The sequence below is a fragment of the Ralstonia sp. R-29 genome (assembly GCF_049913345.1).
Classification (GTDB): domain Bacteria; phylum Pseudomonadota; class Gammaproteobacteria; order Burkholderiales; family Burkholderiaceae; genus Ralstonia.
Genome location: NZ_CP184377.1, coordinates 2,731,213 through 2,788,250, shown reverse-complemented (window position 1 = coordinate 2,788,250; position 57,038 = coordinate 2,731,213). Strand labels below are relative to the sequence as shown.

50 protein-coding genes (2 of these 50 only partly in view) are annotated in these 57,038 nt (G+C 64.3%); 28 read left to right on the top strand and 22 right to left on the bottom strand.

Going from position 1 to position 57,038, the window contains the following annotated elements; genetic code table 11:
* Nucleotides 1-843, bottom strand: partial view of a thiamine-phosphate kinase gene (thiL, locus tag ACN9M1_RS13120; protein WP_426395003.1) — the 5' portion only. 165 nt of this gene lie to the left of the window's left edge; 843 of the gene's 1,008 nt are visible here — the first part of the coding sequence; it begins with the start codon at nt 841-843; its stop codon lies beyond the left edge, outside the window.
* Between the two features lie 240 nt (nt 844-1,083).
* Here thiL and ACN9M1_RS13115 point away from each other — a divergent pair, with 240 nt between their 5' ends.
* The 3 genes from ACN9M1_RS13115 (at nt 1,084) to ACN9M1_RS13105 (ending at nt 4,960) form a co-directional block, all read left to right on the top strand.
* Nucleotides 1,084-3,429 (top strand): NADP-dependent malic enzyme, encoded by a 2,346-nt coding sequence (locus ACN9M1_RS13115; protein WP_426395001.1) that lies wholly within the window; start codon nt 1,084-1,086, stop codon nt 3,427-3,429.
* A gap of 467 nt (nt 3,430-3,896) precedes the next feature.
* Nucleotides 3,897-4,328, top strand: coding sequence for a ribonuclease (locus ACN9M1_RS13110; RefSeq protein ID WP_426394999.1), 432 nt, complete (start codon nt 3,897-3,899; stop codon nt 4,326-4,328).
* Nucleotides 4,325-4,960, top strand: a complete 636-nt coding sequence (locus ACN9M1_RS13105) for a barstar family protein (RefSeq protein WP_426394997.1) — start codon at nt 4,325-4,327, stop codon at nt 4,958-4,960. The genes ACN9M1_RS13110 and ACN9M1_RS13105 overlap by 4 nt, the downstream gene beginning before the upstream one ends.
* 87 nt (nt 4,961-5,047) lie before the next feature.
* On the opposite strand, the gene araH (ACN9M1_RS13100) is transcribed toward ACN9M1_RS13105, so the two are convergent.
* The 7 genes from araH (ACN9M1_RS13100) to ACN9M1_RS13070 form a co-directional block, all read right to left on the bottom strand.
* Nucleotides 5,048-6,058 (bottom strand): L-arabinose ABC transporter permease AraH, encoded by a 1,011-nt coding sequence (araH, locus tag ACN9M1_RS13100; RefSeq protein WP_426394995.1) that lies wholly within the window; start codon nt 6,056-6,058, stop codon nt 5,048-5,050.
* 27 nt (nt 6,059-6,085) lie between these two features.
* Nucleotides 6,086-7,618: an L-arabinose ABC transporter ATP-binding protein AraG gene (gene araG / locus ACN9M1_RS13095; RefSeq protein ID WP_426394993.1), complete on the bottom strand. Its 1,533-nt coding sequence runs from the start codon at nt 7,616-7,618 to the stop codon at nt 6,086-6,088.
* Nucleotides 7,619-7,687: 69 nt separating this feature from the next.
* Nucleotides 7,688-8,692 carry an arabinose ABC transporter substrate-binding protein gene (locus ACN9M1_RS13090; RefSeq protein ID WP_426394991.1) on the bottom strand — a complete coding sequence of 335 codons (1,005 nt, stop codon included), beginning with the start codon at nt 8,690-8,692 and terminating at the stop codon, nt 7,688-7,690.
* A gap of 56 nt (nt 8,693-8,748) precedes the next feature.
* Nucleotides 8,749-9,687 carry a Gfo/Idh/MocA family protein gene (locus tag ACN9M1_RS13085; protein ID WP_426394989.1) on the bottom strand — a complete coding sequence of 313 codons (939 nt, stop codon included), beginning with the start codon at nt 9,685-9,687 and terminating at the stop codon, nt 8,749-8,751.
* Between the two features lie 2 nt (nt 9,688-9,689).
* Nucleotides 9,690-10,619 (bottom strand): dihydrodipicolinate synthase family protein, encoded by a 930-nt coding sequence (locus tag ACN9M1_RS13080; protein ID WP_426394987.1) that lies wholly within the window; start codon nt 10,617-10,619, stop codon nt 9,690-9,692.
* A gap of 41 nt (nt 10,620-10,660) precedes the next feature.
* Nucleotides 10,661-11,983 carry an MFS transporter gene (locus tag ACN9M1_RS13075; protein ID WP_426394986.1) on the bottom strand — a complete coding sequence of 441 codons (1,323 nt, stop codon included), beginning with the start codon at nt 11,981-11,983 and terminating at the stop codon, nt 10,661-10,663.
* A gap of 15 nt (nt 11,984-11,998) precedes the next feature.
* Nucleotides 11,999-13,735, bottom strand: coding sequence for an IlvD/Edd family dehydratase (locus ACN9M1_RS13070; protein ID WP_426394985.1), 1,737 nt, complete (start codon nt 13,733-13,735; stop codon nt 11,999-12,001).
* A 197-nt stretch (nt 13,736-13,932) separates the two neighbouring features.
* On the opposite strand from ACN9M1_RS13070, the gene ACN9M1_RS13065 reads away from it, so the two are divergent.
* The gene (locus tag ACN9M1_RS13065) at nt 13,933-14,883 is read left to right on the top strand and encodes a LysR family transcriptional regulator (protein WP_426394983.1); all 951 of its coding nucleotides are present in this window, start codon (nt 13,933-13,935) and stop codon (nt 14,881-14,883) included.
* Between the two features lie 77 nt (nt 14,884-14,960).
* Here ACN9M1_RS13065 and ACN9M1_RS13060 read toward each other — a convergent pair whose 3' ends face one another.
* The 4 genes from ACN9M1_RS13060 to gcvA all read right to left on the bottom strand — a co-directional run bounded on the left by ACN9M1_RS13060 (nt 14,961) and on the right by gcvA (nt 17,840).
* A complete protein-coding gene (locus ACN9M1_RS13060; RefSeq protein ID WP_426394981.1) occupies nt 14,961-15,545 on the bottom strand; it encodes a YidB family protein in 585 nt (194 codons plus the stop codon).
* An 89-nt stretch (nt 15,546-15,634) separates the two neighbouring features.
* Entirely contained in the window at nt 15,635-16,384 is a 750-nt protein-coding gene (locus ACN9M1_RS13055; protein ID WP_426394979.1) for a 16S rRNA (uracil(1498)-N(3))-methyltransferase, read from the bottom strand.
* Between the two features lie 34 nt (nt 16,385-16,418).
* On the bottom strand, nt 16,419-16,841 hold the full coding sequence (locus ACN9M1_RS13050) for a VOC family protein (RefSeq protein WP_426394978.1): 423 nt from the start codon (nt 16,839-16,841) through the stop codon (nt 16,419-16,421).
* Between the two features lie 72 nt (nt 16,842-16,913).
* Nucleotides 16,914-17,840: a transcriptional regulator GcvA gene (gene gcvA / locus ACN9M1_RS13045; protein ID WP_426394976.1), complete on the bottom strand. Its 927-nt coding sequence runs from the start codon at nt 17,838-17,840 to the stop codon at nt 16,914-16,916.
* 175 nt (nt 17,841-18,015) lie between these two features.
* Between gcvA and ACN9M1_RS13040 the strand changes: the two genes are divergently transcribed.
* The 13 genes from ACN9M1_RS13040 to ACN9M1_RS12980 all read left to right on the top strand — a co-directional run bounded on the left by ACN9M1_RS13040 (nt 18,016) and on the right by ACN9M1_RS12980 (nt 32,760).
* Nucleotides 18,016-19,080 carry a porin gene (locus ACN9M1_RS13040; RefSeq protein ID WP_426394975.1) on the top strand — a complete coding sequence of 355 codons (1,065 nt, stop codon included), beginning with the start codon at nt 18,016-18,018 and terminating at the stop codon, nt 19,078-19,080.
* Nucleotides 19,081-19,124: 44 nt separating this feature from the next.
* Nucleotides 19,125-20,138, top strand: coding sequence for a 2-dehydro-3-deoxygalactonokinase (locus tag ACN9M1_RS13035; RefSeq protein WP_426394973.1), 1,014 nt, complete (start codon nt 19,125-19,127; stop codon nt 20,136-20,138).
* 127 nt (nt 20,139-20,265) lie between these two features.
* Entirely contained in the window at nt 20,266-21,270 is a 1,005-nt protein-coding gene (locus tag ACN9M1_RS13030; protein ID WP_426394971.1) for an arabinose ABC transporter substrate-binding protein, read from the top strand.
* Between the two features lie 42 nt (nt 21,271-21,312).
* Nucleotides 21,313-22,839 (top strand): L-arabinose ABC transporter ATP-binding protein AraG, encoded by a 1,527-nt coding sequence (araG, locus tag ACN9M1_RS13025; protein ID WP_426394969.1) that lies wholly within the window; start codon nt 21,313-21,315, stop codon nt 22,837-22,839.
* 17 nt (nt 22,840-22,856) lie between these two features.
* Nucleotides 22,857-23,864 carry an L-arabinose ABC transporter permease AraH gene (araH, locus tag ACN9M1_RS13020; RefSeq protein WP_426394968.1) on the top strand — a complete coding sequence of 336 codons (1,008 nt, stop codon included), beginning with the start codon at nt 22,857-22,859 and terminating at the stop codon, nt 23,862-23,864.
* 10 nt (nt 23,865-23,874) lie between these two features.
* Nucleotides 23,875-24,789, top strand: coding sequence for an SMP-30/gluconolactonase/LRE family protein (locus ACN9M1_RS13015; RefSeq protein ID WP_426394966.1), 915 nt, complete (start codon nt 23,875-23,877; stop codon nt 24,787-24,789).
* The gene (locus ACN9M1_RS13010) at nt 24,770-25,654 is read left to right on the top strand and encodes an aldose 1-epimerase (protein ID WP_426394965.1); all 885 of its coding nucleotides are present in this window, start codon (nt 24,770-24,772) and stop codon (nt 25,652-25,654) included. Before ACN9M1_RS13015 ends, ACN9M1_RS13010 begins: the two co-directional genes overlap by 20 nt.
* Nucleotides 25,651-26,448 (top strand): SDR family oxidoreductase, encoded by a 798-nt coding sequence (locus ACN9M1_RS13005; RefSeq protein WP_426394963.1) that lies wholly within the window; start codon nt 25,651-25,653, stop codon nt 26,446-26,448. Before ACN9M1_RS13010 ends, ACN9M1_RS13005 begins: the two co-directional genes overlap by 4 nt.
* A 3-nt stretch (nt 26,449-26,451) precedes the next feature.
* Complete coding sequence (locus tag ACN9M1_RS13000) at nt 26,452-27,087, top strand: 2-dehydro-3-deoxy-6-phosphogalactonate aldolase (protein WP_426394961.1); 636 nt, start codon at nt 26,452-26,454, stop codon at nt 27,085-27,087.
* The gene (gene dgoD / locus ACN9M1_RS12995; protein WP_426394959.1) at nt 27,084-28,232 is read left to right on the top strand and encodes a galactonate dehydratase; all 1,149 of its coding nucleotides are present in this window, start codon (nt 27,084-27,086) and stop codon (nt 28,230-28,232) included. Before ACN9M1_RS13000 ends, dgoD begins: the two co-directional genes overlap by 4 nt.
* Nucleotides 28,233-28,363: 131 nt before the next feature.
* Entirely contained in the window at nt 28,364-30,379 is a 2,016-nt protein-coding gene (gene tkt / locus ACN9M1_RS12990) for a transketolase (protein WP_426394957.1), read from the top strand.
* A 77-nt stretch (nt 30,380-30,456) separates the two neighbouring features.
* Complete coding sequence (gene gap, locus ACN9M1_RS12985) at nt 30,457-31,455, top strand: type I glyceraldehyde-3-phosphate dehydrogenase (RefSeq protein WP_426394955.1); 999 nt, start codon at nt 30,457-30,459, stop codon at nt 31,453-31,455.
* A 264-nt stretch (nt 31,456-31,719) separates the two neighbouring features.
* Nucleotides 31,720-32,760, top strand: a complete 1,041-nt coding sequence (locus ACN9M1_RS12980) for a LysR family transcriptional regulator (RefSeq protein ID WP_426394953.1) — start codon at nt 31,720-31,722, stop codon at nt 32,758-32,760.
* A gap of 82 nt (nt 32,761-32,842) precedes the next feature.
* Here ACN9M1_RS12980 and fur read toward each other — a convergent pair whose 3' ends face one another.
* Complete coding sequence (gene fur, locus ACN9M1_RS12975) at nt 32,843-33,274, bottom strand: ferric iron uptake transcriptional regulator (protein WP_426394952.1); 432 nt, start codon at nt 33,272-33,274, stop codon at nt 32,843-32,845.
* A gap of 153 nt (nt 33,275-33,427) precedes the next feature.
* On the opposite strand from fur, the gene ACN9M1_RS12970 reads away from it, so the two are divergent.
* From ACN9M1_RS12970 to ACN9M1_RS12935, 8 genes are all read left to right on the top strand, one after another.
* The gene (locus tag ACN9M1_RS12970) at nt 33,428-34,096 is read left to right on the top strand and encodes an outer membrane protein assembly factor BamE (RefSeq protein WP_426394950.1); all 669 of its coding nucleotides are present in this window, start codon (nt 33,428-33,430) and stop codon (nt 34,094-34,096) included.
* A 102-nt stretch (nt 34,097-34,198) separates the two neighbouring features.
* Nucleotides 34,199-34,990, top strand: coding sequence for a 4-hydroxy-tetrahydrodipicolinate reductase (dapB, locus tag ACN9M1_RS12965; protein ID WP_426394948.1), 792 nt, complete (start codon nt 34,199-34,201; stop codon nt 34,988-34,990).
* A 177-nt stretch (nt 34,991-35,167) separates the two neighbouring features.
* Nucleotides 35,168-37,801: a leucine--tRNA ligase gene (leuS, locus tag ACN9M1_RS12960; RefSeq protein ID WP_426394946.1), complete on the top strand. Its 2,634-nt coding sequence runs from the start codon at nt 35,168-35,170 to the stop codon at nt 37,799-37,801.
* A gap of 22 nt (nt 37,802-37,823) precedes the next feature.
* Nucleotides 37,824-38,342, top strand: a complete 519-nt coding sequence (gene lptE / locus ACN9M1_RS12955) for an LPS assembly lipoprotein LptE (protein WP_426394944.1) — start codon at nt 37,824-37,826, stop codon at nt 38,340-38,342.
* A 14-nt stretch (nt 38,343-38,356) separates the two neighbouring features.
* Nucleotides 38,357-39,433: a DNA polymerase III subunit delta gene (gene holA, locus ACN9M1_RS12950; protein WP_426394943.1), complete on the top strand. Its 1,077-nt coding sequence runs from the start codon at nt 38,357-38,359 to the stop codon at nt 39,431-39,433.
* A gap of 82 nt (nt 39,434-39,515) precedes the next feature.
* Nucleotides 39,516-40,796 (top strand): glutamate-5-semialdehyde dehydrogenase, encoded by a 1,281-nt coding sequence (locus ACN9M1_RS12945; RefSeq protein WP_426394941.1) that lies wholly within the window; start codon nt 39,516-39,518, stop codon nt 40,794-40,796.
* 60 nt (nt 40,797-40,856) lie between these two features.
* Nucleotides 40,857-41,279, top strand: coding sequence for a CopD family protein (locus tag ACN9M1_RS12940; protein WP_426394939.1), 423 nt, complete (start codon nt 40,857-40,859; stop codon nt 41,277-41,279).
* A gap of 129 nt (nt 41,280-41,408) precedes the next feature.
* Complete coding sequence (locus ACN9M1_RS12935; protein WP_426394937.1) at nt 41,409-42,818, top strand: THUMP domain-containing class I SAM-dependent RNA methyltransferase; 1,410 nt, start codon at nt 41,409-41,411, stop codon at nt 42,816-42,818.
* A 37-nt stretch (nt 42,819-42,855) separates the two neighbouring features.
* On the opposite strand, the gene ACN9M1_RS12930 is transcribed toward ACN9M1_RS12935, so the two are convergent.
* The 9 genes from ACN9M1_RS12930 to ACN9M1_RS12890 form a co-directional block, all read right to left on the bottom strand.
* Entirely contained in the window at nt 42,856-43,875 is a 1,020-nt protein-coding gene (locus ACN9M1_RS12930) for a response regulator (RefSeq protein ID WP_426394935.1), read from the bottom strand.
* Between the two features lie 73 nt (nt 43,876-43,948).
* A complete protein-coding gene (phcR, locus tag ACN9M1_RS12925) occupies nt 43,949-45,055 on the bottom strand; it encodes a two-component system hybrid sensor histidine kinase/response regulator PhcR (protein WP_426394934.1) in 1,107 nt (368 codons plus the stop codon).
* 8 nt (nt 45,056-45,063) lie between these two features.
* Nucleotides 45,064-46,407, bottom strand: a complete 1,344-nt coding sequence (locus ACN9M1_RS12920; protein ID WP_426394932.1) for a sensor histidine kinase — start codon at nt 46,405-46,407, stop codon at nt 45,064-45,066.
* Entirely contained in the window at nt 46,408-47,802 is a 1,395-nt protein-coding gene (locus tag ACN9M1_RS12915) for a class I SAM-dependent methyltransferase (protein ID WP_426394930.1), read from the bottom strand.
* Nucleotides 47,803-48,441: 639 nt separating this feature from the next.
* Nucleotides 48,442-49,479 (bottom strand): response regulator, encoded by a 1,038-nt coding sequence (locus tag ACN9M1_RS12910; RefSeq protein ID WP_426394928.1) that lies wholly within the window; start codon nt 49,477-49,479, stop codon nt 48,442-48,444.
* A 150-nt stretch (nt 49,480-49,629) separates the two neighbouring features.
* Nucleotides 49,630-51,090 (bottom strand): NAD(P)(+) transhydrogenase (Re/Si-specific) subunit beta, encoded by a 1,461-nt coding sequence (locus tag ACN9M1_RS12905; protein ID WP_426394926.1) that lies wholly within the window; start codon nt 51,088-51,090, stop codon nt 49,630-49,632.
* Nucleotides 51,087-51,413, bottom strand: a complete 327-nt coding sequence (locus ACN9M1_RS12900; protein ID WP_426394924.1) for an NAD(P) transhydrogenase subunit alpha — start codon at nt 51,411-51,413, stop codon at nt 51,087-51,089. Before ACN9M1_RS12900 ends, ACN9M1_RS12905 begins: the two co-directional genes overlap by 4 nt.
* Before the next feature lie 85 nt (nt 51,414-51,498).
* Nucleotides 51,499-51,861, bottom strand: a complete 363-nt coding sequence (gene panD / locus ACN9M1_RS12895; RefSeq protein ID WP_063391875.1) for an aspartate 1-decarboxylase — start codon at nt 51,859-51,861, stop codon at nt 51,499-51,501.
* An 83-nt stretch (nt 51,862-51,944) separates the two neighbouring features.
* On the bottom strand, nt 51,945-53,084 hold the full coding sequence (locus ACN9M1_RS12890) for a Re/Si-specific NAD(P)(+) transhydrogenase subunit alpha (RefSeq protein WP_426394922.1): 1,140 nt from the start codon (nt 53,082-53,084) through the stop codon (nt 51,945-51,947).
* 320 nt (nt 53,085-53,404) lie between these two features.
* On the opposite strand from ACN9M1_RS12890, the gene ACN9M1_RS12885 reads away from it, so the two are divergent.
* The 3 genes from ACN9M1_RS12885 to ACN9M1_RS12875 form a co-directional block, all read left to right on the top strand.
* Entirely contained in the window at nt 53,405-55,453 is a 2,049-nt protein-coding gene (locus ACN9M1_RS12885) for a TonB-dependent siderophore receptor (protein WP_426394920.1), read from the top strand.
* A gap of 2 nt (nt 55,454-55,455) precedes the next feature.
* Nucleotides 55,456-56,598 carry a DUF1624 domain-containing protein gene (locus ACN9M1_RS12880; protein WP_426394918.1) on the top strand — a complete coding sequence of 381 codons (1,143 nt, stop codon included), beginning with the start codon at nt 55,456-55,458 and terminating at the stop codon, nt 56,596-56,598.
* A gap of 73 nt (nt 56,599-56,671) precedes the next feature.
* Nucleotides 56,672-57,038, top strand: partial view of an NUDIX hydrolase gene (locus tag ACN9M1_RS12875; protein ID WP_426394916.1) — the 5' portion only. It continues 128 nt past the right edge of the window; 367 of the gene's 495 nt are visible here — the first part of the coding sequence; it begins with the start codon at nt 56,672-56,674; its stop codon lies off the right edge, out of view.

Below are 57,038 nucleotides of genomic sequence, written 5' to 3'. Positions count from 1 at the left end.
GGGAGCGGTGAAGCAAAGTTCGTAGTCATCGCCGCCTGCCAGCGTGCATTGCAACTGGCGGGCGGCGGGTTGCGCGGCCAGCGTTGGCGAACGGGGCACGCGGTCCACGTCGACGGTCGCCCCGACGTGCGACTGGGTGAGGATGTGTCCCAGATCCCCCAACAGGCCGTCGGAGATGTCGAGCGCCGCGCGGGCAATGCCACGCAATGCCAAGCCGAGCGCGATACGTGGCGTCGGCCTATCCATACGCGGCTGCACGTGGGCGAGCATCTCAGACGTCAGCGGCCACTCGTTGCGCAGGGCGCCCAGCGCGAGCCGCGCATCGCCAACGGTGCCGGAGACCCAGAGGTCGTCACCCGGCTTGGCGGCGTCGCGGCGCAGCGCCACGGTGGCGGGTACGTCGCCGAACACAGTCAGGCTGAGGGTGAGCGGCCCGCGCGTGGTGTCACCACCGATGAGTTCGCAGTGAAAGGCGTCGGCCAGCGCGAGCAAGCCTTCGGAAAACGGTTTGAGCCAAGCGGGATTGGCCTCGGGCAGCGCTAGCGCCAGCGTAAAGGCACGCGGCTCTGCGCCCATGGCGGCTAAGTCGGACAGGTTGACGGCCAGCGCCTTATGTCCGAGTGCGCGAGGCTCCGCATCCGGGAAGAAATGGCGGCCGGCGACCAGCATGTCGGTGGAGATCGCCAGTTCGTGGCCGGGGCGCGGTCCAAGCAGGGCACAGTCGTCACCCACCCCCAGAATGGCGTGACGTGCCGGACGCGTGAAATAGCGCCGGATCAGCCCAAATTCGGACAATTCGGCGGGCTGATCAGCGGAGTTGGCGGGCGCAGGGGGCTTGGACACGGCAGCGGCGATGGAAAAGAAGGGGTGACCCCGATGGTGCCGTGACAGGACGGTGGAATATTGTAGCGAATGCGCATGGCAGTCCCACCCAAATTCCCGTTGTGAGATCAGTTTTCACTATATAAAATGACGGGCCCAAGGAGGCGGACCGTAATCCCGTGACCCTCATGTGGTTTCCCGGTGGCCCGCTAGATGCGACGGCCGGCGCGTGCGCCGGTCACCCGATACGAGAGACACCTCATGACCACGGTGGATACCCAGCCTCAACAGCCCGCCCGCACGGACGAAGAACTCAAGGCGCAGCAACGCGCCGCCCTGCGTAAAGCCGCGCTGGAGTATCACGAGTTTCCGACCCCGGGCAAGATTTCCGTCACGCCCACCAAGCCGCTGTCGAACCAGCGCGACTTGGCCCTGGCCTACTCCCCGGGCGTGGCCGCAGCCTGCGAAGAAATCGTCGAAGACGTTGCCAACTCGTTCCGCTACACCGCCCGCGGCAACCTGGTCGGCGTGGTGACCAACGGCACGGCTGTGTTGGGCCTGGGCGACATCGGCCCGGAAGCCTCGAAGCCGGTGATGGAAGGCAAGGCCGGTCTGTTCAAGAAATTCGCTGGGATCGATGTGTTTGACATCGAGATCAATGAAAAAGACCCGCAGAAGCTGGTCGATATCATCGCCTCGCTGGAGCCGACCTTCGGCGGCATCAACCTGGAAGACATCAAGGCACCGGAGTGCTTCTTCGTCGAGCGCGAGCTGCGCAAGCGCATGAAGATCCCCGTCTTCCACGATGACCAGCATGGCACGGCCATCGTCGTGGGCGCGGGCATCACCAACGCGCTCAAGGTGGTCGGCAAGGACATCAAGAAGGTCAAGCTGGTCGCGTCGGGCGCAGGCGCTGCGGCGCTGGCCTGCCTGGATCTGCTCGTCGACCTGGGCCTGCCGCGCGAAAACATTTGGGTGACGGACCTGGCCGGCGTGGTCTACGAAGGCCGCACCGAACTGATGGACCCGGATAAGGCCGTCTTCGCGCAAAAGACGGATCTGCGCACGTTGGCCGAGGTGATCGACGGTGCTGACATTTTCCTGGGCCTGTCCGCTGCTGGCGTGCTCAAGCAGGACATGGTCAAGAAGATGGCGGACAAGCCGATCATCTTCGCGCTGGCCAACCCGAACCCGGAAATCCTGCCGGAACTGGCCAAGGAAGTGCGCCCGGACGTCATCATGGGCACCGGCCGCACCGACTACCCGAACCAGGTCAACAACGTCCTGTGCTTCCCCTTCATCTTCCGCGGCGCACTGGATGTGGGTGCAACCACCATCACGCGCGAGATGGAAGTGGCTGCCGTGCACGCCGTGGCGGAGTTGGCTCGCCAGGAGCAGAGCGACATTGTCGCCTCGGCCTACGGCATCCAAGATCTGTCGTTCGGCCCCGAATACCTGATCCCGAAGCCCTTCGACCCCCGCCTGATCGTCAAGATCGCGCCGGCTGTGGCGCAGGCCGCCATGCTCTCGGGCGTGGCACAGCGTCCGATCGAAGACATGGACGCCTACCGTCAGCACCTGCAGCAGTTCGTCTACCACTCCGGCACGCTGATGAAGCCGATCTTCTCGGCCGCTCGCAAGGTGCCGATGGAGCACAAGCGCATCATCTTTGCCGAGGGCGAAGAAGAACGTGTGCTGCGTGCCGTGCAGATCGTTGTGGATGAAAAGCTCGCCAGCCCCATCCTGATCGGCCGCCCGAGCGTGATTGCCCACCGCATCGAACGCTTCGGCCTGCGCCTGCGTGAAGGCGTGGATTTCACCGTGGTGAACCCCGAGCACGACGAGCGCTTCCGCGACTATTGGGAGACGTACTACAAGCTGATGGCGCGCAAGGGCGTGACGCCGCAATACGCCAAGCTGGAAGTGCGCCGCCGTTCGACGCTGATCGGCGCCGTCATGATCCACAAGGGCGAAGCCGATGGCATGATTTGCGGCACGGTCAGCACCACCGCTGCGCACCTGCGCTACATCGATCAGGTCATCGGTGGCACGAACTGCGTGTACGCCGCCATGAACGGTCTGGTCCTGCCTGGCCGTCAGATCTTCCTGACGGATACGCACGTCAACGTTGATCCGAGCGCCGAGCAACTGGCCGAGATCACCATCATGGCTGCCGAAGAGTTGTGCCGTTTCGGTATCAAGCCGAAGGTTGCGCTGATGTCGCACTCGAACTTCGGTTCGTCAGAGGCGCCTTCCGCCGTCAAGATGCGCGAAACGCTCGCCATCCTGCGCGAACGTGCTCCGAATCTGGAGGTGGATGGCGAGATGCACGGCGACGCCGCACTCGACGAGAAGCTGCGTGATGCGCTGGTGCCGGACTCGACGCTCAAGGGTGAGGCCAACCTGTTGGTCATGCCCAACATCGACGCCGCCAATATCGCCTACAACCTGCTGAAGACGACCGCCGGCAACAATATCGCGATCGGCCCGATCCTGCTGGGCGCCAAGAAGCCGGTGCATATCCTCACGCCGTCTGCCACAGTGCGACGCATCCTCAACATGACGGCGTTGACCGTTGTGGATGCGGCTGCACAAGCGCAGCGCTGATCGACACTGCACCAAAAAAGGGAGCGCACGATGCTGCGCTCCCTTTTTTGGGCTTGCTAAGTGTGCGTGCGCTTACATTTGTTCTATCTCAATCGTGGCTTCGTAAACCCCTTCAAGACTGTGTCGCCGGTTGATTGTTGTCATCGATGAGCGTACCCTTACGGGCTGAAGGGGTGCTTCTGAGCACATGAGGTCCGTACCGGGCCAGACGCGGTCTGAGGAAGCAGTTTTCCATGCACACGTCTGACCAAGTCACCTCGGTTGGTGCGCGCAATTTGCTGGCGGAAGGATTCCCCAAGTCTTCGGCAGTCGCCCGACTTGTCATTTTTCCCGCAAGCTTTTTACGCATTGAGCCGCTTCGCTTTTCAGCTGCAAACCGGCCGTCCGTTTTCTATTGGATGGCCACCTGCGCTTGTGACCTGCGCCGGTCTGTCCGGCTGGCGCGATTCTCCCGTTAGGGCCTGCTGATGACAAAGCGACTTGGAGCGTGGATCGGCCGCTCCGTATCTCAGGCAGTGGTGCGTGGCGCGCTGGCGGCAACGCTTGCGTTGGCCGTGGTCGGGGTGCCTACCAACGCGGTTGCCCGGGACACCACCGGCATGTCTGCCGTCGTGGGAACCATTCGCTCAGCAGACTTGCCCAATGAGGCGCAGCGCACGCTGACATTGATCGAGCAAGGCGGCCCGTTCCCATATGGGAAAGATGGCACCACGTTCGGCAACTATGAGCGACGTTTGCCAGCACAGCGGCGCGGGTACTACCACGAGTACACCGTCAAGACGCGGGGGGCGCGCAACCGGGGTGCGAAGCGCATCATTTGCGGCGGCGATCAGCAGGCGGCCAACGACTGCTACTACACGGAAGATCACTACAACAGTTTTCAACGGATACAGCGATGACGACCAACATGTTTGGGCTGGACGACTCGCTCACCGCACGCGATGAGCGCGTGGCCCGCGAGGTGTGGCACAAGGCGCAGAATCTGTACGATGGCGTGGTGGGGATGCAATCCCTGAGCGCACGCGTCGGTGGCGCGGCCAAGTTGCCTCAGAACGCGCCGCAAAATGCACCGCACAACATCATGACGCAGGACATCACCAAGACGGACGACGACGGAGCGCGTGAAGACGCCATGAACCTGTTCAAGACAGTGCGTCCGAATATCGTGCAATCGATCCGCGCGTTCCGTGTGGCGGATCTGGCGGAATCGGCGGCCAGCCTCGGCCAGCATTTCCTGTATGCGAACTGCGCGGCGGCAACGACCAAGAGCGAAGTGCTCGACGTGATCGCGCGCGAATTCCTGTTCCCCAAGCACTTCGGCAAGAACTTCGACGCGCTGGCGGATTGCCTGACCGACATGATCTACAAGGCGGGGCCGCAGCCGGGCTTCGTGATCGTGCTGGAGGGCCTGCCGTGCCAGCCGAAGTTCGACAAGGAAGCGCGGGAGGTGCTGCTGGATGTGTTCCGCGATGCCGCGGAGTTCTGGGCGGAGCGCAAGGTGCAGTTCCGCGTGTTCTACTCGTTCGCGTGAACTTGCTGGCCGATTGAATATCGGCGTTTGAATAAAAAAGCCCGCAATTGCGGGCTTTTTTGTATCTGGCGCGGAGCGTTGTGCGACTCAGCTTGCGCGCTTGTTGCGGCGGATGCGATCAAACCACACCGCCAGCAGCAGGATGCCGCCGCGGATCAGGTACTGGTAGAACGTCGGCACATTCATCAGGCTCATCGCGTTTTGCACGGAGCCCATGATGAGCACGCCGACCAGCACGCCCGACACCGTCGCCACCCCGCCCGTCAGGGAGACGCCGCCCAGCACGCAGGCGGAAATCACGCCAAGCTCCAAGCCGACCGACGTTTTCGGATCGCCCAGGCTCATGCGCGAGGCCAGCATCACGCCGGCAAAGCCTGTCACCAGGCCTTGGAGCACGAACACGGCGATCTTGATGCGTGTGACTGGCAAGCCCGCCAGCAGCGCCGCTTCTTCATTGCCACCGACGGCCAGTACGTTCTTGCCGAAGACGGTTTTCTTGAGTAGGAAGCCGAACAGCACAAAGCCGATGATGTTGCTCCAGATCGGGTACGAGATGCCGAGGAAGGCGCCGCCACCCAGGTCGAAGAAGCTTTCTTCCGAGATCATCACCGCGTCGCCGTTGGAGGTGATGTAGGCGAGGCCGCGCACCACTTCCATCATGGCCAGCGTGACGATCAGCGAGTTGATCTGATAACGCGCGACCAACACGCCGTTGACCAAGCCGACCAAGCCGCCGGCCAGCACGCCCGCCGCCACGCCGAGCGTCACGCTGTGCGTGGCCGTGATGAGCGTGGAGGCGACCACGCCCGCGAACGCGACGATAGACGCGACAGACAGGTCGACCTCGCCGAGGGCGAGCACGAACATCATCGTCACCGAGATGGAGCCGATGAGCGTGACGGAGAGCAGTAGGCCCTGGATGTTGCGGCTGCTGAGAAAGCCCGGCACCGTGAACGCCAGCGCGGTGAATAGCAGGAGGAACACCAGCACGATGCCCGAGCGGTTGAGCAGTTCCCAGGTGAGGGCGGCGCGGCTGGGCATGCCCGAGGATGCCAGTGGCGGACCGCCCGCCACGGATTCGGTGGATTGCGTTTGCATAGGATCGGTTTCCATGAGTGACGCGCTTTAGCGCGGCAGTGCGAGTTTGATGAGCGTGTCGGGCGAGGCCTGCTCCCGGGGCAGATCACCGACGATGCGGCCTTCTTTCATGACGACAATGCGGTCCGCCACGCCAATGACTTCAGCTAGGTCGCTCGACACAACGATGACGGTGCGTCCGGCTTCGGCCAGGCCGTAGAGCAGGCTGTAGATCTCGCTGCGGGCACCGACGTCGATGCCACGCGTGGGCTCGTCCATCAGGAAGACGTCGATGTCTTCGGCCAGCCAGCGCGAGAGGATCACCTTCTGCTGATTGCCGCCGGAGAGCTTGCCGATCGGCGTATCGCCATTGCGTGTCTTGATGGCGAGCTTGTCGATAAACGACTTCGTGGTCTGCGCTTCCTGCCGGTTGTTCAGCACGTTGAAGCGGCTGAAGTGGCGCCGGCAACTGATGTTCAGGTTGTCTGACACCGAAGCGATGGCGACGATGCCTTCCTGCTTGCGGTCTTCCGGGCAGAGGGCGACGCCGGCACGCACCGCATCGCGCGGCGTGTTGAACTGCACGCGTTTGCCTTTGAGGTGGACTTCGCCGGCGGTCGGTTTGACTGCGCCGTAGAGCAGCTTCATCAATTCCGAACGTCCCGCACCGACGAGCCCGAAGAAGCCGACGATCTCGCCCGCGCGCGCGGTGAAGGAGGCCGGTTCACGCAGGCCCGGGCCCATCAGGCCGCGCACGTCGACCTGCACATCGCCAAGCGGGCGTGGCCGGTAGCCGTAGACGTCCTGGATGTCGCGGCCGACCATGCCGCGGATCAGTCGTTCGCGGTCCAGGCCCGAACCCGCATCGAACGTGTCGATGCGCCTGCCGTCGCGGAACACGGTCACGCGGTCGCACAGCTCGTAGACCTCTTCCATGCGGTGGGTGACGTAGATGACTGCGCGGCCCTCAGCCCGCAGCGCGCGGATGATGCGGAACAGCTGCTGCGTCTCGCGGGAGGACAGCGAACTCGTCGGCTCATCGAACGCAATGACGCGCGCGTCGCGCATCAGCGCCTTGCCGATTTCGATCATCTGGCGCTGGCCGATCGACAACTGCTTGACCGGCTGGTTGGGGTCGAGCTTCTCGCCGAGCCGCTCCAGTTCGCGCAGCGCACGGGCGATCAGCGTTTTCTCATCGAGCACGCCAAAGCGGTTGGGTAGCGCGCCCAGCATCAGGTTTTCGGCCACCGTCAGTTCGGGCACGAGGTGCAGTTCCTGATAGATGATCGCGATGCCGGCTGCGATGGCCGCACGCGTGCTCGTGAACTGCTGCGGCACGCCGTCGAGCGACAGCGTGCCGGCTTCCGGCTGATTCACACCCGACAGCACCTTGAGCAGCGTCGACTTGCCGGCGCCGTTCTCGCCCATCAGGCCGTGTACTTCGCCACGGCGGATGTCGAGCGAAACATGGTCGAGCGCCAGCACGCCGGGAAAGCGCACAGTGATGCCGTCGAGCTTCAGATAGGCACCGTGTGGAGCTCCGTCAGGCGCGCCGGCTTCATCAAGTGATAGGACTGTCATCGATTGCTCTTTGCAGATGCACGTGCGGCGCGATGCGGTGGCTACAAACCGCTCGCGCCGCGTGTTGCATCAAATACCGAGTTCTTTGCGGACGTCTTGCCAGTTGCTGCGCGTCATCAGCTTGCCGGTGGTTTGCGTGTCGGCCGGCGGTTGCTTGCCGCCCTTGATCCAATTGACGAGGTTGGCGGCGCTGTCCTTGCCATGGTTGGTCGAACTCACTGCGATCGTGCCGAAGAAGCCGGTCGGTTCCTTGCGCTGGAATTCGGCAAACGCCTCGCCGGCGCCGTTGATGCCCACGCCGATCACGTCGGCTGCGGGAATCTTCAACTGCTCGGTCGCGCGCACGCCGCCGAGCACGGTTTCTTCGTTGAGCGCGAAGATCACCCATTTCTTGATGTTCGGATGCTGCGCCAGCACCGGTGACGCGGCATTGAAGCCGCCCGCGTCATCGGTGGTCTTTTGCGGCGCGTCGAAGATGTTCTCTTTCTTGAAGCCACCGGCCAGCAGCGTTTGCGTGGCCCCGTCGGTGCGCAGCTTGGCGGTCGGCAACTCGTAGTTGGTGATGCGCAGCGCGCCGACTTCCTCGGGCTTCCAGCCGCGGCGCTTCATCTCGTCGGTAATGGCCTGGCCAACCTGGTTGCCGATCTTGAACGCCGACATGCCGAGGTGCGGCACGTTGGCCAGCGGCTTGCCGGACGAGTCGACGAGCTGGTCGTCCACGGTGACGAATTTCATGTCGTACTTCTTGGCGCGGGCGGAAATGGCCGGTCCCAAACGCACATCGGGCGCGCAGATGACAAAGCCCTTGGCGCCTTGCGCGCCGAGGTTGTCGATGGCGGACAGCACCTTTTCGCCATCGGGCGTGCCGATGTTCACGACCGAAAAGCCGTCTTTCTGGCCGAGCGCAGTGGCGGCCTTTTGTTCGTTGATGAACCAAGCCTGCTCGGGCATCTTGACCAGGAAGCCGATCTTGAGCGGCTCGTCGGCATGGGCGGGCAGGGCGGCAGCCAGCGGCCCCAGGCACAGGGCGGCGGCCATGGCGGATAGGGTCAGCCGGCGAAGTTTGCGTTGCATGGTTTGTCTCCTCGTTGGTATGGCTCTAGTGGCACCACGTAAATGGGTGGCGGATATCAGGGCACGAACGGCTCGACCAGATGGCGGCGGCCGAGCAGCATGGCATCGGCCACGTGCTGCAGCGGGCGGACATCCACGTCGCTCTCGCCAGCGGCGATGAGTTCAAGAAAGCGGGCGTACAGGCTCGGGTATTCGCGCTCGGGGCCGACTTCGACTTCAACGCCGTCGATGGTCAACTGCTTGCCGCCTTGCGCAAGCCGCAGCGCGCCATCGCGCGTGGTGACGTCGATCTGCCAAAGCTCACCGGCGTCATGGCGCCAGTCGAATTCCGCTTGGATGTCGGTGCCATGGACATCGGTAAAGGCGAGGCTGGCCGCGATCGGCGTTTGCTGGTTGGCAGGCACCCACAGGTCGGCCGACTTCAGGAAGAACGCCTGCGGCAACACGCGCGTCAGGATCGACAACGCGTTGATGCCGGGGTCGAACACGCCGAGCCCGCCCGGCTCCCAGATCCATGCTTGGTTCGGGTGCCAGCGGCGCACGTCTTCTTTCCATTGCACGTTGACCGAGACGATGGACTGACTTGCCAGCCACGTGCGTGCCGCTTCTACGCCAGGCGCGTGACGCGAATGCCAGGACGCGAACAGTGAGCAACCATGCTGCTGCGCCAGTTCAGTGAGGATTGCCACTTCCGACACGCTCGCGCCTGGCGGCTTTTCCAGCATCACGTGTTTGCCGGCAGCGAGCGCGGCGCGAGCCTGCGCAAACCGCACCTGCGGCGGCGTGCACAGGGAGACGGCGTGCAACGCAGGCTCGACTGCCAGCATCGCTTCGAGCGTGGTGTAGTGCGTCAGGCCTTCAACGCGCGAATGCGGACTCGCGCAGGCCGCCAGCCTGAACCCCGGCTCCGCAGCCAGCGCGGGCAGGTGCTGATCGCGCGCGATTTTGCCGACGCCGACAATGCCGATGGCGACAGGTGTGGTTTCGCGGCGCATGGTCAGCGGCCCCAACGCAACACCAGCGGATCAAGTCGCCGGGCAATGTCGATCAGTTGTCGCCGTGTGTCCGGATGCATCGGCGGCAACGGATGGCGCGAGGCCTCGCAGGCAATCACGCCGCCTTCCTTCATCAGCGCCTTGGCGGTCAGGATCCCGCCCTGGCGGTTCTCGTGATTAATGAGCGGCAGCCAGCGCTGATAACGCTCGAACGCCAGATCCAGCTGCCCTTGGGTGTGTGCCTCGATGATCGGCCGGATGCCATCCGGAAACCCGCCGCCCGTCATGCTGCCCGTGGCACCGGCGTCCAGATCGGCCAGCAGCGTGATGGCTTCTTCTCCATCCCACGGGCCTTCGATGGCGTCGCCGCCCAGACGGATCAGTTCACGCAGCTTGGCCGCGGCACCGGCGGTTTCCATCTTGAAGTACGACACCTGCTCGATCTCGCGGGCCATGCGCGCGAGGAAGGCGGGCGACAGCACCGTGCCGCTGGCCGGCGCGTCCTGAATCATGATCGGAATATCGATGGCATCCGATACGCGCGCGAAGAACTCGTAGATCTGCGGCTCGGGCACGCGAAAGGTGGCGCCGTGGTAGGGCGGCATCACCATCACCATGGCGGCGCCCATGTCCTGCGCGCGGCGGCTGCGTTGCGCACAGACCTGCGTGCCGTAGTGCGAGGTGGTGACGATCACGGGTACGCGGCCCGCAACGTGTTCCAGCGCAGTGCGGGTGAGCACTTCGCGCTCGTCGTCGGCCAACGAGAATTGCTCGGAGAAATTGGCCAGGATGCACAGGCCATCCGAGCCGGCATCGATCATGAAATCGATGGCGCGCTTCTGGCTGGCGAGGTCGAGTTCGCCGGTTTCAGTGAACGTGGTGGGCACCACGGGAAAGATGCCTTGATAGCGCGGCTTGCTGTTGCGGGTCATGGAATCTGTGAGGTCGGAAAGTCAGCAGAAGAGGTTGCGGGTCAGTGCGCGGGCCGCGCCGTCAGCAGGGCGCGCACGACAAACGTCATCACCACGGCAAACACGAGCGCAGCGGCGAGGAAGTACAAGCCGGCAGACAGGCTGCCCGTGGCGTTCTTGATGAGGCCAATGCCATAGGGGCCGATGTAACCGCCCAGGTTGGCCAGCGAGTTGATGGTGGCGATCCCCACTGCGGCGCTCGCGCCGGTCAGGAACTGCCCCGGCAGTGCCCACACCACGGCCTGAATCGAATAGGCTGCGAATGCGAACAGGCACAGGCAGGCCAGTTGCAGCACGGGCGTTTGCGCCCACGCGCTGGCCGCCATGCCGAGCGCAGCGAGTGCCGACAGGATGGCGATATGCCAGTAGCGCTCGCCGGTGCGGTCTGAATGACGCGGCACGAGGAACAAGCCCACCACGGCAAACAGATAGGGCACCGCCGACAGCAAGCCCGTGGTGGCATCGCTCACGCCAAACTGCTTGATGATGGTCGGCAGCCACAGCGAGAGGCCGTAGATGCTCATCGGAAACGGCAGAAACAGCAGCGCCAGCATCAGCACGCGTACATCCTTGAGCGCCTTGAGCGGGCTGCCGTGCGACTTCAGCGCATAGGCGGCCTGGTCTGCAGCGAGTTCCCGTTCGATCCAAGCGCGGTCGGCCGCAGGCAGCCAGCGTGCGTGCGCGGGGGATTCCGGCAGCACGCGCAGTGTGGGCAGGCACAGCAGCGTGGCCGGCAGGCCGCTGAGTACAAACAGCGTTTGCCAGTTCGACATGCCAAAGAACCCCGGCAACGACAGCAGCCACCCCGCCATCGGCCCCGTGATGATGAGCGCAATGGGTTGCGCCAGCACCAGCAAGCCGACGATGCGCGCACGGTGGCGCATCGGAAACCACTTGGTCAGGAAATACAGGATGCCCGGGTACAGGCCGGCTTCCGCCGCACCCAGCAGAAAGCGCAGCACGTAGAAGCTGATGGGGCCGCTGGTCAGCGCCATGGCCATGGTGATGACGCCCCAGGTGAAGAGGATGCGCGCAAACCAACGGCGTGCGCCGAAGCGTTCCAGCGCCAGGTTGCTCGGCACCTCACACAGGAAATAGCCGACGAAGAACAGGCCCGCGCCGAGCCCGTAAGCCGCATCGCCGATACCGACTGCGGCATTCATATGCAACTTGGCGAAGCCGACCACGGAGCGGTCGATATATGCCACCACGTAGATCAGCGCGAGGAATGGCATGAGCTTGCGCGTGAGCATGCCGATGATGCGCTGCTCTTGCGATGCGTCGCCCGAAGCCGGAACGGCGCCTGCGGTCTGGGAGATCTCCATCTGTCTCGCCTCCGCTCAGTGTGAGTGGCGTGGCACGGCCGCGCCGCGGCATCCGACCAGGAAGTCGAGGTCGCAGCCTTCGTCGGCCTGCAGCACGTGGTTGACGTACAGGCGTTGGTAGCCGCCCGCCTCGCCGTGCGAACGCGGGGGCTGGTAGGCGGCCAGGCGCTGCGCGAGTTCTTCCGGGCTGATGTCCAGGTGTAGCGTGCCGGCTTCGCAGTCGAGTTCGATCCAGTCGCCGTCCTGCACCGCCGCCAGCGGTCCACCGGATGCGGCTTCGGGCGCCACGTGCAGCACCACCGTGCCATACGCGGTGCCACTCATGCGCGCGTCGGAAATGCGCACCATGTCCTTCACGCCCTGACGCAGCAGCTTGGGCGGCAGGCCCATGTTGCCGACCTCGGCCATGCCCGGATACCCCTTCGGCCCGCAGTTCTTCATCACCAGCACGGAGCTGGCATCCACCTCCAGCGTTTCGTCGACGATGCGTTCCTTGTAGTGCTCGAGGTTTTCAAACACGACGGCGCGACCGCGATGCTTGAGCAGCTCGGGGCTCGCCGCAGATGGCTTGAGCACCGCGCCACGTGGCGCCAGATTGCCGCGCAACACGCGAATGCCGCCATCGTCGATCAGCGGGTTGCTCAGCGGGCGGATGACTTCGTCGTCGGTGATGGGGGCGGCTTTCACGTTTTCCCACAGCGTCTTGCCGTTGACGGTCAGGGCATCGGGGTGCGGCAGCAGATTCGCCTCGCCCAGGCGGCGCAGCACGGCGGGTAGGCCGCCGGCGTAATAGAACTCCTCCATCAGGAAGCGGCCCGAGGGCATCAGGTCAACGATGGTCGGCGTGTCTTTGCCGATGCGCGACCAGTCTTCCAGCTCCAGCGGCACGCCGATGCGTCCGGCAATCGCCTTCAGGTGGATGACCGCGTTGGTCGACCCGCCAATCGCCGCGTTGGCGCGGATAGCGTTCTCGAATGCGGCGCGCGTGAGGATCTTCGACAGCGTCAGGCCCTGCAGCGCCATCTCGACAATGCGGATGCCGGACATATGCGCCAGCACGTAGCGCCGCGCATCCACCGCCGGAATGGCCGCGTTGTGCGGCAGCGAGGTGCCGAGCGCCTCGGCCATGCAGGCCATGGTGGACGCCGTGCCCATCGTGTTGCACGTGCCGGCCGAGCGCGACATCCCCGCTTCCGCCGACAGGAAATGATGCAGATCGATCTCGCCCGCCTTGAGCGATTCGTGCAGTTGCCACACCGCCGTGCCCGAGCCGATGTTCTTGCCATCGAGCTTGCCGTTGAGCATCGGGCCACCCGTCACGACGATGGCCGGCACGTCGCAACTGGCGGCGCCCATCAACAGGGCGGGGGTGGTCTTGTCGCAGCCGGTTAGCAGCACCACCGCGTCGATCGGGTTACCGCGAATCGCTTCTTCGACATCCATCGCCGCGAGGTTGCGAGTGAGCATGGCCGTCGGGCGCAGGTTCGACTCGCCGTTGGAGAACACCGGGAACTCCACCGGAAACCCGCCCGCCTCGTAGATGCCGCGCTTGACGTGCTCAGCCAGCTTGCGGAAATGCGCGTTGCATGGCGTGAGTTCCGACCACGTATTGCAGATACCGATGATCGGGCGGCCGTCAAATTCATGATCGGGGATGCCCTGGTTCTTCATCCAGCTCCGATACATGAAGCCGTTCTTGTCGGCAGTGCCGAACCATTGGGCCGAGCGCAGTTTGCGTTTTGTTTCCGACATGGGTGCGTGTGACGGACGTGGGGCGAGCGCGGGGCAGGCGCACCGACCGGCTGCGTGGCAGGTCGCCGCGCGGCACGTCCGTTGTCTCCGGTGTGGTTGTGGTTTTGATCGGCCCGAGTGTACGGAGCGGCCTGATATCCTTCCAATGAAATATTGGTCTTCATTGATATCCAATCCGGTATCTCAGGGAAACCCCCATGTCGAATTCCAGCCCCTGGTATGTGCGTGCGCGCTTGAAGACGCGGCAATTGCTGCTGCTGATTGCACTGGCCGAGGAAGGCAACATCCACCGCGCCGCGGCGGTGCTCAACATGACACAGCCGGCGGCCTCCAAGCTGCTGCGCGAGCTGGAAGCGATGCTCGATGTGCCGCTGTTCGAGCGCATGCCGCGCGGCATGCGGCCCACGCGCTATGGCGACGCGCTGATCCGCCACGCGCGCGCGGTGGTCGGCAGCCTGAATCAGGCGCAGGAAGAGGTACTCGGGCTCAAGGCGGGTCACCTGGGCCATGTGGCGGTCGGCACCATCACCTCACCGGGCGTGCGGCTGCTGCCGCCGGTGGTGGCGCAGGTCACGCGCGAGCACCCGGGTTTGCGCGTCTCGCTGGAAATCGAGAACAGCAATGTGCTGCTGGACCGCCTGGCGCAGGACAAGCTCGACCTCGTCATCGGCCGGTTGTTTGCCGAGCACGACAAGCTGCATCTGCGCTACGAGCCGCTGGCCGACGAGCCGGTCGTCGCGGTGGCGCGCCCGGGGCATCCGTTGCTGGCCGAGCCCACGCTGACCCTGCACGACGTGCAAGCGGCCACCTGGGTGGTGCCGCCCATTGGCAGCGTGCTGCGCCACCGGTTTGACCTGATGTTCCAGCGGGCCAGCCTGACGGCGCCGACCAGCGTGGTAGAAACCTCCGCGCTGCTGTTTCTCACGCGCATCCTGCAGCAGAGCGACATGCTGGCTGTGATCGGCGTCGATGTCGCGCAGTACTACGCGTCGTATCGCATGGTGGAAATCCTGCCGCTGGCGATGCCGTGCCAGATGGACGACTTCGGCATCATCACGCGCACCGACCGGCTGCTGTCGCCGGCCGCCATGCATGTGGTGGAGGCGCTGCGCGCGGCCGGTCGCACGGCCTACGACAGCCAAGGCTGATCCGGCGCCCGTCGGATGGCGCAAACGAAAAGAGCCCGCAATTGCGGGCCCTTCTATCTACATGGCAGCGAATGCGCTCAGGCAGCCGGCAGTGCGCCCTGCGGCGTGAGATGGTTCACCGCTTCCGGCAGACCTTCGGCGAGCTGGTTGGCGAGATCGCTTTCGTTGATCCCGAAGCTGGACGCCAGTTTCGACACTTCTTCCAGTGCGCCCGTGCCGCTCAGTGCTTGCGTGATCTGCTCGCCGGAGACGGGCAGGTTCTGGCCGTTGCCGATCCACGATTTGACCTGCTCGCCCAGGCCGGCTTGTTCCAGGATCTGCTGCAGCGGGCCAAGGCCGCCTGCCGCCGCCTGATCCGCGTTGCCACCGCCTCCCAGCAACCCGCCGAGTACGCCGCCAAGGCCACCGGCACCGCCCAGCAGGCTGCCGAGCGCGCCGGCACCACCTGCGGCGCCGAGCAGGCTACCTAGCGAACCAAACAGGCCGCCGTCTTGTTCTTGTTGCGGTTGGGCACCGTTGCCGGCGTCTGGCGTTTTGCCGTGCTTCATTGCCAGATAGGCCAGCACGCCCACGGCGAGCAGCACTTTCTTGTTGCCCAGCAAGGAGGATTGCGCGCCGCTGGCGTCATTGCCGCCGCCGAGGATGGAATCGAGTAGACCCATGATGAAGCTCCTATGGTCAATGGCGGGACAGGGGTAGGCGCCCGCCGGGGGGATCAAACGGTCAGTGTTGCGTCGTCAGAACACAGAACTCAAAACTCGCCGAGCACGGCGTGCAGCGCGGACACGGCAACGAGCGCCGCCGATTCCGTTCTCAGAATACGTCGCCCGAGTGTCAACGGTAAGAAACCGGCGGCTTCGGCCAGTGCTTCCTCGTCGGGGGAGAGTCCGCCTTCGGGGCCGATCAGCAGGACAACACCGTTGCCTTCGATGCGCTCGCGCGATTGCACAGCCCACTGCGTAAGCGATTGCGTGCCGCGCGGCGACAGCAGCACGCGCGGCGTGTCAGTCGATTTGGCGCCCGCCAGCCATTCGCGCAGCGTGGCGATGGGTGCGACAGCCGGCACGCGTGCGCGGCCGCATTGCTCGCAGGCGGCCTGCACCAGCGCTTGCCAGTGCTGCACGCGCTTGGCGGCGCGCTCGCCCGAGAGCCGCACCACGCCGCGTTCGGTCTGCAGCGGGGCGATGGCGTGTACGCCCAGTTCCACCGATTTCTCGATCAACCAATCCATCTTGTCGCCGCCGGCAATGCCCTGGGCGAGCGTGATGGCGTAGCGTGCCTCGGTGTCGGGCTGGGTGGCATCCGTCAGGCTGGCGGCGGCGTCGCGCTTGTTGATGGCATCCAGGCGAGCGCGGAACTCATTGCCGGAGCCATCGAACAGGCAGACCTCATCGCCAACGGCCAGGCGCAGGACGTGGATGTGGCGTGTGACGGCCTCCGGCAGCGTGACGGTGGTGTCCGGGGCGAGTGGGGTGTCGATGTAGAAACGGGGGAGCCCCATTACAGCAATCCTTGTGGTGAATCGGGTGGGGCGATCAGGCGGTGACGGCAGGGCGGCACGCGAGGCCCCAGCGGTAGCCGTCTGGGTCGCGCACGGCGGCGTAGCGCTCGCCCCAGAAGGCGTCGTGCGGCGCCATGATCGACGTGGCGCCCTGGTCGAGCGCTTGCTGGTAAGCCGCGTCGACGTTTTCGCAATACAGGTGGAAGCTCTGCGGGCATTCAAAGCCCGCGCCGGCCGGGGCTTTGGCGGTGGAGCCGAATACGCCTTCGGGCGCGAACATCAGCATGAGCTGGCCTTGGTAGGTCATCTCGACGTGGATCGGCCGGCCGTGGTCGTGCACTTCGTCCTGTACTGCAAAGCCGAAGGCGTTGCGATAGAAGCCGATGGCGGCGGACGCGTCGCGCACCGTCAGGTAGGGGACGAGCCACGGGGTATTGGCGGGGCGGGGGAAGCTCATGGCGGGCTCTTGAAATAGGAAAACGCCGGACGGTTAGTGTAGAGCGCGGGCCCCAGCACAATCAAAAAGAAATCAAAACACCTCGCCCGGCGCCTGCAGATTGCGCGCACGGCCGGCGCTGCGCGCCACTTCGTCGATCAGCCATTGCCGGAACAGCGCAAAACCCGGGTGCTCCTCCGCTTCGCGCGGGTGGATGAGGTAGTACGACAGCCGTAGCGAGGCCTCCGTCGCGAGGGGCCGCACGAGCCGCCCGGCGGCGATGTCGTATTCCACGAGGATGCCCTGGCCGAGTGCCACGCCCTGGCCGTCAATGGCGGCTTGCAGTGCCATCAGCGCCTCGGAAAACGCCGGCCCGCGCGTGGCGTCGATCTGGCGTACGCCCACCTCGTCGAGCCATTGCTGCCACGTCGGGTGATGTGCGAGGTGACGCCCGCCGCGCTCGTGCAGCAAGGTGTGCGTCGCCAGGTCTTGCGGCATGCGAATCGCCGCCTGCAGGGCGGCATTGCACACGGGGAAGAAGTCGGTGGAGGTGAACCATTCAACGCGCAGGTTGGGCGCGTTGATCTGCCGATCGTCGATGCAGAGGTCGAGCTGGCCGTGGTCTTGCACGTCGGCGGTGGAGACCTCGACGCGCACGTGCGGGTGCTGGTTGAAGAAGCGGTACAGGCGCGGCACCAGCCATTTGGCGCCGAAGGTTGGCGGCACGGCCACGCGCAATGGCGTGTCGGCGGTGTCCATCAGCAGATCGGTCGCCTGTTCCAGCGCACGCAGGGCATCGCGCACGCGGGGGAGGTAGTTCTCGCCGGCGTCCGTCAGCGTGAGCTGGTTATTGCGGCGTGCGAAGAGCTTTTTGCCCAGATGATCTTCGAGCTGCTTGATCTGGTGGCTGACGGCGGCGTTGGTCACGCAAAGCTCGTCGGCGGCCCGGCTGAAACTCAGGTGGCGGCCCGCAACTTCAAAGACGCGCAATGCGTTAAGGGGAGGTAGGCGTCTCGCCATGCGTTCTCGTTAAGAAAAATTTAACGTACCGCGAAGAATTTGTAGTTTGCCACGTTCTGCACACTGCAACTACAAATGCGCCTGGGGACGGTTTGCGCTCGCCTGGTGTCTGCCTCCAGCGATCTCCATCCACGCGACGCACCGGCCCCGCCTACAAAAACATTCAGGAGACGTCATGAATCGAACCACCGCTGTTCGCGGGATGCTGGCGTGCGGCCTTGCGCTCGCTGGCTGGACCGCTCCCGCCCTCGCACAAACCAACGTCACGCTATACGGCCGCGTTGTCAGCGGCATCGATTACCAGAACAACGTTGCCGCCACCGCCACGTCGCCAGGCGGCAGCCTCTGGCGCGCCGCTGACAACCAGTGGGGCACCAGCATGTTCGGGTTCATGGGCAAGGAGGATCTGGGCGGTGGTTTGCAGGCCGTCTTCCGCCTCGAGTCCGGCTTTGGCGCCGCGCAGGGTAAAACCAACGGTGATGCGCTCTTCAACCGCCGTTCGTACGTCGGCCTGTCCAGCCCCACGTGGGGCACGCTGACCGCCGGCAAGAACCTCTTCATCAGCAACGACGTCTGGTTCCTCGATCCGACCGGCCAGCAGTTCATCGGCTCCGCCACGCTGGTGCGCGGGCGCAACTGGCAGGGCGCCAACAACATCGTCGAATACCAGAGCCCCACCTGGGGCGGCTTCCAGTTCGGCCTGCAGACTGGCCTGGGCGAACAGCCGGGCTCCTTCACCAATAGCCGCCGCGATGGCGTATCCGCTGTCTACACCGCCGGCCCGGTGGAAGTGCGCGCGATCTACGACGTAATCCGCGATGCCAACGGCAAATACACCGACATCTTCAATTTCTCGAAGGAAGCCACGGTGGGCGGCACGTTCACCCTCGGCAAGGCCAAGCTGTTTGCGGTGTATGAAAACCTGTCCGCGCCTGACGCCCCGGTGGGTGCACCGACCAAGGCCAACCACTACTGGCTGGGCGTGAACTACGAGCTGACGCCGGCGCTCACGCTCATCGGCGCGGCCTACCGCGTCAACGTGAACCATGGCGGCGGCAACGCCAACCTGTTCATGGCCGGTGCGAACTACAACCTCTCCAAGCGCACGATGCTGTATGCCAGCGTGGGCACGGTGCAGAACAGCGCCAACGCCAACTTCTCGGTGGAGGCGACCAACAACAACCCGGCGCCGGGCAAGAATCAGTTGGGTGCGTACACGGGTATCGTCCACTCGTTCTAAATCCCCCTGGGGCCTGTCCTACGTAACGCCAAGCAATGCCACGCATGAACATCCTCACCATCGATACGGGTACCACCAACACGCGCGTCACCGTTTGGCGTGATGACGTTGCGCTCTGCCAGGCCGCGCGCCAGGTCGGGGTGCGCGACACCGCGATCACCGGCAACAAGACGACGCTGCAGCGCGGCGTGCAGGACACCATTGAAGCCGCGCTGCAGAAGGTCGGCTTCGGCATGAACCAGGTCGACCTCGTGCTGGCCTCCGGCATGATCACCTCCAACGTTGGGCTGCACGAGGTGCCGCATTTGACCGCGCCGGCCGGGCTGCGCGATCTGGCGGCGGGGATGGTGCAGGCGAGCATTCCCGAGGTGTGCGACCAGCCGATCTGGTTCGTGCCCGGCGTGCGCAATCCGGTGGACAACCTGGGCCTGCACAACATCGAGTCGATGGACATGATGCGTGGCGAAGAGGTCGAGACGATGGGATTGGTCTCGCGCCTGGGCATCACCGAACCGGCGGTGATCGTGCTGCCGGGCTCCCACTCGAAGTTCGTGCATCTGGACGCCGACCAGCGCATCACCGGTTGTGTGACCACGTTGGCCGGCGAGCTGCTCCACGTGATCACGCACAACACCATCCTGGCGGATTCGCTGGATTCTGACTTCGCCACGGAAGTTGATCCGGAGATGTTGCTGGCCGGCGCGCGCAGCGCCAGCAGCATCGGCCTGGGGCGTGCCTGCTTCATGGTGCGCACGCTGGGGCAGTTCACGATCTACGAACGCAACGCGCGGGCCAACTTCCTGCTGGGCGCGGTCTTGGGCGCGGATCTGCTCACGCTCAAGAACAGCAGCGCGATCCGCATGAACCCGGGCACGCAGTTCGTCATCACGGGCAAGCCGCTGCTGCGCGAGTCGCTGGCGGTGCTGGTGTCGGAGGACGATTTTTTCTCGGGCAAGGTCACCGTCACGAGCAATGAACAGCAGGAACACCTGGCCGGCAGCGGTGCGATTGCGGTCGCCCGCGAGCGGGGTCTCGTCAAGACGTTGAAGGCCGCGTAAGCCCAGTGCTGGCGCGGCCAAAGCCTTATCCACAGTAGTTATCCACAACGGTTATCCACAGCAGTTGTCCACAGTGGTTATCCACAGCAAAACAGGTGCCGCCAAGACGGCATCACAAGGAGACAAGATGAACCAACAACGACGCGGTACCTTCAAGGCCATTGCGGCCGCCACGCTGTTCGCCATGGCCGGCGGCTTTTCGGTGTTTGCCCATGCGGCGGACGACGTAAAGATCGGCTTCCTGGTCAAGCAGCCCGAAGAGCCCTGGTTCCAGGATGAATGGAAGTTCGCCGATCAGGCCGCCAAGGAGAAGGGCTTCAAGCTGGTGAAGATTGGCGTGCCCAGTGGCGGCGAAGTGCTGACCGCCATCGACAACCTGGGCGCGCAGCACGCGCAGGGGTTCGTGATCTGCGTGCCGGACGTGAAGCTCGGCCCGGCGGTGGTGGCCAAGGCCAAGCAGAACAACCTCAAGCTGATGACGGTGGATGACCGTCTGGTGGACGGTGCCGGCAAGCCGATTGAATCGGTGCCGCACATGGGCATCTCGGCCACGAAGATCGGCGAACAGGTGGGCGACGCCATCGCGCAGGAGATGAAGAAGCGCGGCTGGAACCTGTCGGAAGTCGGCGCCATCCGCATTGCGTATGACCAGCTCCCGACCGCCAAGGAGCGCACTGATGGCGCGGTGGCTGCGCTCACCAAGGCAGGCTTCCCGGCCGCCAACGTGCTGACCAGCCCGCAGGCCAAGACGGATACCGAAGCCGCGTTCAACGCCGCCAACATCACGCTCACCAAGAACCCGAAGTTCAAGCACTGGGTTGCGTTTGGCCTGAATGACGAAGCGGTGCTCGGTGCTGTGCGCGCCGCGGAGGGCCATGGCGTGAAGCCGGCGGACATCATCGGCGTGGGCATCGGCGGCAGCCAGTCGGCGCTCAACGAGTTCGCCAAGCCCGAGAAGACCGGCTTCTTCGGCACCGTGCTGATCAGCCCGAAGCGTCACGGCTATGAGACCTCGGTGAACATGTACGAGTGGATCAAGGCCAACAAGGCGCCCGAGCCCCTCATCCTCACCAGCGGCCGCCTGATGACGCGCGACAACGAGAAGGCCGTCCGTCAGGAAATGGGTTTGTGATCTTGCGGATGACGCGCATCGAGATGAGGAAGGAGACTCGCCATGTCGGCGTTTCTTGAGTTTCGTGGCATCAGCAAGGTGTTTCCGGGTGTGCGGGCGCTGTCCGATGTGTCGTTCGGCATCGAATGCGGTCGTGTGCATGGCTTGCTGGGCGAGAACGGCGCGGGCAAGTCGACGCTGTTGAAGATCCTCGGCGGTGACTATCAGCCTGACGGCGGGCAGATCATCGTCGAGGGGCAGCCGACGGCGTTCCCGACCACGCGGGCGGCGCTGGATGCCGGCATTGCGGTCATCCACCAGGAACTGCAGACGGTGCCCGAGCTGACGGTGATGGACAACCTGCTGCTCGGCCACCTGCCGGCCAGCGGCGGGTTCATCCGCCAGCGCGAGGCAATGGCCTGGACGCGCGAACAGCTCGGCCGCATCGGCGTGGATCTGGACCCGCGCGCCAAGCTCAAGCACCTGTCGATCGGACAGCGCCAGATGGTGGAGATCTGCAAGGCGATCCTGCGCGATGCGCGCGTGATTGCGCTGGATGAGCCGACGAGTTCGCTGTCGATCCGCGAGACCGACATCCTGTTCCGCCTCGTGAAGGACTTGCGCGCGCAGGGCCGGGCGCTGATCTACATCTCGCACCGGCTGGATGAGATTTTCGAGCTGTGCGACGGGTGCACGATCTTCCGCGATGGCCGCAAGGTGGCGGATTTTCCGTCGATGGCCAATGTCACGCGCGACGAGCTGGTCGCACAGATGGTCGGCCGCCAGATCGACGACATCTTCGATTACCGCGCGCGCCCGCTCGGTGAAGTGCGCCTGCAAGTGGATGGCCTGATGGGCCCGAAGCTGGCCGAGCCGGCAAGCCTGTCGGTACGGCGCGGCGAGATCGTCGGCTTGTTCGGGCTGGTGGGCGCGGGGCGCTCAGAACTGGCGCGCTTGATTTACGGCGCGGACGCCAAGAGCGCCGGCAGCATCGCGCTGGACGGCGTACCGATCCGCATCCGCGATGTGGCCGATGCCATCCGCCAAGGCATCGTGCTGTGCCCGGAAGACCGCAAGGAAGAGGGCATCATCGGCTGCCGCTCGGTGTCGGAAAACATCAACATCAGCTGCCGGCGCAACCAGCGGCGCTTTGGCCTGTTCGTCAACGACAAGCAGGAAGCGAAGACCGCCGACCACTACATCAACCGCCTGCGCATCAAGACGCCCAACCGTGATCAGCCGATCCGCCTGCTGTCGGGCGGCAACCAGCAGAAGGCCATCCTGGCGCGCTGGCTGGCGGAAGACGACATGCGCGTGCTCATCATCGACGAGCCCACGCGTGGCATCGACGTGGGCGCCAAGAACGAGATCTACCAAGTGCTGTACGAGCTGGCCGAGCGCGGCGTGGCCGTGCTGATGATCTCCAGCGAGCTGCCGGAGATCCTCGGTGTGGCCGACCGCGTGCTGGTGATGAGCGAAGGCCGCATCGCCGGCGAACTGTTGCGCGAGCAGGCCAATGAGCAAGCGGTGCTCAAGCTCGCGCTGCGTCCTGAATCCGCGCCGCTGCCGACGGCACCGCTGGCTGCATGAGAACCCCGGAGTCCAAGATGTCCCAGTCTCAACGTTTGCAACATGCCGACGCCCTGGCCGCGTCGGCCCGTACCACTATGAACAAGACGCGCCTGCTTCGCCTGCTGGACGATTTCAGCCTGCCGCTGATCTTCGCCATTCTGTTCGCCGCGTTGTCGTTCTCGGTCGAGTACTTCTTTTCCTGGCAGAACATGGTGGGCCTCGCGCTCTCCGTCTCGCAGATCGGCATGGTCGCCTGCACGATGATGTTCTGCCTGGCCTCGCGCGACTTTGATCTCTCGATCGGTTCGACGGTGGCCTTTGCTGGTGTGCTCTGCGCGATGATCATCAACGCGACCGGCAGCATCGCGCTGGGCATCGGCGCCAGTCTGGTGGCGGGCGCCGTCATTGGCGGCATCAACGGTTTCGTGATCGCCAAGTTGAAGATCAATGCGCTGATCACCACGCTGGCCACGATGGAAATCGTGCGCGGGCTGGCCTTCATCGCCTCGCATGGGCAGGCGGTGGGCGTGGCCGATATGTCCTTCTTCGATCTGGGCAACACCATCGTCTTTGGTGTGCCGACGCCGGTGTGGGTGGCGGGGCTGTGCTTCGTGGTGTTTGGCGTGCTGCTCAACAAGACGATCTACGGGCGCAATACGCTGGCCATTGGCGGCAACCCGGAAGCGGCGCGGCTGGCGGGCGTGAACGTCAACATGACGCGCATCGTCATCTTCCTGATCCAGGGTGTGATTGCCGCGCTGGCGGGCGTGATTCTGGCGGCGCGCATCACCAGCGGCCAGCCGAATGCGGCGCAGGGCTTTGAGCTGAACGTGATTTCGGCCTGCGTGCTGGGTGGCGTGTCGCTGCTGGGCGGCCGCGCCACCATCAGCGGGGTGCTGGTCGGCGTGCTCATCATGGGTACGGTGCAGAACGCGATGAACCTGCTGAACATCGACGCCTTCTATCAGTACCTGGTGCGCGGCGCGATCCTGCTGGCAGCGGTGCTGGTGGACCAATTGAAGAACCGCGGTGGCCGGGATTGAGGGCGCAGAAATGACGAAAGCAACCATCCTTTCCGATCTGCGCTGCACGCTCGGCGAGGGCATCGTCTGGGACGACGAACTCAACGTGCTGTGGTGGACCGACATCCAGGAATCGCTGCTGTGGCAGCACGACCCCGCGACGGGGAAAGAGCGCCAATGGTCACTGCCGCAGCGCGTGGGCTCGTTCGTGCTGACCGACGCGCCGGGGGTGCTCATCCTCGGGCTGGCGAAGAAGGTCGTCCTCTTCGATACGCACACCGGCACGTTGCAGCCGCTCGCCGACGTGGAGCCCGACAACCCCACCACGCGCGTCAACGACGGCCGTGCCGACCGCTGCGGCAACTACGTCTTCGGCACGATGCACGAAGGCGGCCCGGAGCCAACCGGCAGCTTCTACCGCTTCACGCCGAAGGGGGCGCTGCAACGTCTGGCGCTGCCCAATATCGCCATCGCCAACAGCATCGCCTTCAGCCCAGACGGCACGACGATGTACTGGTGCGATACGCCCAGCCGCCGCATCCACGCATGCGACTACGACGGACAAACCGGCAACGTCGACGACATCCGCCTCTTTGCCGATCTGCGAGACCAAGATGCTGAAGGTGGCCACAAGGGTTCGCCTGATGGCTCCACGGTCGATGCAGAGGGCTGCCTGTGGAACGCAGAGTGGGGCGGCAACCGCCTCACGCGCTATGCGTCCGATGGCCGCGTGCTGGCGCGCCTGTCTGTGCCGACGTCGCAGCCGACGTGCCCCGCGTTTGGCGGCGCTGCGTTCGATGCGCTGTATTTGACGACGGCGCGGGATGGCTTGTCGGCGCATCGCCTGGCAGAAGACCCGAACGCTGGCGCAACGCTCCAACTCGCTGTGCCCAACGTACGCGGATTGCCGGAGGCGCGTTTCGGCCATGCCCACGTTGCGGCTTGAGAACAGCGCATTGCGCGCCGACGTGCTCCCCGAAGCCGGCGGCGGGTTGCTGCGTTTCGATTGGCTTGGCGATGGCGACATCGTGCCCGTGTTCCGGCCGGGCTCTGTCGATGCAGCCCTGCACGATCCGCGAACGCTCGCCTGCTTCCCGCTGGTGCCGTGGTCCAACCGCATCGGCGGCGGGCGCTTTACGTTCGAGGGGCACGCGGTCGACGTGCCGCTCACACGCGAAGGCGAAGCGTATCCGCTGCATGGCCAAGGTTGGCTGATGCCGTGGCGGGTGGTCTCCCAGGCGGAGGCATCCATCGAGCTGGCAGCTGTGGTCGACAGCGGCCAGCCGTTCCGCTACTCGGCGCGGCTGCGCTACACGTTGGGCGGCAACGCGCTGCACGTGTCGCTCTCAGTGCGGAACGAAGGCGTGCCGCTGCCGTTCGGCTTAGGGCTGCATCCGTTCTTCCCACGCACGCCGGACGTGCGGCTGCAAGCGGGCGCGACCGGCATGTGGCAGGCCGCGCCCGACCATCTGCCGACGGTCTCGCAGGCACCGTCCGCCGACGCCGATTTCCACAAGCTGCGGCCGCTGGCAACGGGTGCCGACATCAACCACAGCTTCGAGGGCTGGGATGGCCAAGCCCAGATCGTGTGGCCTGGCCGGCGCCTGTCGCTGTCGATGACCGCGGATACCTCGCGCTACGTGCTCTACACGCCGATGGACGACGACTTTTTCTGCTTCGAACCCGTCGACCACGCCATCAACGCGCACAACCTGCCGGGTTTGCCGGAAGACCATGGGCTGACCATCCTCGGCACCGGCCAGAGCCTGGCGCGCAGCTACCAATTCACCGTGGGCCGTTCTCACGCATGACCGCTTCTCCGACGTCTTTCCCGCCACGCCTGGCCGGCAAGGTTGCCCTGGTGACGGGCGCCACGCAGGGCATTGGCGGCGCGATTGCCAAGCTGTTCGCACAACATGGCGCGCGCGTGATCGTCAACGCGCTGGTGCGTGACGAGCGCGCCGAGGCCTTTGCAGCTTCCATCGGCAACGACGACAACATCCTGCTCGTCCAAGCCGACGTGCGCGACCGCAGCCAGATCGACGCGATGGTCGCGGCAGGCGTCGAACGCTTCGGCGGCATCGACGTGCTGGTCAACAACGCCGGCATCAACGTGTTTGCCGATCCGCTCAGGCTCAGCGAAGACGATTGGGCGCGCTGTCTCTCCGTCGACCTCGAAGGCGCGTGGCACTGCGCGCGTGCAGTGCTGCCGCACATGTTGGCGCGTGGGGCGGGCAGCATCGTCAACATCGCATCGGTGCACGGGCACAAGATCATTCCGGGCGCGTTTCCGTATCCGGTGGCCAAGCACGGGTTAATTGGGCTCACGCGTGCGCTGGGCATTGAATATGCGGCGCGCGGTATCCGCGTGAATTCAATTTCGCCGGGGCTGATCCTCACGCCGATTGCCGAGGCGGGTTTTGCGGCGGCGGCCGACCCCGAGGCCGAGCGCCGCCGCCAGGCCGAACTGCTCCCATGCAAGCGCATCGGCGAGCCGGAAGAAGTGGCCTACACCGCGCTGTTCCTCGCCTCCGACGAGGCGGGCTTCATCAACGCGACCGACATTTTGATCGATGGCGGTCGCTCGCAGCTCTATCACGAGTAACGCATGACTTGGACAACTCACCTTCCGCTGATCGCCATCCTGCGTGGCATCCGGCCCGACGAGGTGCTGGCACATACGCAAGCGCTGGTCGATGCCGGTTTTGACGCGATCGAGATTCCGCTCAACTCGCCCGATTGGGCGCAGAGCGTGCAACTGGCTGCGCGTGCGTTTGGTGACCGCGCACTGATTGGCGCCGGCACGGTACTGAAACCGGCCGACGTTGAATTGATGGTCGCGGCCGGCGGCAAGCTGGTCGTCACGCCGAACACGAACGCGGATGTCATTCGCGCTGCCGCTGCGCGCAAGCTCGTCACCTGCATCGGCTGCATGACCGCCACCGAGGCGTTTGCCGCGCTGGACGCGGGCGCCGAAGCGCTGAAAATTTTCCCCGCAGGCAACCTTGGCCCCGGCTATGTGCGCGCGCTCAAGGCCGTGCTGCCGCCTGAGGTGCCCGTGTTTGCCGTCGGCGGCATCACGCCGGAGAACCTCGCCGACTACCTTGCCGCCGGCTGCATCGGCGCCGGGCTCGGTAGCGACCTCTATCGCCCCGGCCAGCCCGTCGAGCGCACCGCCGAACGCGCACGCGCCTTCGTCACCGCTTACCGCACCGTTCAATCTGACCGCATGATCCACCCATGAAAATCACCCGCCTGACCACGTACCGTCTGCCCCCGCGCTGGATGTTCCTGAAAGTCGAAACCGACGAGGGCGTCACCGGCTGGGGCGAACCCGTCATTGAAGGCCGTGCGGGCACGGTGGAGGCCGCGGTGCATGAGCTGTCCGACTACCTCATCGGGCAGGACCCGAGCCGCATCAACGATCTCTGGCAGACCATGTACCGCGCCGGCTTCTACCGCGGCGGGCCGATCCTGATGAGTGCCATCGCCGGCATCGACCAAGCGTTGTGGGACATCAAGGGCAAGGTGCTGGGCGTACCGGTGTACGAACTGCTCGGCGGCCTCGTGCGCGACAAGATGCGCACCTATAGCTGGGTCGGCGGCGACCGGCCGGCCGATGTGATTGCTGGCATGAAGGCACTGCAGGCCGGTGGTTTCGATCACTTCAAGCTAAACGGCTGTGAAGAGATGGGCATCATCGACACCTCCCGCGCGGTGGACGCGGCGGTGGCGAAGGTGGCGGAAATCCGCTCGGCCTTTGGCAACACGGTCGAGTTCGGCCTCGACTTCCACGGCCGCGTGTCTGCGCCGATGGCCAAGGTGCTGATCAAGGAGCTGGAGCCGTATCGCCCACTCTTTATTGAAGAGCCCGTATTGGCCGAGCAAGCTGAGACCTACGCCCGCCTGGCCGCGCAGACCCATCTGCCCATCGCCGCCGGCGAGCGCATGTTCTCGCGCTTTGATTTCAAGCGTGTGCTGGAGGCGGGTGGCGTGTCGATCCTGCAGCCGGATCTGTCGCACGCGGGCGGCATTACCGAATGCGTGAAGATCGCCGCCATGGCGGAGGCCTACGATGTGGCGTTGGCGCCGCATTGCCCGCTGGGTCCGATCGCGCTGGCGTCCTGCCTGCATGTCGATTTCGTCAGCTGGAACGCCACGTTGCAGGAGCAAAGCATGGGCATCCACTACAACAAGGGCGCCGAATTGCTCGATTACGTGCGCAACAAGGCCGATTTCGCGCTGGAAGGCGGCTATATCCGCCCGCCGCGCCTGCCGGGCCTGGGTGTGGACATTGATGAAGCGCTGGTCATCGAGCGCAGCAAGGAAGCTCCCGACTGGCGCAACCCTGTGTGGCGTCACGCCGACGGTTCCGTGGCGGAGTGGTAAGCCCGGCGAGCGAGGGGGCCGGGAGGGGGCGCTGTCCCCCGTTTTTCTGACCGCGATCACCCCAGCGGGGGCATGTCCGTCTGGTAAAATCGCGGTTTTCCCGCCTACCGTCTCTCCGCCCGCAGGTTCGCATGACCGCCCCCGCACTCCACTCGAATACCACCCAGCCCACTCAGCTGATGGCCAACGCCATCCGCGTGCTTGCCATGGACGCCGTCCAGCAGGCCAATTCTGGTCACCCCGGCGCGCCGATGGGCATGGCAGACATCGCCGTGGCACTGTGGAGCCGCCACCTGCGGCACAACCCGCTGAACCCGCGCTGGCCGGACCGCGACCGCTTCGTGCTGTCCAACGGCCACGGCTCGATGCTGATCTACGCGCTGCTGCACCTGACTGGCTACGACCTGCCGATGTCGGAGCTGAAGAACTTCCGCCAACTGCACAGCAAGACCGCCGGCCACCCGGAATACGGCATCACCCCGGGCGTGGAAACCACCACCGGCCCGCTGGGCCAGGGCATCACCAACGCCGTCGGCATGGCGCTGGCTGAACGCCTGCTGGGCCAGGAGTTCAACCGCCCGGGCTTCGACATCGTCAACCATCACACCTACGTCTTCCTGGGCGACGGCTGCCTGATGGAAGGCATCAGCCACGAAGCCTGCTCGCTGGCAGGCACGCTCAAGCTGAACAAGCTGATCGCGCTGTGGGACGACAACGGCATCTCGATCGACGGCGAGGTCGTCCACTGGTTCAACGACGACACCCCGAAGCGCTTCGAAGCCTACGGCTGGAACGTGATCCGCGCCGTGGACGGCCACAACGTTGACGCCGTGGACGCCGCCATTGCCGAAGCCAAGAAATCCGACAAGCCGACGCTGATCTGCTGCCGCACCGTGATCGGCAAGGGCGCCCCCAACAAGGAAGGCGGCCACGACGTGCACGGCGCTCCGCTGGGCGGCGTGGAAATTGCCGCCGCGCGTGAAGCGCTGGCTTGGCCGCATGCCCCGTTCGACGTGCCGCAAGCCGTGTACGACGCATGGGACGCCAAGGGCCAGGGCCAGGCGCTGGAAAAGGCCTGGAACGCACTGTTCGATGCCTATTCCGACCGCCATCCGGCTGAAGCCGAGCAATTCGAGCGCCGTATGCGTGGCGAACTGCCGGCAAGCTTCGAAAAGGCCGTTGACGAGTTCATCGAGAAGTGCGAACTCAAGGCCGAGACCATCGCCACCCGCAAGGCCAGCCAGAACACGCTGGAAGCCTACGGCCCGGTGCTGGGCGAACTGCTGGGCGGCTCGGCCGACCTGACCGGCTCGAACCTGACCAACTGGAGCGGCAGCAAGGCCGTGCGTGTGGATGCCTGGGGCAACCACATCAACTACGGCGTGCGCGAGTTCGGCATGAGCGCCATCATGAACGGTATCGCGCTGCACGGCGGCTACATTCCGTACGGCGGCACGTTCCTGACGTTCTCCGACTACAGCCGCAATGCCCTGCGCATGGCCGCGCTGATGAAGATCCGCTCGATCTTCGTCTTCACGCACGACTCCATCGGCCTGGGCGAAGACGGCCCGACGCACCAGTCGATCGAGCACGTCGCCAGCCTGCGCCTGATCCCGAACATGGATGTTTGGCGCACCGCCGACACCACCGAAACCGCCGTCGCATGGGCCGCCGCCATCGAGCGTCAGCATGGCCCGAGCTGCCTGATCTTCAGCCGCCAGAACCTGCCGTTCCAGGCGCGCAACCCGGCCACGCGCGAAGCCATCGCCCGCGGCGGCTATGTGCTGCGCGATGCGGCCAACGGCAAGCCGGACGTGGTCATCATCGCCACTGGTTCGGAAGTCGGCCTGGCAGTGAGCGCTGCCGACCAACTCGCCGCTGAAGGCATTCAGGCGCGCGTCGTTTCGGTGCCGGCAACCACCGTGTTCGACAAGCAGGACTCGGCCTACAAGGCCAGCGTGCTCCCGCATGGCGTGCCGCGCATTGCCGTGGAAGCCGGTGTGACGGACTTCTGGTGGAAGTACCAAGTACAGGCTGTGGTCGGCATCGACACGTTCGGTGAGTCGGCTCCGGCAGGCGTGCTGTTCAAGCACTTCGGCTTCACCGTCGAGAACGTGGTGAACACCGCCAAGAGCGTCATCGCTTAATTGAATCTGCGCGCGCGGCACCCACGAGGTGCCGCGTTGCTTTCATCGATTTCTTTTCTGCTATCAGGAGACTGACCATGACCATCAAGATCGGCATCAACGGCTTCGGCCGCATCGGACGCATGGTGTTCCGCGCCGCCGTCGCCAACTTCAAGGACATCGAAGTCGTTGCCATCAACGACCTGCTCGAGCCCGACTACCTAGCGTACATGCTCAAGTACGACTCGGTGCACGGCCGCTTCGACGGTGAAGTGTCGGTCGACGGCAACACGCTCGTCGTCAACGGCAAGAAGATCCGCCTGACCGCCGTGAAGGACCCGGCTGAGCTGAAGTGGGGCGAAGTCGGCGCTGATGTGGTGATCGAGTCGACCGGCATCTTCCTGACCAAGGAAGGCGCACAGAAGCACATCGACGCGGGCGCCAAGAAGGTGATCATGTCGGCTCCGTCGAAGGACGACACCCCGATGTTCGTGTTCGGCGTGAACCACGAGTCGTACAAGGGCGAAGCGATCATCTCGAACGCCTCGTGCACGACCAACTGCCTGGCACCCGTTGCCAAGGTGCTGAACGACAAGTGGGGCATCAAGCGCGGCCTGATGACCACCGTACACGCTGCCACCGCCACGCAGAAGACCGTGGACGGCCCGTCCAACAAGGACTGGCGCGGCGGCCGCGGCATCCTGGAAAACATCATCCCGTCGAGCACTGGCGCTGCCAAGGCCGTGGGCGTGGTGATCCCGCAGCTGAACAAGAAGCTGACCGGCATGTCGTTCCGCGTGCCGACCTCCGACGTGTCGGTGGTCGACCTGACCGTGGAGCTCGAAAGCGCTGCCACGTACGCTGAAATCTGCGCCGAAATGAAGGCCCAGAGCCAGGGCGCACTGAAGGGCGTGCTCGGCTACACCGAAGACAAGGTCGTGGCTACGGACTTCCGCGGCGATGCACGCACCTCGATCTTCGACGCCGAAGCCGGTATCGCGCTGGACGGCACCTTCATCAAGGTCGTGAGCTGGTACGACAACGAGTGGGGTTACTCGAACAAGTGCCTGGAAATGGCGCGTGTGGTGGCCAAGTAACCTTGCGAGGCTAGAAAAAACGTACCTGGCGGCGCGTTTTCTCTCTCCGGCGGCATCCTCTTAGGGGGTTGCCGCCTTTTGTTTGTGTTCATTCGAAAACGTTTGCGCGCAAGCAACTGCCGGACGAGGCTACAGGAATTTGCTTTGAAAATCAGGTTGCAGTCCGTACACTGAACAAATACTACATTCTGACGTGGCAACCTTTTTTGTCGCGTCCGGCCCATTGCTGCGGCAATGGCTGCTGTTCCTGAGCCAAGGCATCCCATGGTCAACGTCGATACCAAACTGTTGGTGATATTTGTCGAGCTGCTCAGCAAGCGGAATGCCACCTATGTGGCAGAAAAAATGCATATGACCGCGCCGGCGGTTTCTCATTCGCTTGGGCGCTTGCGCGAGATTTTTGATGATCCCCTTTTCATCCGCGTTCCGCACGGCCTGACGCCGACGCCCAAGGCGCTCGAACTGGGCCCCAAAGTGCGCGAAATGCTGGACCTGTGGGCTGCCATCAACGAGGGTGATATCGGCACGTTCGATCCGGCTGAAGCCACCGGCACATTCAATATCAGCTTTGCCGGCACGCTGGGCGACGCGCTCTTCGACCGCTTCCTGTTGCGCGTGAAGCGCCTGGCGCCGGGCTTGCAGGTGCGCCTGACGGAATCCTCGTCGTGGGAGTCCGACGTGGCGGCCATGCGCGCCAACGAATTGGATCTGGCGTTCTCGCCGTTCCCAACGCGCCACGCCGAGATCATGGAAGAGGTGGTGACCTCCTTCAACATGTGGGTCTGCGCCCGCAAGGGGCATCCGATCCTGGCCGACCGCTGCACGCTCGAACAGTATCTGGAGTGCGAGCACATCTTCGTTGCGCAAGGCAGCCCGGGCAGCCGCGCGGCGCCGTCGCTCATTCCGCTGGACTACGCGCTGCAGCAGCGCGGTCTCAAGCGCAACTCGACCATGACCGTGCACGGCTGGCGCACGCAGGCCGAGGTGGCCGGGCAGACCGATATGGTCTTCACGGTCAACTCGCTGATGAAAGATCTGGTGTGTGACGCGTACAACCTGAACGCCTTCCCGCTACCGGCCGAGCTTGAAACCGTACTCGGCCTGAACATGCTGTGGCACCGCAGCCGCAACACGCATCCGATGCTGGTATGGGCGCGCAACCTGTTCAAGCAGGTGGTGGCGGAATACACCGGTCAGGCATCCGGCGCGCCGGCGCATCCGCTGTCCGCGGGCGAGCCCGGCAAAGCCAGCAAGAGCGGCAAGGGCGATGCAGAAAAGGAGGATGAGACGCGGCTGTCCGCCTGACATCCACCGCTACCTCAGTCCCAACGAAAAACGGCCGCAGATGATGCGGCCGTTTTGCTTTGCGATGGCGCTTCAGCGCGCTTCAACGTTTGGGGCGATGCGGGCAGGGGTCTTTCGTGCAGTTGCCGTAGAGCGACAGGGCGTGTTCCTGCAACGCAAAACCACGTTCGCGGGCAATGCTTTGCTGCCGCTGCTCGATTTCCGCGTCGAAGAATTCTTCCACGCGCCCGCAATCGAGGCACACCAGGTGATCGTGGTGCTTGCCTTCGTTCAGTTCGTAGATCGCCTTACCGGATTCGAAGTTGTTGCGGGACAGCAGGCCCGCCTGCTCGAACTGCGTCAGCACGCGATAGACCGTGGCCAGGCCAATGTCCATGTGCTCGGCGAGCAGGATGCGGTACACGTCTTCGGCGCTCATGTGGCGCTCTTCGCTGGTCTGAAAGATCTCGAGGATCTTCAACCGCGGCACCGTGGCTTTCAGACCGATGTTCTTGAGGTCTGCAGGACTCGGCATGCGCCAGGCTCCCTAGAGTACAATGTTCGGATATTCCAATCATAAGGGTTTTGGCGGCAAAAGTCCCATTGACGGGCCTGCTCGATGTGCCTGGGCCGTCGCCGATTCCCCCTGTACCGGGTCACTCCGGAACCGTTTGAAGGCCGATCGCTCATGACCTTTTCCTTTGCGCGCAGTCCTGTCCGTTGTGCCCCTGTTGTTGCCCATGCAGCCCGTCGTGGCGGCCTTTTGGTCGGGGCCATGCTGGCGGTGTCGGCGCTGCTGGCTGGATGCGGCACCTACGACAGCACCACGCGCAAGATCGCCAATGCCATCACGCCGTATCGCATCGATATCGTGCAGGGCAACTTCGTGTCGCGCGAACAGGCGGCGCAACTCAAGGAAGGCATGACGCGTGATCAAGTGCGCTTCGTCCTTGGCACGCCATTGCTGACGGACATGTTCCACGCCAACCGCTGGGACTACATCTTCTCGTTCAAGCGCGGCAACGCGAGCGTGGTGCAGGAGCGCAAGCTGACCGTGTGGTTTGATGGCGATCGCCTCGCCAAGTGGGTGGGCGCGGACGACCTGCCATCCGAGTCGGAGCTGATCGCCGAAATCGACGGCATCAAACGCCCGAAGAAGGACGCCGCAGCTGCCGCCGCCGCTGCAGGCGCTGCTCCGGCATCGCGCGCACCGTCGATTCCGTCGGCCGAAGTGAGCGACCGTGTGCAGTCGACCACCGGCTCGAAGAACAACATGGACGTGCCATTGCCCGAACGCCGCACCGGCGGTGGCGGCACCGACACCAGCGTTCCGCCACCGGCAACGACCTCGCCCTGAGCGCACGTAGCCAGCGCATCGGCACACCATCTTCGAGCGAGCGGCGGACGGGTTCCGCCGCTTATGCGTTTTACAGACCGCCTCTCTTTTGTATCGACCAACATGAAAATCGCGATTGCAGGTGCTTCGGGCCGCATGGGCCAAATGCTGATCGACACCGTACTGCGCACGTCCGGCGTGACACTGGGCGCTGCGCTGGACCGCCCCGGCAGCGAAGCCGTAGGGCAGGACGCGGGCGCCAAACTGGGCAAGGTCACCGGCGTAATCGTTACAGATGACGTGCGCGCGGGCCTGTCGCAGGCCGATGTATTGATCGATTTCACCCGCCCGGACGCGACGATCAATCACCTGAACATCGCCCGCGAACTGGGCACCGCCGTGGTGATCGGCACGACCGGCTTCACCGCCGAGCAGAAGGCCAGCTTCAAGACCTACGGCGAGTCGATCGGCGTGGTCTGGGCGCCCAATATGAGCGTGGGCGTGAACGCCACCTTCAAGCTGATCGAAGTGGCCGCCAAGATCCTGGCGCAAGGCTACGACGTGGAGATCATCGAGGCGCACCACAAGCACAAGATCGATGCACCGTCGGGCACCGCGCTCAAGATGGGTGAGGTTGTTGCAGAAGCGCAGGGCACCAAGCTGGCCGATCGCGCCGTCTATGCGCGCGAGGGCGAAACCGGCCCGCGCGAGCTGGGCACCATCGGCTTTGCCACCGTGCGTGGCGGCGATATCGTGGGCGACCACACCGTGCTGTTTGCCGGCGACGGCGAGCGCATCGAGATCACGCATCGTTCCAACACGCGCCAGTCGTATGCCGAAGGCGCCGTGCGCGCTGCGGTGTACGTGGCAGGCAAGAAGGGCCTGTACGACATGAACGACGTGCTCGGCCTGTAAGCCGGCAGGGCAGGAAAGCGCGCCGGCAGGCCTGTCCGGCGCCTTTTTTTGCAGCGTCGCCATCGCCCGGATGGGGTGGGTGGCGACGGTATAATCGGGCCTTTTCCGTTATTCAATCCGGCCGCGCGCGCTGCGCGAGGCTGCAATCGCCCGAGGCACCCCGGGCGTACCGTCACCATGCAAGAGAAATACTCCCCGTCCGACGTCGAACAGCAGGCGCAGCAACACTGGCAGGCAACTGACGCCTACCGCGTGACCGAACACGCGCGCGCCGCTGACGGCTCGGACAAGCCCAAGTTCTACGCCTGCTCGATGCTGCCGTATCCGTCGGGCAAGCTGCACATGGGCCACGTGCGCAACTACACGATCAATGACGTGATGACGCGTCAGCTGCGCATGAAGGGGTACAACGTGCTGATGCCGATGGGCTGGGACGCCTTCGGCATGCCGGCGGAAAACGCGGCGCTCAACAACGGCGTGGCGCCTGCTGCCTGGACCTACGACAACATCGCTTACATGAAGAAGCAGATGCAGTCGATGGGCCTGGCGATCGACTGGTCGCGTGAGGTCGCCACGTGCGATCCGGACTACTACCGCTGGAACCAGTGGCTGTTCCTGAAGATGCTCGAGAAGGGCATCGCTTACCGCAAGACCGGCACCGTGAACTGGGACCCGGTCGACCAGACCGTGCTCGCCAACGAGCAGGTGATCGACGGGCGCGGCTGGCGCTCGGGCGCGGTGGTGGAAAAGCGCGAGATCCCGATGTACTACCTGCGCATCACCGAGTATGCGGAGGAATTGCTGTCCGACTTGAACCCGCTGGGCTGGCCCGAGCGCGTCAAGCTGATGCAGCAGAACTGGATCGGCAAGAGCGAAGGCGTGCGCTTTGCGTTCCCGCACAGCATCCCCGGCGACGACGGCAAGGTGATCAACGACGGCAAGCTGTACGTCTTCACCACGCGCGCCGACACCATCATGGGCGTGACCTTCTGCGCCGTGGCTGCCGAGCACCCGATCGCCACGCATGCCGCGCAGACGAATCCCGCACTCGCCGCGTTCATCGACGAATGCAAGCACGGCAGCGTCATGGAAGCCGACATGGCGACCATGGAAAAGAAGGGCATGCCGACCGGCCTGGCGGTCACGCACCCGATCACGGGCGAATCCGTGCCGGTGTGGGTCGGCAACTACGTGCTGATGACCTACGGCGATGGCGCCGTGATGGGCGTGCCTGCGCACGACGAACGCGATTTCGCCTTCGCCAACAAGTACGGCCTGCCGATCAAGCAAGTGATCGACGTGAAGGGCCAGCCCTACGACACGACCACCTGGGCCGAGTGGTACGCCGACAAGGAACACGGCGTGCTGTTCCACAGCGGCAAGTACGACGGCCTGAATTACAAGCAGGCGGTCGATGCCGTTGCTGCTGACCTGGCTGCACAGGGCCTCGGCGAGAAGAAGACCACCTGGCGCCTGCGCGACTGGGGTATCAGCCGCCAGCGCTACTGGGGCACGCCGATCCCGCTGATCCATTGCGACAGCTGCGGCGTCGTGCCGGTGCCGGAGCAAGACCTGCCGGTGCGCCTGCCCGAAGACCTCGTGCCGGACGGCACGGGCAACCCGCTCAACAAGGACCCGCGCTTCCTGGAGTGCACGTGCCCGTCGTGCGGCAAGCCCGCGCGCCGCGAGACCGACACGATGGATACCTTCATCGATTCGTGCTGGTACTACATGCGCTATACGTGCCCGGACGGCGCCACCATGGTCGACGCCCGCAACGATTACTGGATGCCGATGGACCAGTACATCGGCGGCATCGAGCACGCGATCCTGCACCTGCTGTACGCGCGCTTCTGGACCAAGGTCATGCGTGACCTCGGCCTGGTCAAATTCGACGAGCCGTTCACCAACCTGCTCACGCAGGGCATGGTGCTCAACGAGACGTACTACCGCGAAGACGCATCAGGCAAGAAGCAGTGGATCAACCCGGCCGACGTCGACGTGCAGACTGATGAGCGCGGCCGCCCGGTCGGCGCCACGCTCAAGGCCGACGGCCAGCCGGTGGTGATCGGCGGTGTGGAGAAGATGTCGAAGTCGAAGAACAACGGCATCGACCCGCAAGCGCTGATCGACCAGTACGGCGCTGATACCGCACGCCTGTTCACGATGTTCGCCGCGCCGCCCGAGCAGCAGCTTGAGTGGAACGATGCCGGCGTGGAAGGCGCCTCGCGCTTCCTGCGTCGCCTGTGGAACTTCGGTGTCGCGCATGGCGATGCCATCCGCGCCGGTCATGGCAACGGTGCCGTCGCGGGTGCCACGGATGCTGACCGCGCGCTGCGCCGCGAGCTGTACACCGTGCTCAAGCAAGCCAACTACGACTACGAGCGCCTGCAGTACAACACCGTCGTTTCGGCGACGATGAAGATGCTCAACGCGCTGGAAGGCGCCAAGGATGCCGGTGCCGATGCGCGCCGCGAAGGCCTGGGCATCCTGCTGCGTGTGTTGTACCCGGTGGTGCCGCACATCACCCACGTGCTGTGGACGGAGCTGGGCTATGCCGGCGCCTACGGCGACTTGCTCGACGCCTCGTGGCCGCAGGTCGACGAAAGTGCGCTGGTGCAGAGCGAGATCGAGCTCGTGCTGCAGGTCAACGGCAAGGTGCGCGGCAGCATCGTCGTGCCGGCCGATGCCGATCGCGCGGCCATCGAAGCCATTGCCGCCAAGGACGAAGCCGTCCAGAAATATGCTGAAGGCAAGCCGCCCAAGAAGATCATCGTGGTGCCGGGCCGTCTGGTGAACGTGGTGGCCTAAGGGCCGCCCACTCAAGGAACGTATGGTTATGTCGTTGTCCCGTCGTCGCTTTGGCCGCTCGATTGTCGTCTTGGCTGCCGCTTTGCCGGTGCTATCCGCTTGCGGCTTCCATCTGCGCGGCAACAATGACTTCGCCTTCAAGCGGCTGTACATCAACCTGCCGCAGAACTCGCTGATGCGCGCGCAGCTGCGTCGGCTGATCGACAATGGCTCCGACACCGTCATCGTGTCGGACAAGAAAGACGCCGATGCGCTGCTCGACGTGCTGGCTGAAGACCGCGTGAAGACCATCTCATCGCTCACGCCGCAGGGCGTGGTGCGCGAGTACCGCATCACGTACCGCTTCCGCTTCCAGTTGCGCGATGCGCACGACAACCTGCTGATTCCGCCGTCGGAGATCACGCAGTTCCGCGATCTCTCGTACAACGAAACGCAGGTGCTGGCGAAGGACTACGAAGAAGCGGCGCTCTACCGCGACATGCAGGGCGACACGATTAACCAGCTCGTGCGGCGTCTGGCTGCCGTGAAGCTGCCGTCGTAAGCGGCAAGCTGACCATGCAACTGCGGCTCGACGCGCTCGAAGGGCATCTCAAACAGGCCGCTGCCAAGGGGTTGGCGCCGCTGTACGTGGTGCATGGCGACGAGCACCTGCTCGTGCTGGAGGCCGTCGATGCACTGCGCCAGGCCGCACGCGCACAGGGCTTTACCGAGCGCGAGGTGATGAGCGTTGAGCGCGGCTTTTCGTGGTCGAAGGTAACGGAGGCGCAGCAGTCGATGTCGCTGTTCGGCGATCGCAAGATCGTTGAGCTGCGCATTCCGTCCGGCAAGCCCGGCAAGGAAGGCGGCGAGGCCCTGCGTGCGTTGGCGGCGGGCACACCGTCCGGCCCCGCGACCGACACCATCACGCTGATCACCTTGCCGCGGCTGGATTTCGCCACCGCCAAGTCGGCGTGGTTTGCCGCGCTGGAAGGCGCGGGTGTGTCGATCAAGGTCGATTCGGTCGACCGCACCAAGCTGCCCGGCTGGATCGGCGAGCGTCTCGCCCGTCAGCAGCAGCGCGTGGAACCCGGAGAGCCCGGCCGTCGCGCCCTGCAATTCATCGCCGACCGCGTGGAAGGCAACTTGCTGGCCGCGCATCAGGAAATCCAGAAACTCGGCCTGCTGCATCCGCCAGGCGTGCTGATGTTTGACGATGTGCACGATGCGGTGCTCAACGTGGCGCGCTACGACGTGTTCAAGCTGTCCGAAGCCATGCTCGCCGGCGATGTACCGCGCCTGGTACGCATGCTCGAAGGGCTGCGCGGCGAGGGCGAGGCCACGGTGCTGGTGCTCTGGACGTTGACCGAAGAAATTCGCGTATTATCAAAAATCGCCTCGGGCGTGGCCCAAGGCAAGCCAGTGGCCTCGATGCTGCGCGAACTGCGGGTCTGGGGCCCGCGCGAACGGCTGGTGCCGCAGGCGGCGCAGCGGCTGTCGCAGCGTGAGCTGGAAGGCGCATTGGCTATGGCCGCCAAGCTGGATCGGCAGGTCAAAGGCTTGCGTGAACCATCGCTGCCGGCCGAGCCGTGGGATGGCTTGCTGCAACTGGCGATGCGCATTGCGCGGCCGGGCAGTCTCCCGGTTCCAGCCTGACCAACCCGCGCCAACCGTTGGCCATCAGACCCCGAATAGTCCTCACATTGAATTTGCCGGCAGCTCGCCGGCCGCGATCATCATGAAGCAGCTCGACGTGAACGAATACATGGCCCTGGTTGGCCGTCAGGCGCGTGAAGCCTCGCGCGGCATGGCGCGCGCCGGCACCGCGCAGAAGAACCGTGCGCTGCTGCACATCGCTGCCGCCATCCGCCGCGATGCCGCCAAGCTCAAGGAAATCAACGCCCGCGACGTCGAACGCGCCCGCGCCAACGGCCAGGACGCCGCCTTCATCGATCGCCTTACGCTCACCGACCGCGCCATCGACACCATGGCTGCCGGCCTGGAGCAGATCGCCGCGCTAGCGGACCCGATCGGAGAGATCAGCAACATGAAGTTCCGCCCGACCGGCATCCAGGTCGGCCAGATGCGCGTGCCGCTGGGCGTGATCGGCATCATCTATGAGTCGCGTCCCAACGTGACGGTCGATGCCGCGGCGCTGTGCATTAAGTCGGGCAATGCGACCATCCTGCGCGGTGGCTCCGAAGCGATCGAATCGAATGGCGCGCTGGCGGCGCTCATCGAAGAAGGGCTGGCCGATGCCGGATTGCCCGCCAACGCGGTGCAGGTGGTGGCCACCACGGACCGCGCTGCCGTCGGCAAGCTCATCACCATGACGGAGTACGTTGACGTGATCGTGCCGCGCGGCGGCAAGAGCCTGATCGCCCGTCTGATGGAAGAAGCGCGTGTGCCGATGATCAAGCATCTGGACGGCATCTGCCACGTCTACATCGACGCCGATGCCGACATCGAGAAGGCCGTGCGCGTGTGCGACAACGCCAAGACACAACGCTATGCGCCGTGCAACACGATGGAGACGCTGCTCGTGTCGCGCGACATTGCTGCGCGCGCATTGCCGCCGCTGGTGAAGATCTACCAGGACAAGGGTGTGGAGTTGCGCGTCTGCCCGGCCACGCGTGCCACGCTGGAAGCCGCCGGCTTCGGCAACCTGAAAGATGCTGTCGAAGCCGACTGGCACACCGAATACCTCGCGCCGATCCTGTCGATCCGCACGGTGGACGGCCTGGACGCCGCCATCGAGCACATCAACACCTACGGCTCGGCGCACACCGATTCGATCATCACCGAGAACTACTCGACCGGCATGCGCTTCCTGCGCGAAGTCGATTCAGCCAGCGTGATGATCAACGCATCGACGCGCTTTGCCGATGGTTTCGAGTACGGCCTAGGCGCGGAGATCGGCATCTCCAATGACAAGCTGCACGCGCGCGGGCCGGTCGGGCTGGAGGGGCTGACCTCGCTCAAGTACGTCGTGTTCGGGCACGGCGAGGTTCGCACCTAATTTGGCACTACCACCAGCGCGCCGCCACGAGCGGCGCGCATTGCTTCTAACGAGAACAACATGCTCTGGGTCAAAGCCTTTCACATCGTTTTTATCGCGTCGTGGTTTGCCGGCTTGTTCTACCTGCCGCGCATCTTCGTCAACCTGGCGGTGGAAACCGAGCGCGCCGCCATCACGCGCCTGCTGATCATGGCGCGCAAGCTGTTTCGTTTCACGACCATGCTGGCGATCGTTGCGATCCTGCTTGGGGCTTGGCTGCTCTTTGGTTACCGCATCGGCATGTATCCGCCGAACGGCTGGATGCACGCCAAGCTCGCGCTGGTGCTGGTGACGATCGGCTACCACCATGGCTGCGGTGTGCTGCTGCGCAAATTCGAAGCGGGTGCCAACAAGCGCTCGCACGCCTTCTACCGCTATTTCAATGAACTGCCGGTGCTGTTGTTGCTGGCGATTACGATCCTGGTGGTCGTGAAGCCGTTCTGAGACCACAGCAAAATGATTCTGACGGCCCAACCCCTCCTTGCCGTACGACTTGTACTGTCTGCGTCGGCGTTGAACCGTCAGAACCGCTTCGCTTCATTTTGCAGCGCTCTCTAACTAATTTGTTTTCCGATGGCAACTGCATACTTCGCGCCGTGCCCCCGTGGGCTGGAACAGGCGCTGGCCGATGAACTGGCCGAAATCTCGATCCGCCCCGAGGTGGATGAGCTGGCCGCGTTCGAGGTGGGCCGCACCGTGCCGGGTGGCGTGCACTTCTTCGGTACGCAGGGCGCGGCGTATGCCGTCAACCTGCACAGCCGCATCGCTAGCCGCGTGTTGATGCGCCTGGCTTCGCGCGGGTATCGCTCGGAAGACGACATCTATGCGCTGGCAGCCGCGCAGCGCTGGGAAGACCATTTCACGCCGGACGAGATGATCCGCGTGGATGTGACCGCGCACAAATCGCCGCTGCAGAGCCTGAAGTTTGTCGGCCTGCGCGTGAAGGACGGTGTGTGCGATCGCTTCCGCCAGCGCATGGGCGCACGCCCCAGCGTCGATACCGTCTCGCCCGACGTGCGCATTTACGCGTACCTGACCGAGACCGATTGCACGATCTACCTCGACACCACCGGCGAGCCGCTCTTCAAGCGTGGCTGGCGCGAAGAGAAGGGCGAGGCGCCGCTGAAGGAAAATCTCGCGGCAGGCATTCTTCGCCTGACTGGCTGGACGGGCGCGAAGGGAGAACCGTTCTACGACCCGATGTGCGGCAGCGGCACGTTCCTTGTCGAAGCTGCGCAGCGTGCCTTGGGTATTGCACCCGGCAGCAAGCGTGCTTTCGCGTGCGAGTGGTTGATTGACCACGACGCCAAATGCTTCAAGCGCCTGCGCGAGGCGGCTACCGACGCGGCTGCTGCGTCCATGCGCCGCACACCGCCGCTGGTGGCGGGTGCTGACATTTCCACTGACATGCTGGCCTATGCCGCCGCCAACTGGCAGCGTGCTGGTCTGCCGGGCGAGCCGATGCTCAAGCAGGTGGACGCACGCTTCGGCAAGCCGCCGTTCGATGTGCCCGGCGTGCTGCTGATGAACCCACCGTATGGCGAGCGTATCGCCGTGCGTGGCGCGCAGGGTTCGCGCCGCCGCCGGCCTGAGGGCGAGGGTGAGGATGACGGCACCGTGTTCGAGCGCGCCAGCCGTGCAATGGGTGCCCCGCGTGACGATGGTCGCCGCCCGATGCGTGAGCTGCGTCAGCCTGAGCCGCCGCCCCCAATCGATCCAGAGGAAGAAGCCAAGGCCAACGAATTCGCGCAGGCCTTTGCGGGCACGCTCAAGCGTGAGTTTTCGGGCTGGAAGGCATTCGTTTTCACCGGCGATCTGTCGATGCCGCGCCGCATGCGGCTGAAGGAATCGCAGCGCACGCCGCTTTACAACGGCAACATTGAATGCCGTCTGTTCCGCTTCGAAATGGTGAAGGGCGGCATGCGCGATCGGCCCGATCGCCCGGCAAAGGGTGACGCCTCAAACGACAACGCCGAAGCGTAGGCTCCGGCGTTGCGTTGAAAGTCAGCGGCAGAACGGCTCAGGCTGCCTGCTGCTCCTGGAAATGCTCCATCCAGCCAGCGAGCTGGTCCGGAGTGAGCTGCGTCTGATTGTCGAGCAGGCGCAGCTTGACGGCGGCTCCGTCGCGCTCCGCCTTGATGGACCAGCCCTTACCGTCCAGCCATAGCAGGAATGCCAGCCATTTGGCGTGCGGCTCCGACACCTTGTGGGTGGATGCCGCCTGCAGGTATTCCGTGAGCGTGCCCAAGTCGACCACCGCTGCGGCATCCGTGCCGGCTAGCGAAACTTTGCCGTTCAGCACCTCGGCCAGCACGTCAAGCGCCTGCGCGGCGGGTTTGCCGTCAAAGCGCGACGACAAGTCTTGATACGCCTGCCGTACTGCCTGGCTGAATTCGCCGGTGCGCAGGCTCTCTTCGCCGACGAGTTCGGTGTAGTCCTTCATCGCCCAGTCGGGCTGTTCGAGCGTGCTTAAGCCCACAGCAGCGGCCGCGCGCAGGTAATCGTTGACCGCGCTGAACGACGACAGCCCCGACACCGCCAAGTACAGCGTCTGCAGCGCGCCGATGCGGTGCGTGAGCGTCTGGCTCTGGCGCACGGTCATCTTCTCGCGCAGCAGGGCGTCGCGCTCGCGGCGCAGGTCAGAAAACTCCAGCGCCTGCTTCAGCTCTACGCGCAGCGCCGTGATGTCCCACGGCTTCTTGATGTAGCGGTGAATCTGCCCCTGGTTGACCGCCTCCACCGTGTCTTCGATTTCCGAATACGCGGTGGTGAGGATACGCACCAGGTGCGGATAGCGCTCGCGTGCATAGCGCAGCAGTTCGTTGCCGAGCTCACCCGGCATGCGCTGGTCAGACACCAGCACGCCCAGCGTGGCGGCGTGCTCGTCGAGCATGCGCTTGCCTTCTTCGACCGAGGTGGCGGTGACGACCGGCGCCAGTGAACCGATGGCACGGCCGAAGTAGGTCAGCGCCAATGTCTCGTCGTCCACATACAGAATCTTGGGCGGGTTAGTGGGCTCATTGCCCCCGGGATTGGTCATCCATCACTCCTCATAGCAAATGCAGCAAACGCGCGGATCCGGTGCGGCGTGGTTCGTGTTGTTGATGGTGTTGTCATGGGAACGTCAAAGTCACGCGCGTGCCTGCGCTGGGGGCGGATTCAATGGCAATCGCTCCCCCGAACGATTGCATGATCCGCGTACAAAAAATCATGCCCATGCCGTTGCCGCCTTCCTCGGCGCGCGTGGTCACGGGGTCGATGGTCAATCGCCCGAGAACGTCGGGGGCGATACCGGGGCCGTTGTCCTCGATGCGGATCATGTGCCGCGCGCCCGTCGCTTCCGGTGCGTTGCCGGCGACAATCTCCAGCCGCGGGGCGCTGGTGTGGCGCAGGGCGTGCAGCGCATTGCTTGTCAGCGATGAAAGCACCAGCATCACGCAGTTGGGCAGGGTCGGGATCGGAAAATCCTGCTCCACACGGTACGACACCCATTCACGTTGAGCGTTCGTGAACGGGTAGGTATCAAACAGCGAGCGGATCAACCCGTCGGCGCTATTGGGCGTGGCGGCCGTGCCCGGCTTGCCATAGGTATTGCGCACCGAATTGAGGAACGTGGCGATCACCGAGAGGCAGTAGCGCGCGTTGTCCTGCACGCGGTCTGCCGCGCGGCCAATCTCGGGCAGTGCGCCGGGTGTCGGTTCGGTCTGGTCCACACGCATGCGGATGCCGCGTGCAAAGTTGGAGATCGCCGCCAACGGCGTGTTCAGTTCGTGCGCGAGAAAGGCCAGCGTTTCGTCGATGGCCATCAAGCGCTGCGTGCGCAGCAGGCGGTCTTGCCGCAGCGCCAGCGCCTCCTGCAGCGAACGCCGCACATCTTCGGGCTGATAGGGCTTCTCTAGGATCTTGAACACGCGCCCGGTGTTGACGGCCTGGATCAGCAGGTCCTTATCGGCATACGCAGTGACGAGGATGGTGGCGATATCGCCGTACTCGGCATCGATGAAGCGCAGCAACTCGGTCCCGTCGCCGCCAGGCATGCGGAAGTCAGTCAGGACCACGCTGATGCGCTCGTGCGCATCGTGCAGCACGGCCTTGGCTTCGTCGACGCTGTTGGCGGTCAACACCTCGTAGCCGGCGCCGATCGTGCGCGCGAACCACTTGCAGGCCTGCGCTTCGTCGTCGACGTAGAGGATGGTGACGGTGTCCGGCGTGGCGTTCATGGTGCGTTTTACTCCGCGCGCGGCAGGTCGAAGGTGAAGCGCGCCCATTCGCCTTCCTGGCTGGTCACGGCAAGCGTGCCGCCGTGGCGCTGGATCACGCTGTAGCTGATCGACAGGCCGAGCCCCAGGCCCTTGCCGACATCACGCGTGGTGAAGAACGGCTCGAACACGCGCGAGAGGTTCTTCTCGGCGATGCCAGGGCCATTGTCAGTCACCACCACGTGCAGGCGGTTGTCGATCCAGTCGGCGGCGATCTCGATGCGCGGGTTTGGGCGCTGCGCCTTCTGCATGGCCAGCGCCGCATTCGACAGCAGGTTGATCAGCACGCCAATGATGGCCGCTTCGTCACCGCGTACCAGCGTATCGGCCGGCAGCTTTCGCTCGAGGTTGACGCCGCGCAGTTCGTGGCTCGTCAGGCGCACGGCCGAATCCACAGCCTTTTCCACCAGGAACGGGGCATCGGCTTCGCCCTTTTCAGGGCTGCGGTACGCGAAGGTTTTGAGGTCGGACACGATGTGCTGCACGCGCTGCATGCCTTCCTTGGCATCGATCAGGCATTCCGCCAGCATTGGGCTGGTTTTTGCGGCAGGGTCTTCCTGTGCCACGGAAATCGCCATGAGGCAGAAGTTGACCGGGTTGTTGATCTCATGCAGCAGGCCAGCGGAGAGCGTGCCGATGGCGGCCATCTTTTCCTGCTGCAGAAGCTGGCCCTTGATTTCAACCAGACTGCTGTTGGTGTTTTCAAGCTGGCTGTTCTTGTCGGCCACTTCTTCCTTGAGCTTGAAGAGCTCGAACCGGCTGCGCTCGTTAAAGTACGTGCAGAAGACCCCCAGCGTCGAGGTGAAGATCAGGAACTGCGAATTCACGAAGAACGTGCTGCCGGCCACGCTGGCTGGATCGTGAATCAGGCAGGCCAGCAGGTACAGCGTATAGGTGATGAGCCCGAAGCCGATGGTCTGCTTGGTATTGAACGGCAGCACGCTGCCGGCCGCAAAGACAGCCAGGTGCAGCCCCGTCGCATAGATCGAGTGCGCGCCCTGCGTGGCGGAGATCATCCACGCGATCATGATCTGGGGAAAACACAGCCAGAGCAGGGTCAGATACGACAGCCGCTGCCGTCCCCACCGGGTTGGCAGGACCAGATAGACAACGAAGATCAGCAGCGAAACAAAGACGCGCGCCAGGAAGAACGGCTTGAGGTTGGCCGGGTAGGTGTTGTAGTCCAGGCCGGCGCCCATCAGCACCAGAACGATACCGACGAGCGCGGTGGTTCGGCTGAACGACAGCCGGAAGCCTTCTCGCTCGGCGCTGTAGAACGCGCTCTTTAAGGGATCACTTGCGCTCTGGGCCATCTAGATCACCGTCGCCTCGCAGAACACGTTGACGCCGGTCGCGTCGACGTAGGCCTTGGTATCGCGGCATGCTTCTTCGGGGAATGTCGCGGCGAGCTGCTGTTCATCCCGATAGATGAGATACCACTCGAGCAGGTGTTCCATGGTGAAGAGTCGCTCCGGGTTGCTCGAATGTACGTTGGTGGCCAGGATGCGTCCTCCGGGACGGGTGCGTGTCGTGAAATAGGTCAGCAGCCGGTTGCAGACCTTGTCCGAAATGTAGTCGAACAGCCCTGCGCAATAGACGGCATCGCAATCGCGAACTTCTTCGGCGCGGCGTGCGGGACGCTTGATGAGTTCGTGCACCGATTGGTGAATGAACTGCGCCGACAGTTTGGCACCTGCCTGCTTGGCGGCTTCGGTCAGCCGGGCTTGCGCGTAGTCCAGCGTTTCCTGGCTGAAGTCGATCAACTCGAATTCGAGCAGGTGGGGTTCTTCGAATTCACGCAGAAAGCGCTGAACCTCCACGGCCGGGCCACAGCCGAGATTCATGACGCGGTACGGGCGCCCTTCGGCCTTGGCCCGCATTGCGAGCTCTTTGAGAAAGTTCACCAGGATGTCGATGCGATTGCGGTGCGCTTGCGCAACCTGCGCCTTCAGGAACGTGACGTTGACGATCTGGAAATACGTGCTGGGACCATCCTGCGGGTCGCCCAGAATCTGGTTGACCATTTCGTAGTCGCCCGCATAGCCCAGGGGCTTGGTGAACGTGCGGTGTACGAACGGCGAGCGCAGTAGCAGCGGATGCAGCGCGCTTTGCGCGAAGCCGCGATGGGAAGGTGCCAGGTTGGGCTCGATCTCGGCGGCTTCGCCTTCAAGGATGTCCAGGTAATGCTTGACCCGCAACATGACGGGCTCGGCCAGTTCCATGAAGACATCGGGCCGCAGCTTGCTATCTTCCCGCGGCAAAGACTTTGACAAGTCGACCTGCTCGATCCAGCGCGAGACCTCTGCCAGGAAGGCGCGCATTTCGTTGATGACGATCTGGTACTCGCGGTGGATGCGGAAGCGCTCCTGCCATTCCCGCACGAACGTTCGCGCTTCTTCGCCCACCGACGCGGGCGTGTCCGCCACCTCTGACAACTCGCGCCATTCGTCGATGAGCGTGAGCGACACGACGGCGGTCAGGCCGGTGTTGACCAGGCTGATCACCACGGCCTTGCCAAGATAGACCTGGCGCGTACCGATCTTGATGGCGAGATCGGACAGAACCTCGCTGACCTGCACGATCGAGTACGGGTTGTAGATCTCCATCACCAGGGCACGTCGCTGCAACGTGATGATGGTGCCGCGGACCTGTTGACCCTGGGAGTTGCGGAAGCTGACTGCCGGATCGATTTGGTTAGGTGAGTACACGGTGCGAATTTGCCGGAGACTTCAGGGGAAACGTCTGCCAAATGGGACGCTCTCTCCAACAACCGCGCATCCGGAATCGCGCCGCAACGCCGGATACCGCGAACACAGCGCGCCCCGCCGACACCGCCGGGCATGCTGCCGCATCAGTCGTGAAAGCAGGCCTGAAGCCGTCCGCTGGCCGCGCGCTGGGCGCGGCCCGGGCGTCTCTCGCCCAAACCCGCTTCGAGAAGATCGGGGAAGGAGGTTGGCCGTCGCAAGGGCGATGCGCCTTCGCGTTTCGGCATTCCTCAGATCAACAGCGTGGCAACGGGAATCGTGCAACCGCGAACAAATTGGAGCGATGCACTCCCCTGATATCCGCAACACGCGCCGTCTTGACTACGCGTGGCCCGCTGCTGCATCCCAAATCGTCTTTCAAGGAGAATCCCGCACAGTAATGCATCCGGGGCGCCGTATCGTATGTCGTCGGCACCCTCGACCGCCATGATGCCGTAGCAAAGCCACGCATGCATCAGGGCGATTCAGCCGGTCCATGCTCTGACGTCATGGCAGCCGGGTGATTCAAACGATTGTACTTGTCCAAGATAGCCCACACAACGTAGAACCCCGCAGCACAACAGGGACTGGGTTGCGTGGTCTTCAGCGCAACTTGCGGCCGGTGAGTGCGTCCGGATCCTGTTTGTAGTTGGCGAGAAACTGCGTGTAGCTATAGATCTGTGCCGGCAGCAGATGGCTGGGCATGTCGAACAGCGCGTAGTAGTACGGCTCGCGCCCCTGGCAGACTTCGGCTGGCAGGCAATACTGTTCCCACTCCACGCAGGCCGGGGTGTACATGCCGTCGCCCGGCCAGAAGAACGGAACGATCTGTTTGTCCCGCAGCCCCTTGAGCAGCGCTTGCGGCGCGTTGTAGGCCTCGGCGTTTTCCAGGTGTGTGAGCATGCTCGCGTTGGTCTCGATGACCATCAGCGTGGCGCGCCCATCTGCTGTGAGCAACAGCACGCCGGCCGGGTGCGGGTACAGGTAGTACTCGATGAAGCGATACCGCGCCGAGAGCTCGCGCACGAGCTTGGTGACAGCCGGGTCCGACAGGAAGCTGAACGAGTGGCGCGACAGCAGGTCACGCAACGTGCTCGACAGGTTGCTGAAGTAGCGCATCTGCAGCGCTTCGATCTCCGCGCTCAGCCGCTCCGCCATGGCGGGGTGGTCTTTCTTGATGTAGCGGTCGATCAGGCCGTCGTTGAAGCCTTGCACGGCGATGTTCTCATCGGCCATGCCGGTGAGCAGGATGGTCATGCAGGGCAAGTCTTTGAGCTTGGCGCAGAACTCCAGCCCGTTCATGCGCGGCATGGAGTAGTCGACGACGATGACGGACGGCTGCAGGAAGCGATTGACCTCGTGGATCTGGCGGTAAATGCGGTCGACGTCGAGCTGGATGGTGCGGCGCTCGGTAGAGAACGTCAGGTCGTCGTGGGTAACGCGCACCGGCAAAAAACCGGGCATGCGCAGTGAATGCCACTGGCGCAGCCACGCCAGCGCCTCTTCCGGGTCATTGAAGGCGAGCAGCGCACGCGACGGGTCCATCTGGAACCCGAGGCTTTCCACAAACGATTGACTGTCGTCGACCACCACGGTCAGGGTGGGGTGGAAATAGACCGGCAGGGCGCTGTCCTGTTGCATACGTCGGGAAAAATCGGGAGGAGGGCGGTGGCAGCGCCCGGCCGGCTCGGCTGGCGCTACCTGATTGCACTAAGTTACTGCCTGGCGCCGCCGGGGGCAAGCGGAACGATGCGGATGTGGCGGTGGGTTGATGGCCGTCAGCACACCGCCTTAGTCGACGGATTTCACCATATCTTCGACGACCTTCTTGGCGTCGCCGAACACCATCATGGTCTTGTCCATGTAGAAGAGCTCGTTGTCCAGCCCCGCGTAGCCGGCGTTCATGGAGCGTTTGTTGACGATGATCGTCTTGGCCTTGTAGGCCTCCAGGATGGGCATGCCGGCAATGGGCGACTTCGGATCGTTCTTGGCCGCCGGGTTGACCACGTCATTGGCGCCCAGCACCAGCACCACGTCGGCCTGGCCGAATTCGCCGTTGATGTCTTCCATCTCGAAGACCTGGTCGTACGGCACTTCGGCTTCGGCCAGCAGCACGTTCATGTGGCCCGGCATGCGGCCGGCGACGGGGTGGATGGCGTATTTGACCGTCACGCCCTTGTCCGACAGTTTTTCGGTCAACTCCTTCAGGGCATGCTGGGCACGCGCCACGGCCAGGCCGTAGCCCGGGACGATGATGACCGTCTCCGCGTTGCCCATGAGGAAGGCGGCGTCATCCGGCGAGCCCGATTTGACCGGGCGCTGCTGCCCACCGCCACCAGCTGCTGCGCCGGCGGAGGCTTCCGAGCCAAAGCCGCCCAGGATCACGTTGAAGAACGACCGGTTCATCGCCTTGCACATGATGTAAGACAGAATTGCACCGGATGAACCCACCAGCGAGCCCGCGATGATCAGCATCGGGTTGTTCAGCGAGAAGCCGATGCCCGCCGCCGCCCAGCCCGAGTACGAGTTCAGCATTGACACCACCACCGGCATGTCAGCCCCGCCGATCGGGATGATGATCAGCACGCCCAGCACAAAGGCGATGGCCGTCATGATGATGAACGGCAGCCAGCTTTGCGTCAGGAAGAACAGGATGCCGAAGCCCAGCATGGCCACCGCCAGCAGCAGGTTCAGCATGTGCTGGCCGGCAAACTGCACCGGCGCGCCCTGGAACAGACGGAACTTGTACTTGCCCGACAGCTTGCCGAAGGCGATCACCGAACCGGAGAACGTAATGGCGCCCACGAACGTGCCGATGAACAGCTCCACGCGGTTGCCCAGCGGCAGCACATTGTCACCGGCCATGGTGATGCCGAACGCGTCAGGCTCGGCCACGGCCGCCACGGCAATGCACACCGCCGCCAAGCCGATCAGCGAGTGCATCGCTGCCACCAGTTCCGGCATCTTGGTCATTTCGACCGTGCGTGCCACGTAGGCGCCGATGCCGCCGCCGACTACCAGGCCCGCGAAGATCAGGATGAAGCCGGTCGACGTGCCGCTTTCGGTGCCAGCAAACATCTCGGACTTGAGTTTGACGATGAGCGCAATCGTCGTGACGGCGGCAATCGCCATGCCGGTCATGCCGAACGCGTTGCCGCGCCGCGCCGTGGTCGGATGCGACAAGCCCTTGAGCGCCTGGATGAAGCACACCGACGCCAGCAGATACAGCAGGGTGACGAGGTTCATGCTCATTGCTTGGTCTCCCCGTTACCGGCCTTGGCCTTGGGCTCTTTCTTCTTGAACATCTCCAGCATGCGCTGCGTGACCAGGAAGCCGCCAAACACATTCACCGCCGCCAGCGCCACTGCGACCACGCCCATCGTACGGCCCAGCCCAGTCTGCGTGAGACCCGCCGCCAGCATCGCACCGACGATGATGATGGCCGAGATGGCGTTGGTTACGGCCATCAGCGGCGTATGCAGCGCCGGGGTGACCGTCCAGACCACGTGGTAGCCGACGTAGATCGCCAGCACGAAGATGATCAGGTTGATCACCGTGTGATTGACCAGCTCCATCTTGCTTCTCCTCTTACCCGCTTGCTTGTGCGATTTTTTGCGTTCGGGGGCGGTCGGCGGCACCCGTGGGCGCCGCCGCCGGCGGTCAGATTGCCTTGATTTCCTTGATCTTGTTGCCCTCGCCCAGCAGCACGACCTTGGGTTTGTAGCTGGCGACTTCCTCTTCGTTCATCGGCGCGTAGGTGCAGATAATCAGCAGATCGCCCACGTGGGCGCGGCGTGCCGCGGCGCCGTTGAGCGAGATTTCGCCCGAGCCGCGCTTGCCCTTGATGATGTAGGTCGAGAAGCGCTCGCCGTTGTTGACGTTGTACAGCTCGATCTTTTCGTACTCGCGCATGTCGGCGGCGTCGAGGAGATCCTCGTCGATGCCGCATGAGCCTTCGTAATCCAGATCGGCCTGGGTGACCGTCGCGCGGTGCAGCTTGGCGCGAAGCATGTTGCGTTGCATGAAGCTTTCCTTGAAACAAAAGATGAAATCGCCACTGGCGGCCAAGCCGGGATGTGACACCTGCCGGGCCGCCGTCTCCGTTGTTATTTGGCGGCGCTCGTGGCGGCGGGCGCGCGCACTACCTGGCCGCCTTGACTGAGCAGGCAGGCGGCCACGATATCGTCTTCGCGGTTGATGACCAGGCCGCCGTCCTTGTCGACGATCAGCTTGAGGAAATCGAGCACGTTGCGGGCGTAGAGGGCGGAGGCATCAGCTGCCACCATCGACGCGAGATTGGTGTAGCCCACCAGCGTGACGCCGTGTTTGACGACCACGCGATCGGCTTCGGTCAACGGGCAGTTGCCGCCCTGCGCGGCGGCCAGGTCGACCACCACCGAGCCCGGCTTCATCGCCTGCACGGTGGCTTCGGACAGCAGCGTCGGCGCGCGTCGGCCGGGGATCAGCGCCGTCGTGATGACGATGTCGGCCTGCGTTGCGCGCGTGTGTACGAGTTCCGCCTGGCGGCGCATCCAGTCAGGAGGCATCGGCCGGGCGTAGCCGCCCACGCCCTGGGCGATTTCGCGTTCTTCGTCCGTCAGGAAGGGCACGTCGAGGAACTTGGCGCCCAGCGATTCAATTTGCTCCTTCACGGCAGGGCGCACGTCGGACGCTTCGATCACGGCGCCCAGGCGCTTGGCGGTGGCAATCGCCTGCAGGCCCGCCACACCGGCGCCGAGGATGAGCACGCGCGCGGCCTTCACTGTGCCGGCGGCGGTCATCAGCATCGGCATGAAGCGCTGGTAGTGGTTGGCCGCCACCATCACCGCCTTATAGCCGGCGATGTTCGCCTGCGAGGAAAGCACGTCCATGCTTTGCGCGCGCGTGGTGCGCGGCGCCGCTTCCAGTGCGAACGCGGTGACGTTGGCGGCGGCCAGCCGGGCCGTGTTCTCGTCATCAAACGGGTTGAGCATGCCGATGAGCACCGCGCCCGGCTGCATCTGCGCCAGCTCCGCCGGCTCTGGCGAGCGCACCTTGAGCACGATCTGCGCGCCCAGCGCTTCGGCTGCCGTGCCGATCTTGGCGCCAGCGGCCACGTAGGCCTCGTCGGGCTGGGCAGCGGCCACGCCGGCACCCGATTGCACCGTCACCTGGTGGCCAAGCGCGACGTACTTTTTCACCGTCTCTGGGGTCGCGGCAACGCGCGTCTCGTCCGCCCGCGTCTCCTGCGGGATGCCGATGTGCATCGTGTTCTCCTCGTCGTGATGCGCGCGGTGCACGAGGCATAAAGGAGGCGCGCGGGTCGTTTTTTGTTGAACGATGTGGAGCTTACCCGAACTTTTTCGCAGGCGGACCGACCCTGAAGCCTTGCTCGATCATGAGCATTGGCTTAGCGGCAGGCGGCGGAATGTCGCGTCGAGCCATCCTGTTGTTGCAACTCAATTGCAATTTCGATAGCGTGACCGTTTTTCACGCATTGAGTATTGCTATGCAGCGTAGACGACGTTCCATCCCCTCGCATGCTAGATGGAGCATTGCGGGCGTGGTTTTGTGCGGTGCATCAAACATGAGCACCGCAGAGACCGCCCCAACGTTTGCGCTGGAGGAATCGATTGTGCGTGGCTTGGCAAGCGACGAACGTTTGCGCGTGCGGCGGGCGAGTTCCGGCACGCTGACGGATACGCCGCTCAAAGATGTGCCGCAGTCGGTGGGCGTCGTCACGCGCGGCGCGCTCGATGACTTTGGCGCAACACGTCTGGACACGGCGCTGGACTGGGTCAGCGGGATCAGCCGACAGAACAATCTGGGCGGCATGGCTGACAATTTTGCCATCCGCGGTTTTGCTGGCGATCTCAACACTGGCTCGGATTACCTCGTTAACGGTTTTTCGGCCAATCGCGCCAACAGCGTGCCGGTGGATGCCGTCAACATTGCGCGCATCGATGTGCTCAAGGGGCCATCGGCGGCGCTGTATGGGCGCAGCGACCCGGGCGGCATCGTCAACATCGTCACGCGCACGCCGCAGTTCAAGCCCTCGCGCGAGATCACGCTGGCGGTGGGCAACCATGGTCGATACCGGCTCGCGACGGAGATGACGGGCCCGCTGTCCGAGCGCTTTGCCTATCGATTGGGCGTGGCGGCGGAGAGCAACCAGAGCTTTCGCGATTTCTCGTCGAGCCGGCGATACGTCGTCGCCCCGTCGTTCACGTGGTTGGCGACGGACGACACCGTCGTGACGTATGCGTTCGAGGCGGCGCAACTGAAGACGCCGTTCGACCGAGGCATCGTGGCCATCAACAAGCAGTTGGGCGCGCTGCCGCCGTCGCGCTTTCTGGGGGAACCAGGCGATGGAGATACGACCGTGCGCACGCAAAGCCATCAGCTGACGGTCGAGCACCAATTGAACAGCGGCTGGAAGCTCAATGGCGGGCTGCAGTATCGATCGTCGGATCTGTTTGGCAAGTCGTCGGATGCGGCGAGCCTGCAAGCGGATGGCCGCACCCTGTGGCGCCAGGCCCGCGAACGCGACTACCACGCCAACGACCTCGCGGGGCGCGTCGATGTGCAAGGCGATGTGCACACCGGCGCGATCAAGCACACGCTGGTGGCCGGCGCCGATTTCTACAACTTCCGCTACGACCCGGTGCTATATCGTGCCAACCCAAGCGCCGCCGCGCCGTATGCCATCGATATCTTCGACCCGGTTTATGGGCAGCCGCGCCCCAGCATGCGGCTCACCACCAGCACGCGCGAGACACAGCGCGGTTTCGGTGCGTTCGTGCAGGACCAGATTGCACTGTCCCCGCAATGGAAGCTGCTGGCTGGCGTACGCATGGATCGCTTCCTGCAACACGCCGACAACCGCCTGACAAACACGCGCGTCGCGCAACAGCAGACGGCCTATAGCCCGCGCATCGGCATCGTGTATCAGCCCGTGCAGACGCTGTCGCTGTACGCCAATACGTCGCGTTCGTTCCGGCCCAACACGGGCGTGGGTGCGCAGGGCAACGCATTCGCGCCGGAGCGCGGGCGCGGCTACGAGGTGGGCGCCAAGCTGGAAACCGCCGATGGCCGGCTTGGCGGCACGCTGGCGCTCTATTCAATCGACAAGACGAATGTGCTGACGGGCGATCAGCGTGACCCGACGTTCCAGCGCACGGCGGGTGCGGTGCGCAGCCGCGGTGTCGAGCTCGATGTGTCGGGGCAGGTGACGACGAACGTCAAGATGCTGGCCACGTATGCCTATACCGATGCCCATGTCACCGCCGATACGGTGCTGCCGTCGGGCGCGCCGCTGTCGAACATTCCACGCCATAGCGCCAGCGTGCTGGGCCTGTATGAGTTTGGCGCCGGCGCGTTGGGCCGCGCGGGCGCAGGCGGCGGCGTGGTCTACGTGGGCGAGCGCGCCGGTAACAGTGTCGACAACGGCTTCAAGCTGCCTGCGTACACCACCGTGCGCCTGCATGGCTACGTGCAGCCGACGCGCGCGCTGCGTCTCTCTCTCACCGTCGACAACCTGTTTGACAAGCGCTACTACGCCAGTTCGTACAACGAGCTATGGGTTGCCCCCGGCGTTGAGCGGCAAATCACGCTAGCCGCGACCTACAAGTTCTGACGATGGCGCCAAGTTCTTCGCGGCTTGCCGCAGTGGATGCGTTGCGCGGCCTGGTGATGACGCTGATGGTGGTCGACCATCTGCGGGAGTTTTTCTTCCTGCACGCGCAGGTGACGGACCCGGTGGATCTGGCGGTCACTTCGCCGGCGCTGGCGCTGACGCGATTTGCCAGTCATCTGTGCGCGCCGGTGTTCGTGTTTTTGGCGGGTATGTCGGCGTGGCTGTCCGGCCAGAAGCACGGCGGAGACCCGCGCGGCGTGTCGGTGCATCTCGCCAAGCGTGGGCTGTTCCTCGTGGTGCTGGAGCTAACCGTCGTGAACTTCGCCTGGACGTTTACGTTTCCGCCCACGACGGTCTATCTGCAAGTCATCTGGGCGATTGGGGTGTCGATGATCGCGTTGGCGGGGCTGATCTGGCTGCCGCGCGGCGTGCTGCTGGCGGTCTCGCTGGCAATCGTGGCAGGGCACAACCTGCTGACGGGTGTGCACGTGGCGCCGGATGCATCGTGGCATACGCTGTGGGCGGTGCTGCATCAGCGTGACTGGATCGTGCTGGCTGACGGCTTGCGGTTGCGCACGTCGTATCCCGTGCTTGCGTGGATTGGCGTGATTGGTCTGGGTTATGCGTTTGCGCCGGCCTATGCGCGGCGCTCGCCAGAAGCGCGGCGGGCGTTGTGTTGGCGGCTTGGCGTGGGGTGCCTGATCGGCTTGACGGTGCTGCGTGTGCTCAACGGTTATGGCGAACCGCAACCGTGGACGCACTCTCCCGATGCGCTGACGACCGCCGTGTCGTTCGTCAATCTGACCAAGTACCCGCCGTCGCTGGATTTTTTGTTGCTGACGCTGGGCTTGGGGCTGGGTGCGCTGGCGTGGCTCGACCGCCTGCCGGCACGCGTAGCTGACATGCTGCAGACGCTGGGCAGTGCGCCGATGTTTTTCTACGTGCTGCATCTGTATGTGCTGCACGTGGTGTACCTGATGGCGCTCCACGCGTTCGGGGCCAACCAGGGTACGCGTTTCAGCTTCGATTCCGTCTGGCAACTCTGGGCGGCATGGTCGCCGACACTCGCGCTGCTGTACTGGCCGACGCGCTGGTTTGCACGGCTGCGCCGCACCGGGCGTTCCCCGTGGATGCGCTATTTGTGATGCAGCCGCCATCCCAAGCGGATGTGTTCTCGCCCGGCTACAATAACGCCTTGTTTTTGTTGCCTTTTTTGCCATGAACCAAGCCGTTCGCTGGAAGCCCAGCGTCACCGTTGCCGCCGTCATTGAACAGGACGGGCGCTTTCTGCTGGTGGAGGAGCACACCGATGTCGGTCTGCGCCTGAACCAGCCTGCCGGCCATCTCGACCCCGACGAAAGCCTGGTCGACGCCGTCGCGCGCGAGGCGCTGGAAGAAACGGCGTACAGCTTCGTGCCGACTGCGTTCCTGGGTTGCTACATGGCGCAGTTCCAGCCGCCGCAAGGGGACCCCGTCACCTATGTACGGATGGCGTTCACCGGCGAACTTGGCCCGCAAGACCCGCGGCGCACGCTCGACGACGGCATTGTCCGTACCGTTTGGATGACGGCGGATGAAATCCGCG

What these genes read in the sequence shown, in the direction of transcription:
- ACN9M1_RS13115 (WP_426395001.1), top strand. Translation starts at nt 1,084, where the DNA reads ATGACCACGGTGGATACCCAGCCTCAACAGCCCGCCCGCACGGACGAA.
- ACN9M1_RS13110 (WP_426394999.1), top strand. Translation starts at nt 3,897, where the DNA reads ATGACAAAGCGACTTGGAGCGTGGATCGGCCGCTCCGTATCTCAGGCA.
- ACN9M1_RS13105 (WP_426394997.1), top strand. Translation starts at nt 4,325, where the DNA reads ATGACGACCAACATGTTTGGGCTGGACGACTCGCTCACCGCACGCGAT.
- araH (WP_426394995.1), bottom strand. Translation starts at nt 6,058, where the DNA reads ATGCAAACGCAATCCACCGAATCCGTGGCGGGCGGTCCGCCACTGGCA.
- araG (WP_426394993.1), bottom strand. Translation starts at nt 7,618, where the DNA reads ATGACAGTCCTATCACTTGATGAAGCCGGCGCGCCTGACGGAGCTCCA.
- ACN9M1_RS13090 (WP_426394991.1), bottom strand. Translation starts at nt 8,692, where the DNA reads ATGCAACGCAAACTTCGCCGGCTGACCCTATCCGCCATGGCCGCCGCC.
- ACN9M1_RS13085 (WP_426394989.1), bottom strand. Translation starts at nt 9,687, where the DNA reads ATGCGCCGCGAAACCACACCTGTCGCCATCGGCATTGTCGGCGTCGGC.
- ACN9M1_RS13080 (WP_426394987.1), bottom strand. Translation starts at nt 10,619, where the DNA reads ATGACCCGCAACAGCAAGCCGCGCTATCAAGGCATCTTTCCCGTGGTG.
- ACN9M1_RS13075 (WP_426394986.1), bottom strand. Translation starts at nt 11,983, where the DNA reads ATGGAGATCTCCCAGACCGCAGGCGCCGTTCCGGCTTCGGGCGACGCA.
- ACN9M1_RS13070 (WP_426394985.1), bottom strand. Translation starts at nt 13,735, where the DNA reads ATGTCGGAAACAAAACGCAAACTGCGCTCGGCCCAATGGTTCGGCACT.
- ACN9M1_RS13065 (WP_426394983.1), top strand. Translation starts at nt 13,933, where the DNA reads ATGTCGAATTCCAGCCCCTGGTATGTGCGTGCGCGCTTGAAGACGCGG.
- ACN9M1_RS13060 (WP_426394981.1), bottom strand. Translation starts at nt 15,545, where the DNA reads ATGGGTCTACTCGATTCCATCCTCGGCGGCGGCAATGACGCCAGCGGC.
- ACN9M1_RS13055 (WP_426394979.1), bottom strand. Translation starts at nt 16,384, where the DNA reads ATGGGGCTCCCCCGTTTCTACATCGACACCCCACTCGCCCCGGACACC.
- ACN9M1_RS13050 (WP_426394978.1), bottom strand. Translation starts at nt 16,841, where the DNA reads ATGAGCTTCCCCCGCCCCGCCAATACCCCGTGGCTCGTCCCCTACCTG.
- gcvA (WP_426394976.1), bottom strand. Translation starts at nt 17,840, where the DNA reads ATGGCGAGACGCCTACCTCCCCTTAACGCATTGCGCGTCTTTGAAGTT.
- ACN9M1_RS13040 (WP_426394975.1), top strand. Translation starts at nt 18,016, where the DNA reads ATGAATCGAACCACCGCTGTTCGCGGGATGCTGGCGTGCGGCCTTGCG.
- ACN9M1_RS13035 (WP_426394973.1), top strand. Translation starts at nt 19,125, where the DNA reads ATGAACATCCTCACCATCGATACGGGTACCACCAACACGCGCGTCACC.
- ACN9M1_RS13030 (WP_426394971.1), top strand. Translation starts at nt 20,266, where the DNA reads ATGAACCAACAACGACGCGGTACCTTCAAGGCCATTGCGGCCGCCACG.
- araG (WP_426394969.1), top strand. Translation starts at nt 21,313, where the DNA reads ATGTCGGCGTTTCTTGAGTTTCGTGGCATCAGCAAGGTGTTTCCGGGT.
- araH (WP_426394968.1), top strand. Translation starts at nt 22,857, where the DNA reads ATGTCCCAGTCTCAACGTTTGCAACATGCCGACGCCCTGGCCGCGTCG.
- ACN9M1_RS13015 (WP_426394966.1), top strand. Translation starts at nt 23,875, where the DNA reads ATGACGAAAGCAACCATCCTTTCCGATCTGCGCTGCACGCTCGGCGAG.
- ACN9M1_RS13010 (WP_426394965.1), top strand. Translation starts at nt 24,770, where the DNA reads ATGCCCACGTTGCGGCTTGAGAACAGCGCATTGCGCGCCGACGTGCTC.
- ACN9M1_RS13005 (WP_426394963.1), top strand. Translation starts at nt 25,651, where the DNA reads ATGACCGCTTCTCCGACGTCTTTCCCGCCACGCCTGGCCGGCAAGGTT.
- ACN9M1_RS13000 (WP_426394961.1), top strand. Translation starts at nt 26,452, where the DNA reads ATGACTTGGACAACTCACCTTCCGCTGATCGCCATCCTGCGTGGCATC.
- dgoD (WP_426394959.1), top strand. Translation starts at nt 27,084, where the DNA reads ATGAAAATCACCCGCCTGACCACGTACCGTCTGCCCCCGCGCTGGATG.
- tkt (WP_426394957.1), top strand. Translation starts at nt 28,364, where the DNA reads ATGACCGCCCCCGCACTCCACTCGAATACCACCCAGCCCACTCAGCTG.
- gap (WP_426394955.1), top strand. Translation starts at nt 30,457, where the DNA reads ATGACCATCAAGATCGGCATCAACGGCTTCGGCCGCATCGGACGCATG.
- ACN9M1_RS12980 (WP_426394953.1), top strand. Translation starts at nt 31,720, where the DNA reads ATGGTCAACGTCGATACCAAACTGTTGGTGATATTTGTCGAGCTGCTC.
- fur (WP_426394952.1), bottom strand. Translation starts at nt 33,274, where the DNA reads ATGCCGAGTCCTGCAGACCTCAAGAACATCGGTCTGAAAGCCACGGTG.
- ACN9M1_RS12970 (WP_426394950.1), top strand. Translation starts at nt 33,428, where the DNA reads ATGACCTTTTCCTTTGCGCGCAGTCCTGTCCGTTGTGCCCCTGTTGTT.
- dapB (WP_426394948.1), top strand. Translation starts at nt 34,199, where the DNA reads ATGAAAATCGCGATTGCAGGTGCTTCGGGCCGCATGGGCCAAATGCTG.
- leuS (WP_426394946.1), top strand. Translation starts at nt 35,168, where the DNA reads ATGCAAGAGAAATACTCCCCGTCCGACGTCGAACAGCAGGCGCAGCAA.
- lptE (WP_426394944.1), top strand. Translation starts at nt 37,824, where the DNA reads ATGGTTATGTCGTTGTCCCGTCGTCGCTTTGGCCGCTCGATTGTCGTC.
- holA (WP_426394943.1), top strand. Translation starts at nt 38,357, where the DNA reads ATGCAACTGCGGCTCGACGCGCTCGAAGGGCATCTCAAACAGGCCGCT.
- ACN9M1_RS12945 (WP_426394941.1), top strand. Translation starts at nt 39,516, where the DNA reads ATGAAGCAGCTCGACGTGAACGAATACATGGCCCTGGTTGGCCGTCAG.
- ACN9M1_RS12940 (WP_426394939.1), top strand. Translation starts at nt 40,857, where the DNA reads ATGCTCTGGGTCAAAGCCTTTCACATCGTTTTTATCGCGTCGTGGTTT.
- ACN9M1_RS12935 (WP_426394937.1), top strand. Translation starts at nt 41,409, where the DNA reads ATGGCAACTGCATACTTCGCGCCGTGCCCCCGTGGGCTGGAACAGGCG.
- ACN9M1_RS12930 (WP_426394935.1), bottom strand. Translation starts at nt 43,875, where the DNA reads ATGACCAATCCCGGGGGCAATGAGCCCACTAACCCGCCCAAGATTCTG.
- phcR (WP_426394934.1), bottom strand. Translation starts at nt 45,055, where the DNA reads ATGAACGCCACGCCGGACACCGTCACCATCCTCTACGTCGACGACGAA.
- ACN9M1_RS12920 (WP_426394932.1), bottom strand. Translation starts at nt 46,407, where the DNA reads ATGGCCCAGAGCGCAAGTGATCCCTTAAAGAGCGCGTTCTACAGCGCC.
- ACN9M1_RS12910 (WP_426394928.1), bottom strand. Translation starts at nt 49,479, where the DNA reads ATGCAACAGGACAGCGCCCTGCCGGTCTATTTCCACCCCACCCTGACC.
- ACN9M1_RS12905 (WP_426394926.1), bottom strand. Translation starts at nt 51,090, where the DNA reads ATGAGCATGAACCTCGTCACCCTGCTGTATCTGCTGGCGTCGGTGTGC.
- ACN9M1_RS12900 (WP_426394924.1), bottom strand. Translation starts at nt 51,413, where the DNA reads ATGGAGCTGGTCAATCACACGGTGATCAACCTGATCATCTTCGTGCTG.
- panD (WP_063391875.1), bottom strand. Translation starts at nt 51,861, where the DNA reads ATGCAACGCAACATGCTTCGCGCCAAGCTGCACCGCGCGACGGTCACC.
- ACN9M1_RS12890 (WP_426394922.1), bottom strand. Translation starts at nt 53,084, where the DNA reads ATGCACATCGGCATCCCGCAGGAGACGCGGGCGGACGAGACGCGCGTT.
- ACN9M1_RS12885 (WP_426394920.1), top strand. Translation starts at nt 53,405, where the DNA reads ATGAGCACCGCAGAGACCGCCCCAACGTTTGCGCTGGAGGAATCGATT.
- ACN9M1_RS12880 (WP_426394918.1), top strand. Translation starts at nt 55,456, where the DNA reads ATGGCGCCAAGTTCTTCGCGGCTTGCCGCAGTGGATGCGTTGCGCGGC.